Source organism: Pirellulaceae bacterium (genome assembly GCA_029243025.1).
Classification (GTDB): Bacteria; Planctomycetota; Planctomycetia; order Pirellulales; family Pirellulaceae.
In genome coordinates this window covers 1-57,671 of record JAQWSU010000015.1, presented here as the reverse complement: position 1 = coordinate 57,671, position 57,671 = coordinate 1, and the positions used below count along the sequence as shown (strand labels likewise).

Annotated in this window: 19 protein-coding genes (1 of these 19 running past the window's edge); 13 read left to right on the top strand and 6 right to left on the bottom strand. The window is 53.7% G+C overall.

Going from position 1 to position 57,671, the window contains the following annotated elements; all coding sequences use genetic code 11:
* Both P8N76_06305 and P8N76_06300 read left to right on the top strand, forming a co-directional pair.
* On the top strand, positions 1–1,765 hold the 3' portion of the coding sequence (locus P8N76_06305) for an FAD-dependent oxidoreductase (GenBank protein ID MDG2381268.1). 383 nt of this gene lie to the left of the window's left edge; the window shows 1,765 of its 2,148 coding nt (coding positions 384–2,148); its start codon lies off the left edge, out of view; its stop codon occupies positions 1,763–1,765.
* A 79-nt stretch (positions 1,766–1,844) separates the two neighbouring features.
* On the top strand, positions 1,845–3,974 hold the full coding sequence (locus tag P8N76_06300) for a sialidase family protein (GenBank protein MDG2381267.1): 2,130 nt from the start codon (positions 1,845–1,847) through the stop codon (positions 3,972–3,974).
* A 141-nt stretch (positions 3,975–4,115) separates the two neighbouring features.
* On the opposite strand, the gene P8N76_06295 is transcribed toward P8N76_06300, so the two are convergent.
* The gene (locus tag P8N76_06295; protein MDG2381266.1) at positions 4,116–4,868 is read right to left on the bottom strand and encodes a prolyl oligopeptidase family serine peptidase; all 753 of its coding nucleotides are present in this window, start codon (positions 4,866–4,868) and stop codon (positions 4,116–4,118) included.
* A gap of 677 nt (positions 4,869–5,545) precedes the next feature.
* Here P8N76_06295 and P8N76_06290 point away from each other — a divergent pair.
* Complete coding sequence (locus P8N76_06290; GenBank protein ID MDG2381265.1) at positions 5,546–7,153, top strand: FAD-dependent oxidoreductase; 1,608 nt, start codon at positions 5,546–5,548, stop codon at positions 7,151–7,153.
* Between the two features lie 63 nt (positions 7,154–7,216).
* Here the strand turns inward: P8N76_06290 and P8N76_06285 are convergent, their stop codons facing one another.
* Positions 7,217–7,675, bottom strand: coding sequence for a peroxiredoxin (locus P8N76_06285; protein ID MDG2381264.1), 459 nt, complete (start codon positions 7,673–7,675; stop codon positions 7,217–7,219).
* A 642-nt stretch (positions 7,676–8,317) separates the two neighbouring features.
* Between P8N76_06285 and P8N76_06280 the strand changes: the two genes are divergently transcribed.
* The 3 genes from P8N76_06280 to P8N76_06270 all read left to right on the top strand — a co-directional run bounded on the left by P8N76_06280 (position 8,318) and on the right by P8N76_06270 (position 11,374).
* Positions 8,318–9,043, top strand: a complete 726-nt coding sequence (locus P8N76_06280; GenBank protein MDG2381263.1) for a sulfotransferase family 2 domain-containing protein — start codon at positions 8,318–8,320, stop codon at positions 9,041–9,043.
* A gap of 696 nt (positions 9,044–9,739) precedes the next feature.
* Positions 9,740–9,988 carry a hypothetical protein gene (locus P8N76_06275; protein MDG2381262.1) on the top strand — a complete coding sequence of 83 codons (249 nt, stop codon included), beginning with the start codon at positions 9,740–9,742 and terminating at the stop codon, positions 9,986–9,988.
* A gap of 237 nt (positions 9,989–10,225) precedes the next feature.
* Positions 10,226–11,374, top strand: coding sequence for a sialidase family protein (locus P8N76_06270; protein ID MDG2381261.1), 1,149 nt, complete (start codon positions 10,226–10,228; stop codon positions 11,372–11,374).
* A gap of 163 nt (positions 11,375–11,537) precedes the next feature.
* Here P8N76_06270 and P8N76_06265 read toward each other — a convergent pair whose 3' ends face one another.
* The 3 genes from P8N76_06265 to P8N76_06255 all read right to left on the bottom strand — a co-directional run bounded on the left by P8N76_06265 (position 11,538) and on the right by P8N76_06255 (position 15,913).
* Positions 11,538–12,302: a hypothetical protein gene (locus P8N76_06265; protein MDG2381260.1), complete on the bottom strand. Its 765-nt coding sequence runs from the start codon at positions 12,300–12,302 to the stop codon at positions 11,538–11,540.
* A gap of 329 nt (positions 12,303–12,631) precedes the next feature.
* Complete coding sequence (locus P8N76_06260) at positions 12,632–14,623, bottom strand: right-handed parallel beta-helix repeat-containing protein (GenBank protein MDG2381259.1); 1,992 nt, start codon at positions 14,621–14,623, stop codon at positions 12,632–12,634.
* A gap of 534 nt (positions 14,624–15,157) precedes the next feature.
* Positions 15,158–15,913, bottom strand: coding sequence for a hypothetical protein (locus tag P8N76_06255; GenBank protein ID MDG2381258.1), 756 nt, complete (start codon positions 15,911–15,913; stop codon positions 15,158–15,160).
* A 1,298-nt stretch (positions 15,914–17,211) separates the two neighbouring features.
* Here P8N76_06255 and P8N76_06250 point away from each other — a divergent pair.
* Positions 17,212–18,588, top strand: a complete 1,377-nt coding sequence (locus tag P8N76_06250) for a hypothetical protein (GenBank protein ID MDG2381257.1) — start codon at positions 17,212–17,214, stop codon at positions 18,586–18,588.
* Positions 18,589–18,661: 73 nt separating this feature from the next.
* Here P8N76_06250 and P8N76_06245 read toward each other — a convergent pair whose 3' ends face one another.
* A complete protein-coding gene (locus P8N76_06245; protein MDG2381256.1) occupies positions 18,662–19,669 on the bottom strand; it encodes an alkane 1-monooxygenase in 1,008 nt (335 codons plus the stop codon).
* Between the two features lie 360 nt (positions 19,670–20,029).
* On the opposite strand from P8N76_06245, the gene P8N76_06240 reads away from it, so the two are divergent.
* The 6 genes from P8N76_06240 to P8N76_06215 form a co-directional block, all read left to right on the top strand.
* Positions 20,030–20,335, top strand: coding sequence for a hypothetical protein (locus P8N76_06240; protein MDG2381255.1), 306 nt, complete (start codon positions 20,030–20,032; stop codon positions 20,333–20,335).
* Between the two features lie 633 nt (positions 20,336–20,968).
* A complete protein-coding gene (locus P8N76_06235) occupies positions 20,969–22,006 on the top strand; it encodes a methyltransferase (protein MDG2381254.1) in 1,038 nt (345 codons plus the stop codon).
* A 211-nt stretch (positions 22,007–22,217) separates the two neighbouring features.
* The gene (locus P8N76_06230; GenBank protein MDG2381253.1) at positions 22,218–23,975 is read left to right on the top strand and encodes a radical SAM protein; all 1,758 of its coding nucleotides are present in this window, start codon (positions 22,218–22,220) and stop codon (positions 23,973–23,975) included.
* Complete coding sequence (locus P8N76_06225) at positions 23,972–24,838, top strand: hypothetical protein (GenBank protein MDG2381252.1); 867 nt, start codon at positions 23,972–23,974, stop codon at positions 24,836–24,838. The genes P8N76_06230 and P8N76_06225 overlap by 4 nt, the downstream gene beginning before the upstream one ends.
* A gap of 102 nt (positions 24,839–24,940) precedes the next feature.
* Positions 24,941–26,461 carry a tryptophan 7-halogenase gene (locus P8N76_06220; GenBank protein ID MDG2381251.1) on the top strand — a complete coding sequence of 507 codons (1,521 nt, stop codon included), beginning with the start codon at positions 24,941–24,943 and terminating at the stop codon, positions 26,459–26,461.
* 525 nt (positions 26,462–26,986) lie between these two features.
* A partial coding sequence (locus tag P8N76_06215) for an SdrD B-like domain-containing protein (GenBank protein MDG2381250.1) occupies positions 26,987–57,671 on the top strand: 30,685 nt, incomplete at its 3' end.

The window sequence follows — 57,671 nt, the reverse complement described above, 5'->3', positions numbered from 1 at the left end:
CCCTTCTCTCCCCTGGAATGTGGCAGAAGGTAGAGCCTGGGAACCCCACACGGCAGCTCGAATTTTCGCTGAAATGGTTGCCGAATTAAAGACAATCACAACACGTTTCAACCAGGTCGCTGTAGATGTACTCATGACGGGCGATCGGATCACCGGAGTCATTACACAAGACCGCGATAACCAGGGAAAACTCGGCAAAAAACAAACGTACGTCGCCAAAGTAATTATTGATGCAACCTACGAGACAGATTTGGCAGCTTTTGCGAACATCCCATTTCGCATCGGACGGGAAGCACGTTCAAAAGAAGAACCTCATGCCGGACGTATCTACACGAATTTTTTCCGGAGTGTTGCGGGCGTATTGCGGGCCACTACCCTGCCCGAAAGTACGGGAGCAGCAGATCATCGGTCCCAAGCATTCACCTACCGTCTAACCGGCAAGGATTATGGTCGTGCCGATCACCCCTTTCGGATCAAAGATCCCCCGCCAGACTACGACGCGGCAAAGTATCGTTGGAATCGAAACAGCAAACCGATTATCCCCAACCAAAAGTTTGATTTACTGGGAATCAGCTGGGGAGGCGATCTGACGGGACATGGAACGCGATGGGTACTAGCGGACTGGGAGGAAAGACGCGAGATCGAGCAAATCTATCGCAACTATGACCTGGGTTGGCTTTACTACATCCAAACCGAAGGCGGCTCCCCCAACGTCGGCCTTCCGGAAGATGAATTCCAAGACAACCATCATCTACCCTATCGACTTTATGTACGTCAGGGCCGGCGAATTGAGGGACGTTATACACTGACAGAAAGCGACGTGCACAAGGATCTCCGTGGCAATGGATTGCGTGGACCACTCAATCCGAATTCGGTGGCAATCGGAGTCTACGGAATTGATTCACACAATGTACAAGGCGCCACGGTCCGCCAAGAACCCAGATCAGGGACCGGGGCGGCAGAAGGGACCCTGCACCTATTCGATGTTACTGGCCCTTACCAAATCCCCTACGAAGTGATGGTGCCTAAACGTCACCAAGGCATTCTCTTTCCAGTTGGTATTTCCTGCACTCACGTAGCAATGTGCACCGTCCGCATGGAGCCCGTTTGGGCCTCACTTGGACAGGCGGCAGGCGTTGCGGCTGCGTTGGCGATTGACAACCAGCTGGAAATTGGTCAGGTCCCGGTCAGCCTGATTCAGAACGAGCTGCTGCAACAAGGGTGCGTGCTGTTCTTTTACACCGATCTTCCAGCTGACGCAGCAGGATTTGAGGCCGTGCAGACCCTGAGTTTACTTGGCGCCGTGGCAGGCAATCAATTGCAAGACTTCCAAAGAGATAGGCCCGCAGCAAGCCTCTCGGATCTAAACAAAGAAGCCTACCGATTCCGCCCGAACGATCCGATCACCAAGGGCGAATTCGCACAGATGGTGGTGAAAGGCTTCCGGATTCCACTCAGCATTACTGCCGCGCACTTCAACGACGTCCCGCGGGGCCACCCAGCCTTCAAATACATGGAAACACTGTACGACCATTCCACACAGTCCGCGGAGCCCTTCCTAAAATACGATGTACGCGAAGGAAAGAATGGACGAACCGTTCTTGCTTATCCGGATCAGAAGTTAACCATCACCGAGGCGACGAAAATCACTTCCGGAATGCTCAAGAAAACAATTCCTCCACCCAGTAAACCAGACTCCCAACTCAGCCGCAGCCAAGCCGCGATCCTGGTCCATCGACTCCTAAAAAACGATTCAAAACGGTAAACAAAAGCCCTTCATATTCCGCTTGCGCAAATACGGAAACGTCGAAATCGTCACCTCGATTGAAACGAAAACACAAGCCATGCAGTTCCCAACAATTACCTCGATCGAACCGAACATTCGGCCGTTTCAGACACGAGTGTGGTGGATGACCATCTGTCGCTTCCTAGGTTTGGCGTGGGCGTTCCTGCCATCGATCAACCTGCCTGCAGCCGAGCCCATCAGCTCGCCCGGCAATGAACCCATTTTCGAGTTATGGCAGGAAGACAATGTTTATGGCAATCTGAATGTTGCCATGGACGGCACCGTATTGCTATTCAGTCTTCAAGGAGATCCGCATCCGGACAAGCGACGAGGAAGCAAAATCTATCTGAAGCGTTCCGTCGATGGTGGGGCAACTTGGTCCGATCATCAACTGATCGGCAAACGAATCGATCTCGATTGGAAAGCACTCGGTATCGGCCCCTACGACGGAAAGGGCTGGGGCAGGGACAAACACCACAGCTTCGCCACGCTCGGAACAACGGTTGTCGACGAAGACACCGGGGAGATCATGTTTTTCCTGACGGCACTCTATCCCGCACCCCTCATGTATAAAAGCAAAGACCACGGCAAGAGCTGGAGTCTCGAGAAAGTCGACTTCGCGAAAGATGTAAACGGCTTTCTCTCGATCCCCAACGCCGCTTGTGACCCGGGCATCAATATCCAACACGGGAAGCACAAGGGACGCCTGCTGGTTCCATCTCGCGTTATGGTGAATTACAACAAGCAAGAGGAAGGAAAAGGTTACACCAACGCCATCTACAGCGATGACCATGGAAAAAGCTGGAAAGCCAGCGATCCCTTTCCGTTAGATGGAACCGGGGAATCAGGATTAGTCGAGCTAAACGACGGCACCATCTACCTCAATTCGCGTACGCACACCAGGACCGGCAATCGCTGGATTGCGTACAGCGATGATAGTGGTGAAACCTGGCGAGATCTGCGGCAAGACGATGAACTATTTGACGGGCCTCCGGACCAGTATGGCTGCAAGGCCGGATTATTGAGACTCAAACGTGATGACCGCGACATCCTGTTATTTAGTTCACCCGATCCCAACCTGCCCAAACGTAGTAACATCAGGGTTTGGATTAGCTTTGATGGTGGAAACACTTGGCCGCACAACCGACTGATCAAGCGAGGTCCGGGTAACTACACCTGGATGACCCAAGGCAGAACAGGCACTCCCAGTGAAGGTTTTATCTATTTGCTAAGCGGTAAAGATTGGATGGCCCGCTTCAACTTGGCTTGGCTGTTGAAGACGGAAGATTCGAACGTTCTTCTAAGCCAACGAGCGGAGTATCGCTTTTCGGACCCGGACCTTTACAAGTCAGCGGAAAACGCCGAGCCTTTCACTTCGGAAAAACCAGGACTTAAAGATGGATCCAAAGGATTTCGACTTACGCAAGATCATGCCAAAGGGCACGTCGCCACCCACCCAATGATTCTGCCGTCCGCCAAGATGAAAGTTAGCTACCATGCGCCTCACGGCAAACTCTTTGTCTGGATCCTCGATGAGAGCGGAGCACGGGTCCGTGACAGTCATGCCTTATCTGGCCCTCTCGCGGTCGACCAACCGGTACCTTGGCAGGATGGACCAATTGACCAATGGGTCGGCAAAAAATCATCGCTTCAATTCATACTCGAAGGAGATGCAGAGATTTTCGATATCAGTTTTGACGATGCGTCGATTGATGAAAGGGCGGCCAACACTGCCGCATTGGATGCCTCGGATCAGCGATTCGTTTTGCCACCGAGAAACGATTACCTGTTGAAGCAAACTCCGCCATTCATCAAATCCACAGACAATGCCACTGCTTTTAATATCAGCGACGAGAGCAGGAACGCTGTCCAAACCGCCTACAAACTAAAGGACACCGGCAACAAGGGGCACATCCTGTCGCATCAAATAAGTCTGCCGAGTGAAAAGATGAAAATCAGCTGTGATGTATCTTCCGGTAATTTAACTGTTTCAATCCTTGATGCTGATGGCAAACTACTCGCAACGAGCCAAACTCTTAAGGGCGGACGGAAGATCAAAGAACCCGTCACTTGGCCGTCGACACTCCAACTTCATGAATATGTATCCAGGCCCGTCACATTTCGATTCGATTTAGAGGGCGAGGCTGAAATTCATGCGATACGGTTTGATGATCTGTTCTGGGAATAGCCCAAACGTTTGCGCCGACCGGAATGACCACCTGTTATTTCACAGACTGCGTTCCTGGAAACAGCAGAATACATTCGGAAAACCCCACGGCCCAAGGCCACTCACCAATATCGCGATCAACGGTCTTGAACTCCACCTCACCTAACGTGACTGCAAAAACAGCCATGTCATAAAATCGGCTTCCGCATCACAGCGTTCGCTGCTCAATTGGGTCCTTCCATTCTCGGCCCCAACAATCATTTTCCCCGACACACCGTGTTTGTCTCCGACCCAGGTCGTTAATTTCATCTTGCCGCCTAACGCCTTGATTTCATCGAAAACTTTTTGGTCTTTTTCAATCGGACAGACTCTGTCTTTGTCACCATGAAAGGCCCAGATGGGAAGATCACTGATCTTCGCCGCATCAATAAAATCCTTTGTCCGCGTGCGCCCACTCCCTGCCGAAGGTGCAGCCGCAGCAAAATATTCCGGATCGATCTGAATGAGAATGTAAGCCCCATGCCCACCCATCGAATGCCCCATAATGTAGATCCTTTTCATATCCACTTGCGGAAGTGTTTTGATCAACGACTTTATTTTCTTCAGATGATCAACGTTCCACATGCCTTTGGATTGAGGCGCCACCACATAGGCTGGAAATTCTTCACGACGTTTCTTCTCCGCCAATTGCCGATTCCAATCCCTCAAATTCCTCATATTATCGACCCCCGTACCGCCGGCCCCATGCAACGAAATAATCACTGGAAAACTCTGCTTCGCAGCGAAGTCGATCGGCTTCATCAGCCGACACGGCATTCCTTCAAAAACAAGTGGTTCATAGCGATCAGTCCAACGCTCTCTCCCAACTGCATTTCCTCCACATAACATCAAGCTAACACAGACAAAAGTCTTCATTATTTGCTGGTAATTCATCACACGCCTTAAGGCTCTAAGAAGTAGCTCTTTCTCTCGAACAACGACGAAACAACGATCCGTATCGCATCGAACTCGCTTCGCTATTGCAACCCTACTGCGTGGACAAAATCTCGCAAATTGCAACTCGCTCGGCTCCAAGGCGATTTCCACCAAGCACTCCTCAACCATTCCCAGCTTCACCGCCACAAATCCACCGCATCCTTACCCCAACCCCCTCGCGCAAGGACAGGATTGGAACAATAAAGCCTTGGCTTGACGCGGATCCCAATTCAACTGCCGGCACGGCTTCTTGTGCTACCAGTCTAAAGTACACTAGTGAAAATGACGAGCTTTTCGTGCTCATCCGTACCCAATTGATTGAAATCGAAACACACGAGCAGGCTCGTTGACGGCGAGACAACTACGACACCGTATCGCTGTTCGAAATCGCTGTTCGAAATCGCTGTTCGAAAAAATTTCACGATGCAATGTTTTCGCAACTGCTGTGAAAAAAATCAAGTTGCAGACTATTAAGTTGCTGACCGTGACGACTTATGCTTACTGCTAACCTGGCGACGTGGATTGCCGCTGTAATTGCTCATTCCGAAAAAGATAACTAGGATAAAAAAACTTGAAATCGATTCACCGAAATCGATTCACCGAAAGCGAGCAACACATTGAGCAACACAGCTGACAACCAATCCGCCGGACTGGGAACGTGGATCTTCTTATTGATTTGCTGGCTTCCTGTTAATCCGCTTCGCGCCGACGATTACCATCCGTCTTGCTGCAATGAAAGCTACGATTTGGTCATTTATGGGGGCACTTCTGCCGGAACGACTGCTGCCGTTCAAGCAACACGAATGGGAAAAACGGCGCTGATCATCCACCCTGGCAAACATTTAGGCGGAATGACGTCGAGCGGCCTGGGCGCCACAGACATCGGCAATAAGAAGGCTATCGGAGGCATTTCACGAGAATTCTACCAACGCCTCGGCAAGCACTACGGCAATCAGGAAGCCTGGACATTCGAACCGCATGTCGCGGAAAAGACTTTCAACGATATGTTGCAAGAAGCAGGTGTTGTCGTGATCCTCAATGAACGACTCGACCTAACGGATGGGGTCGAAAAGCAGAACGGCCGCATACTTGCCATCACCATGGAAAGTGGTCGTCGGTTCGCGGCAAGTATGTTTATCGACGCCACCTACGAAGGGGATTTGATGGCCAAGGCGGGGGTCAGCTATCACGTAGGACGCGAAGCCAACGTCGTTTACGAAGAGAGTCTAAATGGTGTTCAGACAGAGAACGCAAAATATCACCAATTCGCGACCGCCATCGACCCCTACATCGTGAAGGGCGACGCCAAAAGCGGATTGTTGCCGGGGATCCATCCGGGTCAACCTGGCGAAGAAGGTAGCGGCGACCATCGTGTGCAGGCTTACTGCTTTCGGATGTGTCTCACGAACGCACCCAACAATCGCCAGCCCTTCCCTCAGCCCAAAGCTTACGAGTCGCTTCGATACGAATTGCTTCTGCGATATCTAAAGACAGGACACTGGACCGTATTAAACCTCTCCAAGGCGATGCCAAACCAGAAAACCGACACCAACAATAAGGGAGCATTTGCCACCGACAACATCGGCATGAACTACGACTATCCTGACGGTGATTACGCAACCCGAGAGAACATCATCCAGGAACACATCGACTACCAGCAGGGACTGATGTGGTTTCTGGCGAATGACCCGCGTGTGCCCCCTAACGTTCAAACCGAAGTCAAACAATGGGGCCTCACCAAAGATGAGTTCACCGACAACGGCGGGTGGCCCTACGAGCTTTACATTCGCGAGGCACGACGGATGATCGCCGAATACGTAATGACGCAACACAATTGCGAAGGCGCCCGTACCGTCGAGGATTCGATCGGCTTAGCCGCATACACCATGGACTCACACCACGTTCAGCGGTATGTAAAAAACGCGCGTGTTTGGAATGAAGGCGATGTCGAGGTCGGCGGATTCCCTCCCTACCCGATTGCCTACCGAGCAATTCGTCCGCGGATTGAAGAATGCAGCAATCTGCTCGTTCCTGTCTGTCTCTCCGCATCTCATATCGCGTACGGATCCATCCGCATGGAACCTGTCTTCATGGTGCTCGGTCAATCTGCGGCAACTGCCGCCTGCATGGCCATCGATAACAATACTTCCGTCCAGAATGTGAATATCGTCCAGCTTCAACAGCGTCTACGGAAAGCCGGCCAAATCTTAGCATGGCAACCTTGATTGGGATTGCGTTTGCGATCGGACAGCCCAGAAGGCAAGCGGCTTGTTGCCTTTGGCTGCCGATCAGGAATGCGTCTCAACAGCCTGAAGCGCTTTTCGCACATGCTCCTCGGAAGCGAACTGAGCTGAAAAGATTAATCGAACTATGCCATCTTTATCGATCACGTAGGTCACTCGTCCCGGCAGCAACCCCAGTGTCGCTGGCACGCCAAACTGTTTTCGAAGCGTCCCGTCAGAGTCGCTGATCAAAGGAAACGACAACTGATATTGCTTGGAAAATTCCTGGTGACTGTCAGTCGAATCACTACTCACCCCGATAACTTCTGCTCCTGCCTGCACAAATTGTTCGTAGGAATCACGAAATGAACATGCTTCTTTGGTGCAGATGGGGCTATTATCGCGCGGATAGAAGAACAGCACGAGCGCCTTGTCCCCTAAAAAGTCGTTGAGACTCACGCGATTGCCATCTGTCGTGACTGCAGAGAATTCGGGCGCTTTGTTACCCACACAAATTTTGGCCATTCAAAAACTCCAGATGTTGCAACTGTGCTTTACGGTTCTCAATCTACGTTTCCGTCCGCTAACTCACGTTAACCGCACGGCACGCCGCCTTTCACAGCGGAAACTTGGATTTCCCCGAATCGTTAACAGCGACGAACAGTAAAATCAAGCTCTTCGGAAGCTTATCGCGACTCGATCCTGAAGGCAACGCCCGAGCGAATTCTCGCTGCGCGAAGAACCAAATCAGCGTCTCTTGGAAGTTAGGCCCTGGCTCGTGCCAAGCACGGTGCCGTTTCACGTACTGCAATTCACGACCAAACGACTACGACGATCGGTTTTTCCTGCAAATCCGGGGATTCCATTTCCCCCTAGCAATCTTAATAACTAAACCGCCGCCCCATCTGTTGCGAGATCGAGAAATCGCAGCAATGCTTCTCGGTGAGACGATTTGAGCTGCCACCGTGAGCCTTCCCAGCCTTCTGGCCCGACAATTTCCCAAGCAAATGCTGGGTAGTAACCTCCGGCACTTCTCCGATTCATGTCGAAAACGGTGCCGCGAAGAACCGACATTTAGAAAAAATAACGTAGGCTCATGAGCCGAGGTTTGGAATTTCCTAAACAGTCGGTGACACGATCTAGACGGCTGATGAGGAAAAAGGTTAAATGCTTTGCCATCATTATAAATGCATTTTCGTTCACATACCCAAAAACGCCGGCCAAAGCATCGAGCGTGTTTTCCTGGACAAGCTGAACCTCACCTGGGAGATCCGAGCTCCACTACTACTACGAAAAAATGACAACCCGAAACTCGGACCAACCCACCTTGCACACCTCAAGGCGAGAGATTACGTAGATTTCAAATACATTTCAAAAGAGATATTCGACTCCTATTACAAGTTTTCCTTTGTACGAAATCCATGGAGTCGTCTCTTATCTTTCTATAAATACCGCAACTACCACGAACGATACGAGTTTAACGATTTCGTGTTGGGGGTATTTCAGGATCACGTGTTCAAAAATGAGAATTGGTTTGTGGGACCACAAAGCAATTACATTTTTTCCGACAGCGGAGAGCAACACGTCGACTTTGTCGGCCGGTTTGAAAACCTCCAGGACGACTTCAATTTCGTTTGTAGGAAGATCGGCATCCCACCGACGCCGGTGCCACACACTAACCAGTCGAAAGGCAACGATGTCTTAGCCAAATCGAATTTGCAAGCTAGTCCCAAAACCGCCAAGAAGCTGCTGAAAAACATGATCAACAACACTTTCACGGCGGAAAAGCCAAGGTATCGAACTTACCAAGAATACTACAACCAGGAAGCGATCGACTGCGTTGCCCACCTCTATCGGAAAGACATTGAGCTTTTCGGTTACGATTTCGAATGAGCGTTGGGTATCCACTGCCTTTTATTAGCATTTCTCAGCGACCAGTTTTTCTGACCGCACCTTCAAGAAGACCGCTTCTAGGTCCACAAGTTCGCGTCTGTCAAGAAGTCGCAAAGCGTCGATTCGCGCGCATCTTCTACTAGCTCAGAAAACGTCTCAAACGCCTGTTTGCTCTTTTAACAAAAGGCAGTTCATTTCGTCCCACTTCTTAACGTTCAACCACTGTGGTTCGAGAAAGCCATCGGTGTAACTTACGGATCAGTTCGACATTCCACACGCAGTCACCCCGTAGAGCGTCCCGCCCCCTACCAAGTTTCGTGCCTACTCGACCTGTGCCGGCACCACCTGGCCTTCACGCTTGCTCTCAGAATCTCGGCTGGACTGACGCTCAGCAATCTCCGACCGCTGTTTAATCACATTCTTGAGCCACTCCACGCGCCACCGTGTGATGCCCGAGCGGACGTTTTCCATAAATCCGAACCACCATATCAATGGAGCCGTTCATGAAATCATCCCTTTTCTAAAAAAATCCGAAATCGAACAAGCTTTGGAGTGTTCAACCCGAGGATTGTAAAAAGGGTTGGCTTCCGTCCCCGACTATTGAGTTAGCACCCTTAGGTTTTGCAAATCGCGAAGATTATCCGGGCATTCGCATCCCTTTGCTCCATTCACACAACAAGGAAGAGGAATTTGAGAATGCATGGCACCTTATTTGTCAGACAGTTTTCTATCCACACGCCAACCCTGCGTTCGCGAAAGCATCATGGGAAAAACCAAAGTCGCCGCCTGCTGGCCGAACTGCTCGAAACCTGCCATCTATTAACAGGTATCTTAAGTGTCGCGCCTGCCTACCGTTCACCCGGCACGAAGGACTTGATGGTTACACTCAAAATGGACAGCAATGCCATGCCCCCCTTCCTATTCGGACATAGCCGCCGCGGTTGACGCCCTCTTCACCGACCTCAATTCAGGTCACCATGTGGCCTTCCTTCAATGAAAAACAACAGTCCAAACCACAAGTCAAATTCCTAGAGCGAATTGCTGAACCTAAGATTTCCACCAGCCAATCATCGCACCAGACCGAAAAATTGTTGTAGATTATTGTTGTAGATTTTCGGATCGAACAAAACCTGATCATTCGCTGTGGTCATTAAACTTGCCTCCTTTTCTTAGAGAACCGTTATGCATTTGGTTCGCCTCATCGCCTTTTCCTTGCTAGTGTCTCTTGACCTGTCGGTCCCGACTCTCGCGGACGAATTTTTGAAGCCCTTCCTGGGAGCTCCTGCCTTCGACAGGCAACGCTTATTCGACGACCAACGATATCCCAACGTGGTCGTCACCAACCAGGGAACGGTCCTCGCAGTGTGGGGCAATTCGGGTGTCGCCGTTCGTCGCAGCATCGATGGCGGAAAAACCTGGCAAGAACCGATATCGGTATCGGAAAACGGATACCACGGAGGAGGCACAATCATCGACAACAATTCGGGCGACATCCTGATCTTTGTCGAGGACCGCCAACCGCCCGCTCCGCTCACTCTCTATCGCAGTACGGACGATGGCGAATCATGGCAATCGGAACAAACGCATATCCAACCGGATGACCAGGGGCATGTTCCTTCGATGCACATGAACGAGCATGGAATCACCTTAACACACGGGCCTCATCAAGGGCGACTTCTCCGCGCCACGCGATATTATGGACCGAAGGATGGAGAAGAATACTGGCCAAAACAGTACACGAATGCCATTTATAGTGACGATGGCGGCAAGACATGGAAGACGAGTGATCCATTCCCCGAAAAAGGAACGGGTGAAGCAGCACTGGTCGAACTTGCCGACGGTCGCATCTACTACAACTCCCGTGTCCACTGGTCAAAACGCCCTCGCAATCGACGTCGCCGCGAGGCATGGAGTCACGACGGCGGGGCCTCCTGGCAAGAATACAAAATAATCGACGCTTTACCAGACGGAGACCAAGGCCGCCCTTACGGATGCATGGCAGGCCTAACCCGAATACCCTCCCACGATCAAGACATCCTGATTTTTAGCAATCTCGATACGAAGGCTGCCTATCGCGAGCGAGTCACGATCTGGGTGAGCTTTGACGGGGGAAAAACATGGCCAATCAAACGACTTGTCGACGCAGATCGCAGCGGTTACTCCTCCGTTACGGTTGGCCGACCTGACACACCCTCCGCAGGTTGGATCTATCTCCACTACGAACACGATCCCTTCAAAGGTTCTCACATCGCTCGATTCAACCTGTCCTGGCTACTTGAGGGGCAATTGACCGGAAACGGGAAACTGCCAATTTTAAGACATCAGAAATAACAAACCAATTCAGATCACTTCCAAGCACCAACGTCACCTCTCCAACGAGAGTCCCCCACGCGTTCGAGTCGCTTCCTTCGAATAATGAACTCGCCCTAAGCTGTCGGCCAGAGCAACCCGATCCAATCCTGGTTAGACTCGGCATCATCCACTTTTCGTCGGTTCAACTGTTCGCCGAGAACAACGATCGAAATCTCATGCTCTTGTAGCCAACCAAGCCTAAAACTAACCAGATCAAGATCGCAGAAGGCTCTGGGACAGCGTTTAACGTGGCAGCTTTCGTGCCAGTTACTGCAGCCGTTACCGTACCCGAGTTGTTCTTAAACTGCTGCGAGTCGTGAGCCCCAAGAAAGAGCCGCGTTGCATGCTCCGGGACAGTGATCTCGGATAGAGCGTCGCCGATCGCAAATGCCTGATTCAACAAAGGACTCGTCATGTCGTGTTCAGAAGCTGAGGTGCTGAGTATCGACGGCAAGCTATCAGGATCGGGTAGGTCATTTGAAAGAAAAACGCCCACCAGCGTGTTAAGTGGAGCCGAAATACCGCTGATACCAAATACGCGATAGGCCTCCTTCGTCGTCTTGAACGCCCCCGTACTGCCGGAAGGGCCCATGCCATTGTTCTCCAGGGTCCCCGTATTGGTCCAAAGGCCCGTGGCGGTGATCGACAGAGTGTCAAAGCCGGTAATCGAAATCGCATTCGGCGAGGTATCAGCAAACTCAGCAATATCGCTTACTGCCTTTGCTCGCCCTTTAAGACTCGACTCCGAAGCTGTCATGATGTCACTAAGTTCTACTTCCGTTCGACCGGCAAAAACTACCGCCTGTTTTGCATTAACGACCAAGTTGCCAACAACAATGGATGCATCAAGTGGCTTAACTCCAACGAACGTCGTGAAAATCAAAGCCGCTAAGATAAACCACCTCATCTTCTTGAGCATCTCCGTTAAAAAGTGCAACAAGGATGAATACGCAGGCAACTACTGTTGTTAAACCACCAGAAATTGTAACGATTCCTCCGTCGCTTCCATCCCCCCCCGATGAAAAGCCCCCGTTTTGGCCGAAAAACAACTGAAATATAGAAATAGTTTGCCTCAAAATATGATTTTAAGATTAATCACATCAACAAGGGTTGTCGAAAACCGGATTGTTAAGGGTTCAACGCCAGATGCAGCCAGTTCGCGTTCGCAGATGTCACCCGCATCTTCACTTCAAAAACTGAAAGCGTTGCCCCGTATGCAAGAAGTCAGACAAAAGTTTACGGTAGCACTCCCTCTGCCAACAACGGCAACCCGTTCCAAATTTCCAATCGGTTGTGCCCCTTGCCCATCGACTGAAACGGACCAGGGAGGGCGTTTCCATCTTGAGGCACGGGCAGCCCCGCGAAATCGTAATCCATTCGTGTGTAGCTGGTTGAACCAACCGTCTTTGGATCAAACGGGAGAGTCACTCGAAGCTCCAATAACGATTGGTCGTAAGAGACCTTCATTCCCTCGATTAAGACACTATCGCGATCATTCTGCAGACCATGGACAGCCCAGAATTTGCGCCATTCATCGAGTGTAAGCGCGACCTTCGAGCCACCCTGCAGCGGTTGCGGGCCATCCGAGTCGATTTCGCGCTGGATGAGCGCAAAGAATTCCTTTGGTTTCCACGGAGAGGGTCGATCCGAGGCGCTGTTAATGATAAACAGTCGATCTTTAGGCGTCGCATCGTAAATATTGTGGTCCAGGCGCTGCGGACCGCTCCGATGCGAAGGGTAATTGATATCGAGCATCACCTTATGGTTCACGAATAAATTATTGTATATCGAATGGTACCCGGTCTTGGTACGAGCAGTCACCTGGTAGATGTAAGCGCCCTGCCCGTACTTGGCATCCGCCGGACTGTTTGCGAATAAGTTGTGCATGACGGTCGAGCCAGACGCATCATGCACGTAAAACTGAATTCCACGATTACCTACAGAAATGTTGTGATCGACCAGAACGGTGTCAAATTTATAGTCACTCATCTCAAGAAAGATGCCCCGCGCACCGTTGTTTACGACAACATTGCGAGTCACGCGCGTTCCCGGAAATTGGTTATCAAGCCAGATCCCCTCCGACAACGGGTTGTCGGCGACGTAGTTACCCTCGATCAATCCATCTTGAACAAAGTGGAACTTAATACCCGCGTGCTCGTAGCGTTTCGGGCCATTAAAATGAAGGGTGTTGTTTCGCAGAATGACGTTACCTCGAACAACGACACGTTGGCTGCCGGAGCCGATGATGGCCGCCGAACCGTTATCAAGAAACCAGTTTTCCTCAATCAAGTTATGATCGCCAAAAGGAGCTCCACCAATTTGCTCCCGCTCACGCTCGTTATCACCGCCACCAGCACCAAGATCGAGTGCAACAGTATTCGCATAGCGAAACACATTATTTCGGACGATCCAGTGGTGGCCGCCACGCAATCCAAATGCTCCGGACTGGGACCACTCAGGAGTATTCCAGAAATTGGTCGGGTACTGATTTCCACAGTGCTCCATCACGAAGCCCTCGACATGGATGAACCCAAGCCCACGCACATGAGGCGCAAAGATGCGTCGGCGCGTGCTGATCTCCACCTGCTGCTGAAGCGGATCGAGGTTGCCAAAATTGACGTAGATTCTTCCCCTTGCGTCCTCTTTGGCCGCCACGAATGTCCAAGTGCCAGGCCGAGTCTCAACTTCGCTGAGAAAAGGGCGTTGCTGCCAAGGCTTTCCATTAACGATCACCTGCCCACAAGTGTAGGTAAGTTTTGGATCGCCCCGATCGTAGCGTTGTGACTCAGGCTTCCCGTCACGTTCGTACGGCGTCGAGGCAAGTTCGACCAGGAACGGATTGGCATGATCGACGTAAACGTCGTCGTTGAAGAAATCTTCTTCTGGAGTCGCAAACACAATTCCGGCCTTGTGACTCTGCCAGGCGGGCTTCCACACGGTCGATCCGCGAAGCAGTACCTTGCCGAGCTTCTCCCCACGGTAGGTAATCGGCTTGCCCGCTGTTCCCCCACGGGGTGGCGTTACCCGCTCCCGATAGATGCCGGCACGGACAAGAATTGTATCACCTGGCATCGCTCGTTCCGCAGCCGCCGAAATCGTCCGCAACGGCCTTTCGTCTGAACCGAGAGCATCATCCGCTCCGTGTGGCGCAACCACAATTGTCTCGCCCTGTGCGATTCCTATCGTCACAAGCGAAAGTAAAATTCCCCTCAGCACAAAAGTGGACATTTCCGTCGCTCCTCTACGGTTCGCTCTTCGCCACGCCAACGCCGTCAGCTTCCCAAGTTACCATCCAGTTGGCAAGAGCGGCGGTTCGGCTCCGACCCCGATGCTCAACCAGGAACGCTGGCTAACCATCGAGTCACCGAATTCCGTTCGGCACTGAGCATCGAGGCTAGACCATTGAATGCAGACGTCATCTTCGCCTGCTGTGGCCCGGCACCGGATGGTATCACGAATAGGACGGATTCGCTGAAGCTCTTCCCAGAAGAGAGCGAATATAAGCGGTCGAACGAGGTGGCTCGGCCATTGGAGCTGGGCTGAGTTGGGTCCACTTATCTCGCACAAGTCGATTTTGAAAAAACTGAAGCCTCAGAAATGAGTGGCGCTTAACTTGATTTACAGATTCGGAACGTTTGCGCTCGCCACGACCTCGCAAACCGTTTCCGTTGCAACAATTCGCAACCTTGCTTCGAATTTAGCCCGGGCAAGGATTCGCCCGGCACCCCCTGAGTTGATTTCGGACGAGTCGATACCAAACTTTCATCGCAACCTTTTGCAGCCAACGAGCCCGCAAATACCAATCAGCGACCAAACAACAAAGGTCGACGGCTCTGGTACAATCACTGGGTGCGGCGGCGACGGGGGGCCTGGTACAGCTGTGATCGTGGCAGTCACCGAACCCGTATTGTTGATCCACTCTCTCCCATCATGCATTCCAAGAAAAAGTCGGCTGGCATTGTCGGGAATCACAATATTCGACAGCATCTCGCCAATTGCAAACGTCTGCCCGAGGAGAGGATCCCACATGTCATCTCCATTAAGAGCGCTGAGCAGCGGGGGTAAATTATTTGGATCAGGCAGATCATCCGAAAGAAAAACACCGACCAACGTGTTCAATTCGGCCGCCATTCCACTGATCCCAAATAACTGATAAGCCGCCGCGGTCGTTCTGGAGTTATTGTCGCGGCCCCCTGGTCCAGTGCCGTTCGGACTCAACGAAGGCGTGTGCATCCAGAGCCCATCTGCCGTGATCGAAAGCTGATCATATCCGACAACAGAAATCTCGTCGGGAGAAATATCGGCCCAATCACCAAGATCAGCTTGCAGATTATCTAACCTGGCCGTGTTTGGATCAGCCGCATCGGCAATCAGCGTCAACTCAGCCTGAGTTCGACCGGCGAAAGCGACCGACTGCTTTCCATACACCGTGAAATCACCCAGAAGAATCGATGCATCTGCAAAACTTCCAAAACCCCAAAGGCCAACAACCATCAAGACCGACAAACAAAATCTCATGGCTCTCACTTCTCCCGCAAATTCTCTGAAATAGCATTCTGTGTTATGAGTCGTCTTCGCACTCTTCGCACTCTTTGCACTCTTTGCACTCTTTGCACTCTTTGCTCTCTTTGCTCTTTGCTCTTTGCTCTTTGCTCTTTGCTCTTTGCTCTTTGCTCTTTGCTCTTTGCCTGATGCGCTATTCCCTGTGTCCTACCGAAACCGTCAAGCAGCATCCCGACCCCTACGGTGTAGAAGATTTTGTAGAATTTGCCAAGCAAAACGTCATTTGAAAATGAAGCCTTTTGCTGAATGGTTGCCCCCCCAATGGAGAGAGGCGGCACTCCCTTCATTCAAAGGGTTTGATGCACCGTTTCACGCGGCCATTGTTCGACCTCACAAGAATCGAAACCTGGCGTCCGGCAGCGAAACACAATCAAGAAAAAAAAGTGAAGAACACGCCCCAACAAGATAAGTCCAGCTCACCTAAGAAATGCTTGATCAAGAGACAAAAGCGAATCGAAAATCATTCAGTGGTAAGAACGCTACCCCCCCCAACCAGTTCCCAAAACACTTTGCCAAAACAGAGCAAGCTTTCTGTGGAATGAAGCGCTGAGAAAAAAGCAAGTCTAAGCAGTTCAAAGGGGACCTGATCATTCATTTGAATTTCACGTCCATGCCGAATCGAATCTGCATTGACAATGCATCACTGATCGATGGTCGGTATCACGTTTCGCGCAAGCCTTTGGCGGAGGACGATCAGCCGTTCGCCACTGAGATAAACCAGAAACAGGATAATCGGTATTCACGACCGATACGCCGACTTATCTTCAGTCAACAATCCGATAAACGAACACACGACTCCGGGCGGCAGCGACAAACGAACTCCAAGGTCTAATGCGAGAAGTCTGAGGCTCTTGATGAAAAAACTTGTCGTTGTGAGGAAACGGGTTCATGATCGGCCACTATTCAAGTGGCACAATCGGATGATGGACAGCTCGCAGGCAAAATTCTGCTGTACGTTGCGTGCCTGTTAAAACGTGCGAACAGTCAGCCTACCAATTGCTGGAAAATGATGGGACGTTGGCAAAATACAACAAGCGATCCTTGTTCACAACGTTAGATTTGCTGATTAAACTAGTGCTTTTGATTGTTCCCACGTTGAATCTCATCCTATCTGATAGACTAGGTACTCGTTGTGATCTGGCACGCATGGATATTTCTCGGATAGAGGAAACTTTGCTCCGCAATCCCACGGCCTTCAGCAATCCAAGTGATGGATCCCTGAGCTTTGCCGTACACGTTGAAGATGGTGCAACATGAAGGCATCGAAAAGTCCGGGGCGGCTCATAGCATTACCGATTCTGCTGCTTCTTTTCCTCGCGGCGACACTCGTTCCGGTACTGATAGGGTTCGATCACAACCGCCCAGAACGGATCATCGACCACTACTACTACCATATCCCTGTGGTCCTCGAGTTCGCAGCAACACTACCGGCGGTGGATCTTTCGGATTACAGAAGCGCAACTACGCCCGGTACACACCTATTATTGGCGTTGGTGGTGCGGGCGTTCGGCCCCTCCGAGACGATGCTGCAGGTCTGCTCCTGCTTCTTTGGCGTGGCCTTTCTAATCGTTGCCTACATAAATGCCGCGCGGGTGGCCTCCCCCTGGACCGCCCTTGCCTGCGTACTGCCGCTCGCTGGGTCTCCATACGTTCTCAGCAACGCGATCTGGGTCATGACCGACAATCTGTCGTTCGCACTCATCGCTATCACCCTTGGTTCAACTCTCTTCTGCGTCGCAGGAATACCTCAAGCGACCCGTTCCGGCCTCGCATTGGTGTGCTCGGTGTTCGTGCGGCAAATCAACATCTGGGTCTCAGGCGTCGCCCTCCTCGGCTTCCTCTTTCAGTGGGAACCCGTTCGACGGCGCCTTCCCTTTGCAGATCCGCTTCAACCGTCGCATCGCGGTCTTGGTCCCGCCATGATTTTCGCCGTCGCAACAAGCGCGGCCGTCGCGATGATTGCCAGCTTCGTCAGCCTGTGGGGTGGGCTTGTTCCACCGAAATTCCAGGTTGGCGGAAATGGTGGCGCGACGCATGCGGGCGACCTGAATTTCGGTCTGACGCCTGGAGTGCTCTCCGTGCTTGCGGTCTACGCATCGCCTGCAATCCTCGTGCTGTTGCCGTGCTGGCTCCACAACCGCCGCGTGCGACACGCCGCCCTGATCGGACTGCTGGTTGGCCTCCTGGCAGGCCTGCTGTTCGAGTCGGTCACCGGTTGGGAGCACGGCCGGAGCGTGGGTTGGGTTTGGGGTATCGCGGGCCGCAGCCCAACGTTCTTCGATCGCAACAGCCTGATCGTCGCCGGAAGCACCGTCGGCGGCTGTTGCGCGGGAATCCTTTTCGGCATTCTGGTCGCCGCGGATCGCGCCCGCACCGCCTGGCTCATGGCTGGATTTACGGTCTCGTTTCTGTCCGCGTACACCGTCAATTCACATGCCTTCCAGCGGTACTTCGATCCGCTCATCCTACTCGCAATCGGTTGGTGCCTGGCTTCGCTTGAATCGAGGCAAACCGAATTGGGAACAATTGGAAAGAAACGGCTGCGGATCGCGGCAACCGCCGTCTTTGCCATGCAGGCCGCCCACGCGGCCTTCTCGCTCTACGCCCCGATGCAGTGGTCCATGCACTAGGACGGTCGTCGCGTACGCGCAAAGACCAACCGGTATCGGTTGCCGCATTTCCCCATTCACCAAGTCAACTCAACTACGTCGGGAGTCGCGGATGAACCAGACGTTTCCACAAAGGTGGAATCACCGCAATCCAAAACATTCCGTAGTAGCCGCTGGGTAACCTGGGAGCCGTCTCGTACGGTCCTAATCTCCAAAAGGGTTCGGCCGCCTTTAAATGGTGGGCCGGGTGCCTCGTGAGTTCCAGCAATGTCCACCGTGACCAACGTTCCTCGGACTGCCACGAATGCATCTCGCTCAGCTGCTCACCCACCGCTCGGTGAAGTCCGTAGTGCCGGATATAATTAATGTACTCCAGTAAGAAGATCGCAAACGCGGCCTGCATCACAAAAGCCGCACTCACCCATAATCCAGCGGTCGCATAGATTCCAAACACCAAAAGAATTTGCAGCAACAACCCTCGATAAACAGGATTGTCCAAGCCGGTCCGATCTTTTCGGTTATGAATCTCCACAGCGTCCTGGAATTGCCCCGGGATGGTACGAACAACGAATCCCCAAAGTGACTCGCCATAGCGAGCTGTGGCGGGATCTGCAACGGTCGACACATGCTTATGATGAGTGAAATTGTGCTCCGTCGTGAAATGCAAATAGAGGACGCCCAGCAAATTGAATCGCCCCACCCACCACAAAAGCGAGCCCGGTTTTTTGTGACCCAGTTCATGGGCAACTATGATGCCAGATGCACCAGAGCAAAGTCCTGTACTCAGCGCTGCAACCCAAGTCGTCCAAGCTGAACCATCCATCGATGCTCGATACAGCAGGGTTAGCAAAACCACAAATTGAAGCATAGCGTGAACAACAAGCAGCAACTCGAACGGACGCCCCGATTCCCGAGCAGGCCTTGCTCGTTTAGCGCGGCCTAACAGAAGATCGAACAGAGGCCCGAGCACGAGCATATAAATCACCCCCGTCGCCACCCAATAGCCTCCAACGAGATTGCTGGAAATCACAATCAATGGATTGACCAACCCCAGCAAATGCCACAGCCAGGATTCCGGTTTCAATCGGTCGCGACCACTCATCGTGCTATCCGTTTGCAATTATCCCAAACCGCTCTCAACCGTGATTGTGTCGCTGAAACAAATTCGTGCAACCCGATGCAACGATCAAGAAACGGACCCAAGAATAAACCGCTGTGATTCGTGCTTTTCATCGGTACCTCAGGAAGGCGAATCCATGAATGCTTTACCTCGAGGCAAACGATCAAAAGGCGCAACAACCTTTGCGATTACTCGCTGATCGCTCCGTTTCAAGCAGACCAAGTGAATCATTTGAATTATCGGCATTTCCCGATTGAATTCTGACGGCAGGATTTCCTGAGGTAAGCTTTTTCTGTCGACATTAAACCTTCACAACGTTCATTTGATGGCAAGGTGCAAGGCATGATTTTCTTCTCCAAGCTCTTAAGGGCGATCGGATTGGCGTTGTTAGTGGGTTTCGTGTCGTGGGGAATGGGTCTCGCACTCGTCCTTGTTCCAGTTGCCTCGCTTGCACCCGCAGAATGGTTCCAATCCAAACCCGACGGCACCCTCCCCTTCGGCCTCTTAATTTTCGGCGTCGCTTGGGCGTTGACGGGTCTCATCTCACTCTGTTTTTCTATCGCCCTATTCATTTATCTGCTGAGACTCGTGAAAAGCGGGAACGGCGATTCACCCGCCGGAGCACTATCCAAAGCGGTAAACATCTGAAGTTCATGATGCGGCTTGATTGAGATAAACTTCAACAACCCACCTCTTGGCACTCTTTGCCGTTGCCCCCCAAGGACGCTTGAACATTAGCTGGGTTTTCAAGGCAGTTTACAGATCCCGATCCCTTTACACTGCTCACCAATGCAGCTAGGCGATCACCTTCAACTCACACGGTGATACCTTCCGCAGCATGAAAGCGAACCCACACCTTCGGCCAACAATTAGCAACACCTCGACATGATTGCATTTGATTCTTGTTTCTTGGGATACAACGAGGCGCTTTTTTTGAAACTGACCAAATTGTCGCCAAATGCAGTGAACGATGGAAATATACCAGGTTGAATCTTCCGCCGAAGGTATTGAAGAATTCCCGACGTGACAGAGAATCCATCGTGCCTTCTGAGGTCAACCGACCAGGCGAACAACGCCCTTGCGTTGTCGACATCCTTCACGGCTCTTTTACCATCCTGACACCTACCAAGTCGGTAGAATCCATAGTAGAGTTCTCCCAAGAGCGTATGCAGTTCGCTCAACCGAGCGACAATAAATTTCGTTGATTGATTTGAACCTTGTCAATATCGAGACCAACCCTGTCGCGGATCGCCTGATGGTGTAGATAGCGAGAAGCAATAAATGGACGATCGTTCTACAAATGAACTGGCGAGATATCTTTGTGTCGATCGTTTTCTACAGAACCTGGTCGGTGCTACAAGCTTGAAGACTGCGTTCGACCTAAGGGTAATCGATCGACTCGTTGGGAGTGACGGCGTCGATCACAGTGCGCTGTACGAGTCTTTCGAGTTCGATCGCCAAGGCTTCGACATGCTACTCAATTTGCTCACCGTCAATCAGGTCATCGAATCATCTGGAGAGCGAATTCGACTCACCGAACCCTTTGCTCATGCGTTGCAATACCGAGACTTACTTCAAGCAAAGCTGGATTTCGCGATTCTAGTGACGCCCGATTTGGCCGATCTGTTTACCTCGTTAATCGCCAACCCAGCACAATTCATGGAGCAATCTCGAGTCTTTCGTCTATTCGATTACCAGCGATGCCTCAAGTTGACTCCCGAAAATTACGCAGCGACGAAGCGTTGGATGCATTTCACGTCGACGCTCACACGATACGAATCGGCATTCGCCATGTGCCTCTACGACTTCAGCCAACATCAGCGAATGCTTGACGTTGGAGGGAATAGCGGAGAATTCCTCCTGCAGGTCTGTAAGCAACATGCCCAACTGCAAGGCACAGTCTTCGACTTGCCGGTGGTCTGCGTCGTTGGCCAAGAGCATCTTCTGCAGCAACCTGAGGCGGACAGAATTACCTTCATGAAAGGCTCCGCGGTTGATGATGCGTTGCCGAGAGGTTTCGATTCGATCGTGTTCAAGTCGATGCTTCACGATTGGCCTGAATCTATGACCTATCGAATCTTGTCGAAAGCAGCTCAGGTACTCGAACCGGGAGGCACACTGCTAATCTTCGAACGAGGACCGATTCACGCGTCAGAATTGCATCGATTTCCTCAAGTCCCGATGTTACTCTTCTTTCGTGCGTTTCGCGCACCAGAGATCTACCAAACGCAACTCTCCGAGATGGGTATGGTCGATATCACCGTCGAGTGGATCGATCTTGAAATGCCATTTTTCCTACTGACTGCGAAAAAAATGTGAGAGCGAAGCTCGATCGAACGCGGCGACAATCGCCATGCGTTAAGCCCTCGGTGTCCTTCGCTTGGGTTCGTCAGGTATTGACCCGAGAACAACCTCGTGTATCGTAGGCTAGTGTCTTCGCGACTGACCTTGGGTCGCTGTTATTCGGTTAGTTTGGCCTCGAGAACCAGTGATGGGGTACTTCAACCACGATCAATATGTTGAAGTAACAATGCACTTCCGATGCAACTTGCGGTGTGAACACTGCATGATCGAAGAGACAATGGACCGTCTCGAGCCTGAATCTGACGAAAAGTTCGAAAAGCTTATCCAGACAAACCACCGTGAACATCTCTGGAAAGGGATCGTCTTCACCGGGTCTGAGGTCACCCTGCGGAACGATCTTCCGAAACTCGCTCGACGCGCACGTGAGCACGGATTCGATCATGTGCGAATTCAGACGCATGGAATGCGGCTGACTAACCGAGACTATTGCCGAGAACTCGTCGATGCAGGTGTCAACGAGTTCTTCGTAAGTGTCGCTGCGGCGGACGCCGCCACCCATGACGGAATCACCGATGTGCCAGGCTCTTTCGCCAAAACAATACAGGGTCTGGAAAATCTGGAAGAGTTCGAGAACGTCGTCACGTTCACAAATACCGTCATCACCCGACTTAGCTACCGGCAGCTGCCTCAAGTCGTCAGTCGACTTTCGCATCTCCAGCGACTCGTTCAGATGGACTTCTGGAATTACTGGCCGATGAACGACACGGATGAAAAAGACCTCATCGTGTCCCATGCAGAAATTCTCCCCTACTTGGTGGATGCAAGCGCTCGGGCGCAGGCCCTCGGACGCGCTGTGGAAATCAAGAACTTCCCCGAGTGCTTATTGGGAGATCATCGAAACGGGTTAGACAACGACCAGCCAAAGCTCATCATCGATCCTTCTTTCTGGAAGGAATTTCACCGCAACGGCTTCCATCAATGCGTTCATCGTGATTCCTGTCACTCCACCAAATGTCTTGGCTTGACGACGGCCTACATCGAAAAGTTCGGTTGGGAGCGTGACCTGCTATCACCGCTCAACGATCGAGGGATCTCTAACGACGCTCGAATCCCTGTCGAATCGGCCAACGAAGACTCGCATTCACCAGGAAAGACGGTCCCCTTCCATGAGAACGATCGAAGCCGTGGCGTACTCCAACTTATCCAAGAGCTTGGCCTGAAACACAGTACAGAAAGATCATTCCGCATCTGTCATGGGTCGCTCGAAACGGATCGTTTCTTGGTCACTCTCAACAAGCGGTTGATTCGTAAACGCCCGAATCAAACAATCATGGACATTTGTCGCAGAATGCGGATGCCTAGCACCCTACTGGCAAAGCTGGGGGAACGGCTTTCGATCGCTCCGTTTGTGCATCTTGGATACGAAAGGCGAGGCGAGGCTGACCTTTACAAGGTGTACCTTGAATTTGCCATGCCACCACAGGTTAACGCGGACCCGCGACTACTCTACATCGCTTTCAAATGGGACAGCCAGAAGCCAGAGCGGAAAATTGTGACCAGCTATCGTTGGTTTCCAAAGCTAACCGTTGACGGGATTCAGAGTCGTATCGCCGACCTCTATAACGAACCCCAAAACGATGCGCTGCAGCAGGTAGGTGCGATCCTCAGCCTTGCGAAAGACCGCAATCCGGCGACGCAATTTCGTTATTTGGAGGTGACGGAAGACCAAAATCAACGTCGGTCGTTCGATCTGAATCTGTACGACGCCGAGCTGCAAATAAAGGACGTTCGGCAACCCCTCGCGGCAATGTTTGCCCGGCATCAGATTCCAGATCGCAATTTCCGCCAACTGTACGATACTATCCAACTGCAGCCATTTGGGCATTTAGCCGGAGGGATCCATCGAGAAGGTCTTGATTTCTTCAACATCTACTATGGTGTCGAATACCACAAACCGACCACGACCGTAGGATCTTCAGAATGACACAAGCTGCAATCGAGTTCACGGCAGCCGACGATAAGTACTTCAACTATTGCTGGTGGCCTTACAATCCGATTGCCAAGACCGAGGGCAAATTACGGCCGGTGAGCTTGCTGTTCCATTCGTTCCACCTCGCGCAAATCAACGAACGCGCCTACGAACTGGTCCAACAGATTCGCACAGCGATCGGAATGTTTCGAACCGTTTGGGGAACCAAGCAAGTTAATGGCCAAACGCAATGGGAGTTCTATTTCTACGACTATCAGCGAAGGGAGCGAGATGTTTCGATCACCCGCGTGCTGGACGCCATTCGCCCGATTGTTCGCTGCGATCTCCAACCCAATGAAGAGATCCCCTACTTCATGTTCTCACTGGACGTGGACGATCAGCTCATCTCCGGGCGAAGAAGTCTGGATGACATTCAGGTTTACATCGGAAACCCAGGAAGTACCGTATCGTCAGGTATCGCCTACGAGCAGCGGGCGCATCAACTATCGTTGAAGAACCTCTATTTCTTCTTCGACGCCAAACGCCAGCTTCGTCAAGTTGCAGAGAAAATTGGTTGTTCCGCACATTTGGCGACGGGAAATTCCAATATCGACCAGATTCTGCACCCGGCTTTGCGAGCATGCCATACGATCTGCATCGCCAACAAGGAAGGCTGCGACACGATCTACTTTTCCGGTGTTGACGTCTCGCAACTCTCGTTCTTCCTCGACCAGTTTTCTTACCCGACAGAAACTCGGGAATGGGTCGCTCAACATCGATCGGAGCTTGACCATCTATTGTTTGATGTAGGGTTCGACTACTATGCCGACGAACACGGATTGCATGTCGTCAAGAGTGGTTACTATGGAGTCTTCTAATGCGGTTCGGCAACTGGTTCGTTCCCAAACGGCTCCAACGCCAGCTCGCCTCCTCGCAACGGTGCCTCGCACGGCTCATTTTTTAAAACGAGAACTCAAAATATGAGCGACAGCTCTAATATCAAGCAGATCTTGATTGTCGGTGGCGGCACGGCCGGTTGGATGACCGCCTCCTATCTCAATCGATTTGTGAGAAAAGTTGGCTGCAAGGTAACCTTGGTCGAATCACCCGAGATATCGACCGTCGGCGTTGGCGAAGCCACGATCCCTTCGCTGGTCAAATTTGTGCGAAACATGAAATTTGACGAAGACGACTTCATGCGACGCTGCAATGCGACCTATAAGCTAGGGATTGAATTCTCTGATTGGGTCCATCCCAACCAAAGCTATTGGCATCCTTTTGGAATTTGTGGCGGCATAATTGATCATCTCGACCTGTTTCATTTCTGGCAGAAGGCGCTGCGGAACGGGCACGATGTCGGATCATACTCGTCGTATTCGCTCCAAGTCCAACTCTGTGAGAGCTTGAAGGCGCCGCGCCCATTGGGTGGAACCTCCACGATTATCCAACGTGGCAGTTACGCCTATCATCTGGACGCCGGACTGCTGGGAGACTATCTGGCGGACATTGGCGTCACCGAGGGCGTTGAGCAGATATTCGACAATGTCCAGCACGTCGAACTCGACCAACGTGGCCTAATCGATCACATCGAGACCGAATCAGGTCGGCGATTGTCCGCCGATTTGTACATCGACTGCACCGGCTTTCGGGCCCAACTCATTGAAAAAACGCTTGCTGTCCCATTCGTCGATTGGTCTCATCAGCTGTTGTGTGATCGGGCCGTGGTCGTCGATCTGCCAAATGACGCAAAAGCACGACCCTACACACGATCGACCGCGCTTAGTGCTGGTTGGATGTGGCAGATACCACTGAGCCACCGCCTCAGTTGCGGTTACGTTTATTCGTCCGATCACACGGACGAAGATAACGCCACGCGCGAATTATTGGATGCCCTGGGAAACCAAGGAGCAGTCACCGAAGCACCTCGGCACTTACGCTTCCCAGTCGGACACCGCCGAGATTTCTGGCACGGAAATTGCATCTCAATTGGACTCGCTGCCGGCTTTATCGAGCCCCTTGAGTCAACCGGTATTCATCTGGCTCAGAAAGGAATTGAAATGCTGCTGCGTTTCTTTCCGGACCAAAACTATAATCAAGCATTGATTCGGCAATACAACAAATGCATGCAGGACTTCTATGAAGAAGTCCGTGACTTCATTGTGTTACATTACATCCTATCTCAACGCGAACATGAACCGTTCTGGCGCGACTGTCGCAGCGTTCCGTTGCCCGAATCCCTTGTCGGCACGCTGGACATCTACGACGAGAACGGTCTGATCGAGATCGCCAGAGATTCCGTATTTCACGAGATCAGCTTTTATCACATTCTCTGCGGGGGCGACCGACTGCCGCGCCGCAATCTGCCGCGGGCAGATTTCTCCAATTTTGCTGTCGCCTGCGAAATCCTCGAAAAAATCAAAACCCAAAATCAAGAACTCGCCAACACACTTCCGTCACATCAAACGTTGATGGGGTGGTTGCATGATGAGATCGACGAGTGAGATTGAATCAAATCGTGCCGCACGGAAAGACGCGTTGCAGCGCCGCAGATTTGCAAGGCCGAATGCTTCGGACGCCAATAAGATCATTTGGCGACAAACCGCCAACACGGATCATCGCCTCGTAATTCAGCAGGTATTTCTTCAAAGTACTTCTTTTCACGCACGCGTCGTGCCGGCCAGACGACGTCCTGGCCGAGGAAGATCAAGCGTCGTTCTTGCTCAGAGGGTACAGCGCGTGGGTTGCCCCCTGGCCAATCACCTTTTGCGGTTCTGGCGACTCTCGCTCAGCACCACTCCGTCCGGGGGGCACGAGACGCAACGACTTGTCACTTTCGTTAGACGACTTTTACTCGCTACAAACCTCCGTTGGCCCGTGCTAAACTAGCCACCGGACCTGAGCTATCAGACTCATCCACCAGATTAGCGCGGCATTGGAGAATCCATCTGCATCCCGTGCCCCACGTCACTCTGCGCACTGACAGATTCTTAGTTGTGCAGACCCAGTCGCAACCAGGGAGAACGACCATGGCATTCGGTCAACGCAGACCTCGAAGGAATCGCGCCGGGAGACAGCCTCCCCGAGTTGCAAACATCCCGATTGCCGTGCATCGGCTTGAATTGCTCGAAGAACGCGTGCTGTTGGTGGGGGACATCCAGCGCGCGGACGGCGCGCCGGATGTCATCGATTCACAAGCCGACGAGTTGCTGTCGCCGTCTACGGTCGTCAACAACGCGACGCCACGGTGGAAAGACAGCCTCGAGGGCAAACAGCCTATCAGCGCCGTTCATGGCCAAATCCGCTTTGATGAGGAACTCCTTGCCTTCACAGAGACGTTGGGATTCGATCTGACCGTTGGAGTTACCGCAGACTCCAACGGAGATCAACTCACATTGACCGATACCTTGACCGGCGAAAGTGTTGCGTCACTTGATCTCGCTGGGCTTACTGCACCATTACACATTATAGGAACGGAACACGACGATCTCCTCCGCATCGACTTGGACTCGTCAAAGATCAGCGCCCTGCTTCCGCACGGAATCGTCTTTGACGGCGGTCCGGGTCAAGACGACCTGCGCGGCACGTACGGCAATACGACTTGGACTGTTACCAGCTACAACGGAGGCTACCTCAGCGCCGAAGGAGTCATCGACTTCGTTGACGTTGAGAATCTCTTGGGTGCTGCCGACAACGAAGACACATTTGTCATCGGCAGCGGCGGTCACCTGAGCGGTTTGATGCACGGAGGTGATCGCGGGTTCGACAGCCTTGTGTTAGATGGCGGAGACTATCAATCGGTTGATTACCTGGCCACAGGCCCCGATTCCGGATCAATTACGCGCGACGGCAATCAGCTGACCTATGCTGGCCTTGAACCGATTCTCGACAACATGTCGGTAACTGATCGAGTGATCCGAACGAGCAATTTCACGGACAATGCCAGGCTCGTGGATCTGGGCTGGCAACTGCGACTGGAGAGCACCGATCCGTTACCATCATTCGAAAGCATCACATTCATTAAGCCAAGTAGCTCACTCACCATCAATCTCGGCGATGACACCGGTATCCCGTTCCTCTCGGATACCGACACGCTTAACATTCAAGGCCTGGCAATGAGTACTGATCTGATCGTCAATGGCGAGGCCGGTAAGGATGCCGTGACGATCACCGGAAACATGAATCTGGGCGGTCACCAGTTTGTGGTCAACGCGGAACAGATCGCTGTCAACTCGGGAGTCACGATCACAGCCGGAGACATTACATTCGATGCGACGGCCGTCTTGGGAACGGCATTAACACCCGACACTCTTCCACTCGCCAATGTCGAAGCAACCGTCAGCATCAACAACGCAACGCTTAGTGGGAACAATGTGATCCTCTCGGCTGACGCGACGCTGGTGTCGGATGTTGACAATCTACTCGGCCTGCCGGGCGCGACGTTAGCCGCCAGTATTTCTGCCGAGATCGCCGTAACAGGCAACTCGACGATCACGGCCACCGGGGACTTTACGGCAGAGTCGCTGTCGTCGGTCGATTCGACAGCCACGGCAACTGCGGTTGCTGGCTTGGGCGTTGCCGAGATCGGTTTGGCCGCACCAGTAATCAACAATACGGCGCGCAGCGAATTGTCCGACAATACCGAGGTCAATGCGACTGGGTTTGTTTTGATCGATGCAACTACGAACACGGTTGTTAACTCAATCGCCGATGGGATCACGGCGGTCGCAGCCACCGGCACAACAACGGCCACTCCTCTAATTGTTGTGACGACCGAGGCCTTGATGGAAGACAACGCAGAGGTCTCACAGTCGACAAGTATCGACATCAACGCGACCGCGAACTCCACCATTACGACCACGGCAACGTCGACGCCGGACGGTGCCGACTTGGGGCCTGACACCCTCGATGATCTTGAAATCGAAACGGCAGCTGGACCACAAACCTTTGCCGCCGCCATCGCCGTCACGACGCTGACTGCCACCACGCGAGCATTCCTTGATACTTCAGGAACGCTAACCTCGTCTGGCGCTGTTTCGTTGTTCGCCAGCTCCGATCACAACTTGACCACGGAGGCGGATGCCAGGCCGACCGTCAACCCGGACAATAATAGTTCTGCCGTTGCCACGAACATGACTCTCATTCGTGACGAAGCTTTCATCGCTGACAGCCTGACGATCGACGCAGTTGGTCTTGGTATTGAGACCAGTAGCGACAACGACATTGCGGCTATCGCACGTTCGGGTGCGGCAGGGCTCGGTAACGCCAATGAGGCGATTGTCGCCGGTGCATTCGCCCTCAACACAATTATCCCTGATCCAGGCGCTGCTCTTGATGAGGGTGAAATTCCTGGCAACCTGAGTCATGCTTACATCGATGAAGGAGCCACGGTAAATCTGATTGGTAGCCCGAACGTTAATATCTCAGCCGTCAGTACCGGCACGGTGAACGTCAGCGCGGTACCCTCGGGTGCCGCATCGATTGCAGAGGAACTTGGTCAGGGGCGGTCAGTCGCCACGAATCTGTCGGCGTCAAGAACGATTGCATCGGTCGAAGACAACGTTGAGATCCTAGGTGCCCAAAACCTGAGTGTTGCTGCCGATGGGACGCAGTCCACTCAAATCACGGCACTGGCGGGGGCGTTAGCGGGAGAGTCCGCGAATGTGTTAACGGTTGCTGGAACCTTGACGCAGAATCAAACGATCGCCCTGATAGGAGCTGGCGCCTCAATGATGTTGGGTGGCACGTTTACGGCGCGCTCAAACCATCGAGCGTCAAACCTTGTTCGAGCTCGTAGCAACGCCGCCGCTACGGTTGCCGCTTTAGATCCTTCTGAGGCGACTGCGATACCGATTGCGGTGAACTTGGCAAATGATATCGCTTTGACCAATGTGGCTGGTGAGGTGACAGCCTCGGGAGCGATTGAAATCACCTCAGATGCCGATGTCGAAAATCAGGTGGATGGGATTGCCGGGGTGCAGGGAGCTGATCCGGACGTGACATCCGTCAGTGAAATGGTCGAAGATGAACTTGCGTTTTTGTCGGACCGCGCTAACCTGAGTTTTGGGTCCGCTCCGACGCCGCCCACCATGGATCCAGATGGGGGTCCATTAACCGGGGTCGATCTCCTCGCAAATCTAACTCAGGGCAGAGCGGCTGCGGTGGGGATCAACCTGGCCAACGCCGCTTCGAGTGCGGCGATTGCCGACACAGGCATCGTGACAGCGACCAATAATCCGATTGATGTTGTTGCGACTAGCGACGTGGATTCAATCGCGCTCGGCAGCGCAAGTGCCGTGTCAAGCTTGGTCGGTATCGCGGCAGCCATCGCCTTAAACGCACAGAACGCCAGCAACGTCGCATCGATCGCCGGAACCGCAACCGCGGACAATATCGAAGTTCGTACCGGGGCCTCAGGCGACGGTGTGCATTCACTCTCAGCAGAGACGATCTCGGGAGCGGGAATCCAAATTGCGGCAATTTCTGGAGCGGTTTCGGCGACCCTGGCACAAGGAACGTCCAATGCGGTTCTCAGCGATGGTGCAAATCTTGTGCTCACCAATAATGGCAACCTTACGGTGCAATCTGACATGGAAATGATCAATTCCACCGATGCTGCCCCACTCATCGATGTAGGGGCGACCGTGGGTGTCGGTGCCTCCGTCGAAATAAACTCCGGCACGTTTCAAACCGTGGCAGACATTCAAGACGTTGACATTTTGGGCGCCCACAATGTTTCAGTCCTCGCCGCCGGTGATTACGAAACAAATGCAGATTCCGAAGCCGGCCTGACGGCAGGAACAGCCATCGGTGCCGCCGTCGCGGCAATGCTTACCGATAATCGAACCCGCGCTAATTTGAGTGAAACTGCGAATCCATCGATCATCACCGGCAATCTTGAAGTATCCGCGGCGCATACGGCGGTGGCCACCCATCAAGCAGCTGCCAATAGCAACGGGGGCAATATTACGGTGGGAGCCGCTGTTGCAATTGGAGTCATGCAAGGCGGAGCCGAAGCTTCCATCGGAAATAGCATGGACGTTGGGGGCGCCGTTACTGTGACTGCCGAAACCGACTCCAGCATGAATGCGGACGCTGTTGCCTCCACATCAGGGGTACCTGCTGATGATCCGAACTTCGAAACGCTGGCCGCCGATCTCGTGATCTCCTTCATGTTGCTGATGGTCATGCCTAAGATCGATGTTGATCCGATTGCCGATGTCGACGGAATTAATGATTTGTTAACGCTCCCAGGGCACGGGTTCGCCACGGGCGATCAGGTGTTTTATAGCAGCGAAGGTGATGCCGAAACGATTGGTGATCTCACGGACAGCGCGGCTGGGATCCTACCCATTGACTTCTTCGTTGAAGTTGTAACCCCAGACTCGTTCCGGTTGCATGCTGAACGCGACGAAGCGGAAGTTGGTGCGATGCCGATCGATTTGGAGCCGACAACCGACGCGGACACGATACATGGTTTGCAGCGTGGGCTTCCTGCTACTTTAAGTGATCTAATCAATACCGGTCGACTCGGGAACGCCGATGGCTCGGTAGGTGCCGCCGCAGGTGTCGCTGTGAATTTGGATCTAAACACGGCCACCTCCGGCATTGAGGCGGGGGCAGAGCTGGAATCTGGCGGCGCCGTGTCGGTTACGGCGAGCATGGAAAACGATGCCGATGCGCTCGCCAATGCGGCTACGGTTGATTCAGCGGTGTCAGTAGGAATTGGAGCGGCTGCCAATTTTTCGAGTGCGACTAATCAGGCGTACATCGGTGGCGCGGTCGAGGCTCCTTCGATCTCGGTCCAAGCCGTGCTAGGTGGTGATGGTGTGACGACCTTGAACGCCGAGGCAATTTCGGGGGGCGGAGATGATTCTGATCTCGGAGTGGCTGGGGCGGTTGCGGTGAACGTTGGTGCAGAGCTATTGCCCGTGCTCCCGATTGATATACCGCAGCCCGATTTAGAAGGTCTTTTGGAGGATTTAGGCGCAGCGGATTTCTTACCCGACGACTTTTCGGAGCAGTTCAATCTGCCGGCCTTTCCGTCGATTCCCGAACCCACCGGGGGAACCCACCTGGCGGTGATCCAAGGGGAAGCTGACATCACGCTGATCGATGGTGGCGATCTTATCGTGAGATCCGATTTTGAAGGGGACTATTCCGCAACGACCCGCGCGACGCCCCAAGAAACCGCGGACGTTGGGGTCGGTCCTTCGATTTCTGCCAACGCGATGACCCAGGTCGTCAAGGCCGAGATTCAAGACGCAGTCATCACCGGTATCGAGACCCTCGGGCCCGATCGCTCGGATATCCAGGTCCTGGCAATCGGTGAATATAACGCAAACGCGGATGCCACGGCTGGGGCCAATAATGCCATTAACCTGCCGGCGGCGGTCGCGCTCAACTACAACGACTTCCAGACAATTGCGCAGACGGGCGACACCTCAGCCTCATCCAGCATCAATGGAAATCTGTTAGTCGATGCCGACCATGACGCCAATACGACGCATATCGCTGACACGGATAGTGGAGTCGTCACGACGAGTCTCGGTGCCGCGATGGCGTTGGGGTATGTCGACGGCGGTGCTCACGCGTCAAGTGGCATGACCATCGACGTGTTGACCGGCACCGTCACCGTAACGGCGGACAGTGACACGATGTTGGATGCGAATGCCAATTCGGGACAAAGTGGTGCTCCAGGTGAGGGTAGCGAAGCCGATCCGGTCAGTGAACAGATCGAAGAACAACTCGAAGGTTTACTTGCCCTGGCGGGTCTGCCTGAGATTCCGGAGGATGTGATTCGTGTTTTGCAGCGAGCAAGGGCAGAAACTGCCGATGGTTCGCTCGGTGCGGCGGCCGCTGCCGCCGTGAATCTGGATTTTGGATCATCAGTTGCCGCTCTCAGCGATGATAGCGTCATTTCTACCAGTCAAATTCCCGTTGTCGCTGCCACGGCGGATATGGATGTGGATGCGTCGGCTGACGCGAATTCGGTCGATGCAACTGCGGGTGTCGGCGTGGCAGTTGCCATTAACGTTGACGGGCAGTTGATTCAGAGTGCAATCGGTGGTGAGGTTGATGCACCCGCGATCACACTAGAAACGGTCTCCAGTGGCGACGGCGTGAATCAATTCAACGCAAATGCTATCTCGGGCGCCGGTGGTCAGGATGTAGGCGTTGCAGGGGCCTTTGCACTTAATCTGTCGGGAGATCCGATTGAACTCGTGGGTGATCCGCTCTCGATTTTGGAGCCTACCGGTGGAGGACAGCACAAAGCGTCGATCTCCGATAACGCCAACCTGATGCTTTCCCCATCCAATGACATTACCATCATTTCCACCTATGTAGGTGAATACAATGCGACGGCGACGGCGATCCCTACGGTGGGTACCTTGGGCATTGGTCCGTCGGTCGCGCTCAATGCGATTAACCACTCGGCCATCGCTGAAATTGGCGACGCGTTCATGAGTGGGGCGACCAATATCGATGTCACGGCTTCGGGGTCCTACACTACCACGACCTTATCTCAGGCCGGAGCCAGTAACAGTGGAAGTCTACCAGCGGCTATCGCGCTGACAGCTGCCTCGAACAACACGATCGCGCGCGTGGCTCCCGGATCACTGCAAAGTGAGATCACCGGAGATCTCACGGTCACCGCCAATCATACTGCTAGTACAAATACCACGGCCGATGCTTTGGTGGCTGGAGCCCAAGTGGGGCTTGGAGCGGCGATCGCAGCCGGGGGGCCTTTGGGAGGAGCTCAAGCAAATGCCGGGGCTAATTTAGCACTGGATGGTAACGTCATCGTACTGGCGAATACCGACTCGGTAGCGCAAACCGATGCCTTTGCCAGTCAATCGGGAACGCTTGAGAGCGGTATTTCAGTCGATGAGGAGACGCAGCGACAACTCGAACGTCTCGCGGAAATCACCGGTTTGAAACAGCTGCTGTTCCCCGTCTTCGATGCCCATCCCCTGCTGCGGATAAGCATCGATACCAAATTGGATATTGATGAAGATGCGAATACCATCCGCATCAACACACCTCACGAATTCGATACAGGCGATGCCGTTGCCTATCACAACAATCAGGACGATGAAGACATCGGTGGACTCGTCGATGGGACGACTTATTTTATCAGCGTCGATCCCCACGACCGAACTCTGATCCAGTTGCATTCCAGTCCAGCCGCGGCGGTCGTCGGTATCAATGCGATTAATCTTGCGGGTATCGACGAACCGGAGGATCTTCATTCGCTGGTCGCGGGAAATACCTTTGATCCCGCCACCGCTGTTGATGCGAATACGGATACGATCAACGTCGGCAATTTCGTGGGTCTGTCGGATGGGGATGCCGTCAAATACTTCAATGGGGGTGATGATAGCGTCGGCGGCCTGGAAGATGGAGGTCTTTTCTACGTCAATATCGACGACACTTTTCCGGCCGCGATTACCGTTCAATTGTTCCAGTCTCGCCAAGACGCAATGGCAGCCGAAAACGCCATCGATTTGGATTTGACCAGCACGACGGGCAATCAGCATCAAATCGTGAAAACAATCGATGCTTACGTATCGCAGCGTGTTTCGTTTGACCCTGTTGATGATGTCGATGGAGATAGCAACAGTTTAAGTCTCAACGGGCATTCGCTGGCGACAGGGGACACGGTGATTTATCGAAGCCGCGGAGATGACGAAACCGTGGGTGCGTTGGTGGATGGTGACCGCTACTTCGTTCGAGTGGCGACGAACGATGATGACGATAAGGACTCGATCACCTTGTATCTGACGCTGGCGGATGCTAACGGCGAAGATGAAACCAACCGCATCAATCTCGCGCAAACGGGAGAGGCGGAAATCCCCCATGTGCTTGAGCCGTCGCATCTGTTTGACCCGGACGACGCGGTTGACAGTGCTACGGATACGATTGATTTCTCAGACTTCCAGGGGCTCAGCACCGGGGATGCATTCGTCTATCGAAACGGTGGTGGGGACAACATCGGCGGACTCGTCGACGACACGGTCTATTACATTCAGGTCGATGAGGAAGATTCCTCGCAGGTCGCGTTGTTGAATACTCAAGACACTGAGGACGGCATCATTAACCTTGATGCGACAGCGGCGACCGGAACTGAGCATCGGTTTGAACGAGTGGTGATCAATTCGATTGATCCAGTCAATCTGCCAAATATCCGTATCGGTGCTGCTGCGGCGATTGCTGTTGGAGCAGGCAGGCCGGTGAGTCATGCCTCGATTGGCGATGAGGCATCGATCGTTGCCATGGGGGATATCGACGTGACCGCCTCGATGGATTTCGATTCCAACGCGGAAGCCGATGCGATGTCGATCAATGGGGGTGTGCTTGCTGCAGGTGTAGCCGCTGCGGGTAACTACTCCGAGGGTTCCCATGTTGCTGAAATCGGAAGTGATGCAACGGTCGACGCCAATTTTGTATCCGTGGAAGCGATTGGGGAAGGTGATCTGCCTTATGAATTTTCCGCCGACGCCGCGACGCTTGCTGACACGTTAGGTGGAAACGTCGCGGGCTCTGTGGCAGTGAATGCCATGAAGAACCATACGGCTGCCAGAATCAGTGATGGAGCAACGGTCATATCGGATACCACGGTAGACTTGTTGGCCAATTTGCGGCGTCAGGGTACTAACCTGGTCAACGCAGGTCGTATTCATTCTGTCACGCGTGCGGGTCAGGCAGCATTCAGTTTACTGGCATCGGCGGGAGCAGCCGCAGCGGGAACCGCCAGCTTGGAAGGTGATTTAACCGAAGCTGTCATCGGCGACGGAGCCGCGGTCACCGCGCCGTCCGGTGTCGAGGTCCGAGCCAAGACCGATCACGATTTCGATAATCGCGCCGTCGGCGGTTCCCTCAGCCTGCTCTTCGCCGCATCCGTTGGCGCTGCCTTTAATTTCACCAACAGCAAGACCAGTGCTCGGGTCGACGGTGGTTCGGTGACTGTGAACACTGGCAACCTAAATATTGAGGCCGAATCGGGTTCGCCCTATGCGCCGGAAGCGTTGGGAATTGCGGCGGCGGGGCTGATCGAAGTCGGAGGATCACTTGAAGCGAATCTGATCAGGAATACAACCCAGGCGGCCATCACCGGCGGCGGAACGATCGCCGTCGATCAGTTGACCGTCACCGCCACCGACGATTCCATACTCGATGTTGATGCTGGTGCTCTCGCTTCAAGCATCTTGGGAGCCGCGGGTATTTCTGTGGCTGCGAACATGATGAATAACACGGTCGAGGCTTCGGTGGGCGGCGCAAACGTGACAACGGATGTTGGCAACGTCGATATCTCGGCCACATCAAGCTATGACGTCCAAACCGACGCCCTGGGACTGTCGACGGCGGGAATCGTCGCCGGTGTCGGTTCGCTCACGATCAATCAGCTATCGAACCGTACCGATGCGTCCATCCGAAGCGATGCGACGATTGACTCGGCGACCGATGTTCTGCTCCATGCGTTCGACGACACGCGAGCGATGACCAACTCGGGGGGACTCGCGAAGGCAGGTCTGATTGGTGTTGCTGGCTCATTGGCCACCAACATCATGAGTAACACGGTCGAAGCCTTTAGTGACAACGCAGATGTTTCGACTAACAATGGCCAAATCGATCTATCAGCGATCTCCCAATACGATATTGATGCGGTGGCGATCGCCGCTGGGATGGCAGTGGTTGCTAGTGGCTTTTTATCGGTGACGAATAACGAAGCCAGCAACGTCACTGACGCCAGCTTCCGTTCAGGCGGAAACATCCAAGCAGAGAACGTTACGATTCATGCCCTCGACGATTCCTCCTTCAACGCAGTTTCGGGTGGGGATGCATTGGCTGTGTTGATCGGAGTGGGGGGTTCGATTGCCTCCAATAAACTGGCCAATTCCGTTCAAGCGGGCATCGGTGGCGCGGCTGTGACCACCACAGTCGGCCCGATTGATATTTCGGCGAACTCGACCCCCAACGTTGACGCGGCTGCCTTGGGGTTTAGCGGGGGATTGGCCGCAGGTGCCGTCGGCACCGCCACGATCAACGAAGTCGGAAACACAATTCTCGCGTTCATCAACGACAACGCAACCGTCAATTCAGCCGGCAACGTACTGATCCAGGCCCAGGATGATTCGAATGTCGATGCGGATTCAGGTGGAATGGCTTTAGGGTTAATTGCCGGCGCGGGGCTATCTTACGCATCCAGTGTCGTCACCAACGACGTTCAAGGAATCATCGAGGGTTCAGGAACGAGTGTTGTGACAGGGGGTCTGGTCGACCTTGATGGCAGCTCTACGCCGATCGTTCGCGCGTCGGCCGTTGCGTTTTCGGCCAGTGCGTTGGCCGCTGCCAGTGGGGCGGTGACGATCGCTGAAACCGGGGGTGGAGCACGCGGTGCAATTCAAGATGGTGCCACGGTAACCGCCGATGAAATCTCCATCCAGTCCACCGCCACAGCCTCGCCGACAACATTATCAATGGGCTCGGCAGGTGCGATATTGGCGGCGGCGGGCCTCATGATTGCGGAATCGGTTGCCGGGCATAGCTCCCACGCCGAAGCAACCGGTAATATTACGGCCAACACGCTCGAAGTCTTGGCCGACGCGAATCGTACACCCGTTCCGAATGTCTCGTACAATCAGTTCGCGCTATTTACAGGTGAAGTGGGCTTCGAAGCAGCAAAGATGTCGGGTGATACGGAGGCGGTGGTCGGAGCTGATGCAGACATCAATATTAATCCCGGCGGCACCGTCAATGTACTAGCAAACTCAACGGACAATGCCAGCCCGGAGATCTTTGATGTCAATTTCTCCATCTTCGAGATCGGAGCGTTGGCGACGTCCGCCACATCAGACTCCAACGCACGCGCCCATGTGTCGGGTGAGCTGAACGCACCGAGCGCGACCGTGTCGGCCACCGCGAATAAGACCGCCGATGCCACCACGACGGTCCTCAAGGTTGCCATTTTGAGCCTCGATGGTGTCCTGCTTTCCATGATCGCGGATGGGCTCCCCGACGACCTGCCGATACCCGTTGCGCCACCCTTCGATACAGTCTCCGAGGCGACGATCCATGGAACCACCGAGGCCTTCTTGGGTGCCGGCGCTGATGTGACAACAACCGGTGAATTCAGTCTCACTGCCACGTCCAATAACAACGCGACGTCCCACACCACGGGCGGCGGCGCGATCGTTGTTAACGTTAGTGATAGCGGCAGCGATGCCCTCGTGGGAGGAGCAACCAAGATCTATATCGATGAAGGGGCTTCACTCGACGTCAATTCACTAACTTCTACCGCGAACGCTGATAACGACGCTACCGCCGGTTCTGCATTCGTCGGGGTCGCCGGAGTCAACGTACAGATGGCCGAAGTCAATGCGACGACGGATCACAATGTTGTTGCACGGCTGGGACCTGGGATCGGAGATGAGCCATCCGGTGCGTTTGGAAACCTGACGGTCGACATCGGCGGTATCGTTTTAGAAGCCATTTCTGATAATGATGCGAAGGTCAACCAGGTTGACATCGATGTAACCGGAGTGACCGTGGAGATCGTGGACCCAATAGCAAAAGCCGATGGGTCGACGCTTGTCCATCTCGGAGGCGCATTTGCCATCACTGCGTCGGCGGTTGAGGCGGCGGCCACCAGTAACAACACCGCCACGTCAGATGCTCTCTCGATCGAACTAAATGCGATCGACGTTGAGCTTTCATCTCGTGCCTCGGAAACGACGCATCGTACGGCTGCCCTCGTTGGCGCAGAGGCTGATCTGAACATCAGCGGCTCCCTGACTCTCAATGCAAACTCGATCAACAATGCCAGTACGGGAGAATTTACCCCCCTCGATTTGAGTGCCGTCAACGTGAATCTCGTCGAGGCGGAAGCCGTAGCCGGCGGTTCGACCGAGGCGTTTATCGGGGAAGGCGTCACGCTCACGGCCAACACGTTGGAATTGAACGCCGTGGCGAATAGCCAGGCAACCGCCGATGCAGCCTTCGCAGGTCTGGGGGGGATCCTCGTGGAGGTCACAAGTCCGATCGCTCAGACAGCTCACCAGACGTCCACCGTCATCGGTCCAGCGCCGGGGGACGCGCCTACGGGCGGCCTGGAAGGGACAATCACTGTCGATAGTGGTGGGATAAGCATGAATGCAATGTCGACAAATACGGCGCTGGTGCGTGATGTCGAGGTCGAACTCAGTGGCATCTCCGTGTCAGTACTCAGCCCTGAAGTCACGGTCGGTGGTTCGACGGGTGCACATCTGGGTGGTGACTTTGAAATCAATGCAGGCGGTATCGACGTCGTCGCGACGGCCGACAATTCGGCGATCTCTCAATCTATCTCGATCGAACGTAGCGGGATTACTGTCGATGTAACGAATCGAGACACCGAAACGAGTCATGTGACCGAGGCTTTGGTTGGTGATCAGGCTGATCTGACCATCACGAATGGCCCGCTATCGCTTGACGCTCAATCGACAAACGAGGCACGTATTGGCGAGGCGGCATCCGATCTCGGTGGCATCGTCGTTAATGTCGTTTCTCCCGATGCTCATGTTGGCGGTGTCACACGAGCGTGCGTGGGTCAACAGGCGGCGATCGAAGCTTCCGATTTGGACATATCAGCGGTTGGCGACAGCACGGCCGTGGCCCGGACAAATCTGTCGAGCTTGCTCGGCATCACGGTCGATGTGGCAACACCGACGGCAGAATCAACGCACGAAGTCCAAGCCTGCATTGGAAATGATTCCACGCTTGATATCGAAGGGGAGTCAAGCGTTAATGCCGTCAACGAGAATGACGTGACGGCCGAGGCGAAGAGCACAGGTATTGCTCTGATCACGGTGGGGGTCGCTATCGCCGAGGCGATTGCGGACACGAGTACAGAAGCCGTCCTTGGCACGGGCGTCAAATTGACGGGGGAAAGTCTGGAGGTCACGGCCACCGGAGTCGACGACACATTTGCTGAAACGTCGGCCTTCGCTGCCGGTGGGTTGGCCGGCGCTGGAACTGTTCCCAGCACCCGAAACACGAGTAGTACCCTTGCGGAAATCGGTAATTCAAGTGCCGCAAGAAACATCGATCTGACACAAAGCGGGACCGGCAGCCTCACCGTCTCAGCGGATCACACGGCAATCACGAACACGCGGGTTAGCAGTGATGCGTATGGCCTTCTTTCTGGTTCCGGCGCCGAAGCGGACAATGATGTGATAGCGACGGTTCACGCTCGTATCGGAGACGATGTCGTCATCGATGCGCAGGACATTAACGTGAAAGCAACCAATAATGTTGACAAGCCATCGCTAAGTGGAGGCAATATTGATGGGACAACAGGCGGACTTATCAGCGGTGCTGATGCGGATAGCGAGACTCGTATCAGCCTCACCACGCTGGTGACGATCGGCGACCGCGCCGATCTGGAAGTCGTTGGTCAACCTTCCGATCCCGGCGACTTTATACTGCGCGCCCAGAATAATATTTTCGCCCGCGATGAGGTGACCTTGGCGACCGGTGGTGCCCTCTCCGGAGCTGGTGCCGAGTCCGATATCAGAACGCTGGTCGATCTGGCTCGCGTCGAAATTGGCGACGATGCTGATTTGACCAGCGTTGGTGATATCGATATTTCCGCACACGGAACTGGGGATATCTTTATTCAGGTCAACGCCGAAACCTACGGACTGGGAACCGTGGCAATTGGTGAAGCGACAACCAGCTTGAATCCAAATAATGAAGTCATTATACGTGCGGGCTCAACTGTCGTCGCGGAAGGAAACGTGCACATCTCCACCGGTACGGACACCAACTTCGTGCGAGATCAATATAACCTCGAAACTCGCATGGACACATTCGCCGGTTCAGTAATCCCCATCGAAGACATCGATGCGGAAGCCTTCGTTGTCCAGGATAACACCATCACGATCGAAGCAAATACGCTGATCGAATCGAATCAAGACGTACGAATACACGCCGAGCGATTGGGGCTCGCAGACGCCATTGCCAGGGCCAAGGCTGTCAACTGGGCAACCGCAGTCGCCGATGGTATCGATGCCATTTTTGGCGCAGGAACGGAGACGTTTGATGGCATCGGTCAAGCAGAATCTCATGGAATTGTGCGGGTCGACGGGACAATTCGTACAGGTAGAAATCGGCACAAATCACTGGTGCTGGACGAATACGATCTGGTGGCGGGCACGGTCTCGAATAGTGTCCCTTCGGATGTCTCATATTCCGTTGACATTGAACTCGTGAAGTCCAGTCTGGGGAAGGCGCTCGAGAACGCCGTCGCGAACCTTGAACGATACGCGGACTCCGGCAATACAGATCTCATCGATTTTTATACCGAGGAGATCGAGCGGCTCGAACAGGAGATGCTCGATGAGAACCTGGCAGAAGAATTGGACGATGGAATGGGCGGCACGGTAATCGTTCCGCTCGAACAATATGCACTCTCTGTGAATGTCGATCCGGTTGTTGCTCAGGCTGGCGTTGTGGATATCCGTGGCGATCAATTACAGGGTGATGGAACATTCGACTCGCCAGGCGATGCGAGTGTGACAATTACTAACAGCACACCGGCATTTTTGAACATTCTGGGAATTAACATTCCAGAGAAAAATGGCGGACTTTTCTTTCAAGGGCAAGAAGTCTCGGATGCAGGCAATCTTGCGGCCATCAATACTGCCATCAATGATCAGAACGCAGCCAACGCGGCTGCTGACAATGAATTTAACTTCTCCGGTGAAGCAATCCAGATTCCTGGTGTTGCGTCATTCGATTCGGTGACACCCGGCGGGAGCACAGTGGAGCCGGTCGTCGAGGTGGTCAACGATCTGGACGTCGATAGCCTGCCTTTGGCGACATTGCCTCCGTGGCCCGATGTGACGGTCCTTGGGACGATTTCGAATCTGCAAGGAGATGTATACATTGAAGCACTCGTGACGGGTGATGGGGACGTCGTGATTGAAGCGCCCATCCTCGCCAAGAATCTGTATTTGCTCTCCGGCGGAAGTATCTTTATCACCGGTCTTACGACTTTCGCTGCGGCCGGGGAGCCTGCGGCCAAGTGGAATGTGTTGACGGGTGGGGATGGCACGCAACCGGCCGATCCGACTTCGCAAGCCTTCACCGACTTCCTGGCCGAAATACCGTCTGAGGTTAGTCTGTTCGGTGACCGGATCGAGATCGAAGCTGAATATATCAATGTCAACGGTATCCTTCAGAGCGGGACATCCGACTATCAGTTGATCCTTGGGAATGATGCCGAGGATCAAATTCAAAGTATCAAGAATTCAGGTAATGCATTTGGCAAGATTACAGCGAATGATGATTTCTCCGTGCGCTACGATGTGGCCAATGATCGAATACTTGTTGAAGAATTGCGTGTATCGGGTGGATACATCGACCTGGGTGGCCACATTACGAACACACGAAATGGCGAAATCCGTGCCTTGGGCGCCTACGCGAATATCGAGATCGCAAACAACACGGACTACGATATTCTGATCAATCGCATTGATGCCTCAAGGCGAGGTGACGGGAATGTCTTGATTAAAGATTTGGCCAAGGGGGATGACTATTCCACGATCTATCAAAAAGACGAATCGGGCGTACTGGTAGAGGAGACCGGACAACCGGATCGCATAGGCGCGGATCATGAAATCTACAATCCTGAGGATGGTTTTCGTTATGGCTGGTCCACTGGCGAAGAAACGGCCGAGCGAACGACGATCATTTATGGAACCTCTGAATGGCTCGGCATCGATGCCTTCGCTCCTGATCCGGAGGACGTGATATCGACCGAAATGGAAAGTCTTGTCGAACCGACGTTGATTGAGGAATCGGTTTATTATTTCACCGACCCCGGCAATGCACTCCCGTACGACCACAATGAGACGGTCGTGTCCATTGAGGATCCGGTTGACTATGTTGTCGACCTGCCAAGCGAGAGCACGTGGTATGGTACGACAACTTATAAATACAAACGTACGATCGAAGAGTTTGAACGATCGATAGACACGCATACGATTGAAGCAGATCGGCCAATCGATATCCGTTTCTTGGGTTACGACGAAGCCACGGTGGAAATTCGATCGACGGGTGCGGGTCGAATTCTGTTGGCAGGGGAGATTGAGAATACGACGGGTGAGACCAACATCGAATCCGCCACGACCGTAGAACAGGTTGGTGAAGGTGGTGTCGTCGGCGGGCGACGTGTCGAAATTGACGCGAGTGCAGATATCGGATCTCACTTTGAACCGATTAGGGTTGAAATCGCCGACAACGCAAAATCTAGTTTCAAAGCCGTTACCTTGGATGGGCCGATCTACATCGAAGGGGTCAATGAACTCCCCATTGAAAGCGTGTCGGCGGGGGGATCCCATGATCTTCAGCTGTACGCACGTGAGTCCATCCGCCGCGGACGAGCGGGTAGCGAAGCCAGTTCGATACCGGGTGTCAACGAGGGTGACTACTTCGCCGGACAAATTGTCGGCGGTGCCATGGATGTCGCATCGGAGATTGGAAGCATCGGTGAAAGCGTTCGCCCGATCAGTCTGGATTCAGGAATTCAAACGAAGGACAAGGCGAATATCCAGGCAACCTCTGGCGATATCTTCCTCGAGAAGACCGATGGCGACCTGCGACTCGAGTTGATTTCGACAACCGGTGATGTTGAGATCACTGTAACCGCTGGTGATATTTTGGATGCCAATCGAGTCGAGGTGATTGAGGATCGCACGGTCGAAACATTGCTCGGGGGAGTCTGGGCTGATTTGCGACTCACCAATGCATTGGGAGCCCAAGACAAGATCACGGACGCGCTGGCGCTGAATGCCGAAGCGAAAGAACAAGAGTATCGGGCCTATTGGGCCTATCGGAACACGCAGAATGATCCAAGTGCTTATGACGCAACGCACGAGATTACTCTGGAATCGCATCAGGATGAGACCTATCGAAATCTATTGGGTTACGATCAGTCCGACATCGACGAGTTGCTGGACTCGGAAACAGCTAACTATCACGAGCTACACACGGTCTATGGCTCGCTGGGGAATAGCTATAACTCGGCATTCAACTATGTGCTGTCGGCGGAGGAGGAAGACCATATACGCGACGGTATTCGAGTGTGGACGGTCGACGAATTGCTGTCTACATTCAACGCGGGTTTGCTGAAAGCGGTTACCGACACGCAGGTCAATATCGAAGACCCCAATATTGTGGCGGATAACGTGACGTTGAATGTGTCCGGCGCTGTGGGTCGGACTTCGGGGCAGGTGCTGATTGACCTGACGGTCGATCCAGTTGTATTGACAGACGATGAGCGACTCGTGCTGGCGGCAGCAGAACGTGATGATGTCGTCTTTCTGGGAAGTGAGAAACAAGAGGCGGTGGTCAACTTCAACTCCGTCACGCGCACGATTATTCGCATCGATGGGCTGCCCTGGAATGGACTTGACGACGGCATGATTCTGCAGGTCGAGGGTAACTCGGCGAATGCGACGGAAGAGGGGCCGTTTTATACCATCAGCAATGTCGCCGGTAATGTTGTTACGCTGGCTCCTGGGATTGGCATCGCTCCCGAAAACGGTGTTTATGTCTCCCTGGCTTCGGTGGTCTTGAACCCACGAGGCGTTGTTGAATCGGCGAACGTCAATTTTTCGGGCAATACGATCACCCGTGCCGATGGCGACTGGAGCGCTTTCGAGAACGGCATGAGCGTGCAGGTCAGGGGCGATTCTGCGAATGTCACGGGGGCTAATGAGTCGTATTCAATCTTGAGTATTGTCGGCAATGTAATGACCATCGACGGTGGTGTCGTCTTCCAGGCGGAAACCGGAAAAGACGTTGTCGTTGATCAGATTGTCTCAAACGTAGCCGCGATCCAGGTCAGTCAGCGTGAGGATATTGATCTTGAAGCCACTGGCGTTGTGGACGTTACGACGGACGAGGGACAGATCTACCTTGGTTCAGAGGGCACACTTCAAATCAATCATATTCGTGCGGGTGATGCGATCACCGGAGACGAAGCGAGAATCAAGGTGGGTCAAAGTCTGGTCAATGCGGCCGCGGCTGGCACCACCAATGTTCGCGGAAACGACGTGATTCTCGAGGCGGCTGCCGGGCCTATCGGAGCGGCTGGTACCGAATTTAACATCAATCTGTTGGATGATGGAACGATTACCGCTCGTGCTCAGAATGCAATTCATCTGGACGAACATGCACCGGGCAATACCGCAGGCGATATGCGAATCGCCACCATGTATTCGCAGTCGGATGGAGTGTTTCTCGAGGCCGACGGGTCGATTGTCGAGGGCCTGGGGCTGACGGGTGCGATCAACGTCAAGGCCGTTTCTCTCACAGCCCAATCTCCCACGGGGCACATTGGCACGAATCTTCGACCGATTGGAACTGACCTATCGAGCGGACAAGTCGAGGCGATTGCGATGAACGGCATCTCGATTGCCGAAATGGTCGGTGCGATGGAGGTTGTCGCGGCGACGACGACGATGGGCGAAGTTCGTTTGCAAACTGTCGATTTGTCCTACGATGGTCAGGACATCATTCTGCCTGCCGGGAATACCATCGCATCGACCTTCGGAGATGTCACGTTACTTAGCGGCGACGGTGTCACGATTGAACCTGGCTCAATCCTCAAGGCCGGGAACCATCTGTTGCTTCGTGGCGATCACGATAACGCCGATGTTGGTTTGGGCGCGACGATCGATGTCCATGGACAGGTGCAATCGGCCTATACGGAGATCACGGGTGAGGACGATGACGATGTGATCAACGTTTCGGTGATTTCAGAAAATGCCACGACACTCATATTGGCAAATGCCGGGGAAGATGTCGTGGATCTTGATGTGGCCAATACGGTTGGCGCGTTCCTAGCAGCTTATGGAGACTATCCGATCACACAAGGTCCGCTTCCATCAGACGCCGACCGTGTTGACGGTTCCGGTTCATCCCATCCGCTCGTCCTCGACGGCGGTGGGGGTCCGGATGATGTTTTTGGCGGAAGCGGTGCCGACAAAATTACTGGATCAAGTTCGCATGATGTCCTTGATGGCGGGCCTGATAGTGATGTTGTCTACGGCGATGCCGCCTTCTTGTTTGATGTCGTAACAGGCCACGTCACGATCATCACAGGCGGCGTACCTAATGTGGGTGTCCCAGGGGCGGATGTGATCTATGGTGATACGCGAATGATCACCGATCTTGGGGCTTTGACGAACAATCCCGGCAACGACCTTCTGTACGGGAATGCCAATCGAGACAAAATCTTTGGACAATACGGTGACGACACGGCTTACGGCGGGCCGGGAGTCGACTTCATTCTGGGCGATGTTGGCAACGACAATCTGAGTGGCGGGTCGTCTGACGACTTCGTTTCTGGTGGTGTCGATCGAAGTGCCGCTGATCAGCCCGTTCCGACAGCGATCGGTGATGTTCTAGACGGCGAAAGCGGACACGATCTTGTTGTCGGTGGCTCCGCCATTTCACATCCGCAGCTTGAAGCGCTGATAACCGCCAAATTCAAAAGCTTGTTCGATCGTGACTCGGCCAACCCGATGTTGGACGCGCCTGACGATAAGCTGGCTGACTTCCAAGTTCTGATGGTGAATTTGAACACGGCCGGGTTGGATGGTGACGACATTATTCATGGAGGTCACGACAATGATCTTCTTGTTGGTGACCAAGGAACGGATCAGCTGTTTGGGGATTGGGGGGAAGACGTCCTCACGGGATTCGAGATTGGCAGTATCAGTTCGACGGAACCCGATCGCCTAGAGGGTGGTCCCGACAATGATGATCCCATGTGTGGCACGCTGGGGCTCAATGAGCTCATCGGCGGAACCTCAAATCTGAATGTCGACTACATCCTCAACGATCCTGGTACTCCAGCCGGTGGACCGTATGCAGGTGGATACACCATCGCGTCTTGCATCATGGATGATCCTGTTTTCGGCGACACCTTGCCCGTCTCGATCTACGGACAGAAATTCGATGATCCCAACGGAAACGCAATTCATGACCCGGGTGAAGTCGGGCTCGATGGATGGATTATTGAACTCCGCGATGATGCGAATCAAACGATAGCCCAAACCACAACGACTAGCATTGACCTCGACGAGAACGGTTCGATCGACCCGGAAACCGAATCAGGTCTGTACTCCTTTGTCGACGTGAGCGAAGGCGGAGAAGTGGTTGACCTGGGAGCCGGCACCTACATCGTCGTTGAGCTTCCGCAAAACGGCTATGTGCAGCGACTACCGTACGACGGATTCGAAATGGCTCTCGAAAGCGGACGCATGGCGACGGTTACGCCCGTTGAGGTAACGGCGGGCACGACGGCGATTGCCTATGTCGTCCCCGTTGACTCAGGCCCAATACCCGCAGAAGTCGAAGTCGCACGAGCCATCGACTTTGGTAACGCGGAGACCGCCGAGATTCATGGTACGAAATGGCAGGATTTGAATGCCAACGGCCAGCTGGATGCGGAGGACACACCGCTGCAGGGATGGACGATTCAGTTGTTCAGTGGTGGCGAAGTGGTCGACGAACAACAGACCGACGAGAACGGGGAGTATTCCTTTACTGGATTGCTTCCGGGTACCTACGGAGTCTCCGAGGTACTCAATGGCGATTGGCTCCAAACAGCGCCAGTGAATAACAACTATCAAATCACAGTCGACTATACCGATACGGTTGATGACGTCGATTTCATGAACACTCAATTGGGATCCATCTCCGGAACCAAATGGCATGACTTGAATGGCAATGGAGTCCGAGATGAAGATGAGCAATCAATTTCAGGGGTGACGGTTTATCTCGACGTCAACAAGGACGGCGTACTCGACCCCGACGAAACCTCGACGCAGACCGATGAAGAGGGACGCTATCAATTCAACGACTTAGTCGCGGGTTCCTACAACGTTCGAGAAGTCATCGTGAAAGGCTGGCGCCAGAGCTATCCGGGCACGACTGCGGAGGAAAGCCACAAAGTGGACCTCCAGAGTGGCGAGGAGTTGACGGACAACGATTTCGGCAATTACCAACCCGGTAGCATCTCGGGGATTAAATGGCACGATCAGAATAGCAACGGTATCTTCGATTCGAAATCGGAACGTGTGCTCTCGGGCTGGCGAATTTATCTGGATTTGAATCAGAATGGTGAAGTTGATGCGAGCGATCGCAAAACAGTCACAGACTCCAATGGGACTTTTTGGTTTGATGGCCTGCGTCCGGGCGACTATGTCATCGCGGAAGTCATCGGCCCCAATTGGACGCAAACCTTTCCCCGCATCCTGGGTAATGGCGACACGCATCAATTGACGGTGCAGTCAGGCGAGCGGCTGACCGCCGATTTTGGAAATACGGTGGGCTATGATATTCAGGGTTTGAAGTGGCATGACCTCGACGGAAACGGCAAGCGAACTGCGGACGAGCCCGGTTTGGCAGATTGGACGATCTTCGTCGACCTCAAACCTAATGGAGTATTTGATCAAGGTGAGCCATTTGCCGTGACGCAAGCCGATGACCCTGATACTGCGGTTGATGAGACGGGCTCGTATGTCATTCGAGACGTCCCCGCCGGCAGGTTCAACATCTACGAAGTGATGCAGGACGGCTGGCTGCAGACCATGCCCGGCGTACCCACCGCGCCGGCAGCCTACTCGATCAACATGGATTCCGATCTGTCGGGTCTCGACTTTGGAAATGTCAAAGCCGGTGCGTTCACAGGGACGAAGTGGGACGATGTCAACGCCAACGGCGAATTCGATCGTGACCCGGAGAAAAAACAGTCTTCCGAAGTGGGGCTGGCCGAATGGATTATCTTCATCGATCTAAATCGCAACGGTGTATTTGACTTGGATTTCCAAACAGGGAGTCCTGCAGAACCATTCCGCATCACCCGGGCTGACGATCCTGAAACGGCTGTCGACGAAACGGGCCAGTATTCATTCGGCAATTTACCTCCGGGTCAATATCGGGTCGGCGAGATCTTGCGCGAATCTTGGCGACAAACATGGCCAGCCGGTGAATCCGGCGGATTTCACGAGGTCGAGGTTAAGTCCGGTGAATTGATTCAAGATGTCTCGTTCGGCAATACTGTCTCTGGCGAAATCCGTGGCACCAAGTGGGAAGACCGTAACGCGAACGCTGAACCTGATGCTGACGAGCCCGGTCTGGCTGGATGGACCATCTATCTTGACCTAAATAGAAACGGTTCATTCGACAATTCCGAACCGTTCCAAATGACCAATGACCGTGGTGAGTATCGATTCAAGGGAGTTCCAGCCGGAACGTATACCGTGGGGGAAGTCCTGCAAGACGACTGGTCACAGACCTATCCGGCCAATCAGCGGCAACAGGAACACTTTGACTTTGAAGATCTCGAGAAGTCGTCTCGTTACTTTCATGGAGATCAGTTACCGGTTACTGGATCCCTGGGATCGGCAATGACGATCACGGGGCGTGAGTTCTATTTCGGCGATGGTGATTCGACATCTCAGGGTAACGCTGAGATCATCGAGGCCGGTCGTGCTCTGCACACGGGCAAGGAGCTGGCGATCAGCAAACTCAACCTTCTGTTTGAATTTGCCGTCCCGTCACAACAGGTCACGATTCGCTTTGCAGAATTAGCTGGCGACATCAACCTGGCAGTGAATGGCGAAATGGTCGTGCTTGACGATCTTCGGCAAGCGGATGGCCTATCGATTGGTGGCGCGTCCGTTTCAGTCCTGAGGTTTACGGAGACGCAGGGTGAGCTGCGGCTAAACGGCGGCGTTTCTGCCTTCCAGATCGGCGGCGAAAACTTGTGGATCGATCACCTCCGAACACACGAAGAAGCTGCTGCTGGCGTTCATGTCGTCCAACTTGGACCGTCCGAGGTGCGTGAACATATCTCCTTTGGTAACCGTCGCCTCGGCAGCAGTATTCACGGCATGAAATACTGGGACCGATTCACCGACGGACAATCGAGCCGCGATGGCGGATTATCCGGCTGGACCATTTTTGTTGATTCGAATCAAAACCAACTGCTTGACCGCAATCCAATTTCAAATGAGCCCCGCGAACCCTCGGCCGTGACGCAAAGCGATAATCAATCCACGGAGGTGGACGAGACCGGGCATTACTGGATTACTGGGCTTGCCCCAGGCACCTATTACGTTGCGGAAGAACCGCAGGATGGCTGGCAACAAACTTGGCCAAAAGACGGCGGCGCTCTTGTCAGCTTGGGCTATAACGAGTCAGTCAACGACATCGATTTCGGCAACAGAATCTTCGGTGATTGCGATCCGGACGGCGATGTCGACGCCGAGGATGTAGAAGGCTTCAATCGGGCATTTCACTCGATGTCGGGCGATCCTCGATATCACAGTTGCTATGACAGCGACGCCGACGGCGACATCGATTTCGCTGATCTATACGTCTTCCGTAAGCAACTTGGCTTCTCAGTCGGCAATCTGGCTCAACCAGCCCAAGCTGACCCGATCCACACCAACGAACTTCCGTCGGAGTCGGAACTTAAGCAACGGGCGCCAACCCTGTCAGACGCAGCCTATGAGAACCTCCTGGCCAGCATCGAGTCCTCGGGATCATCACCGTTGTCGACGGACGTTCTTTCAGTCGGCGCCACAGTGCCGTTGGAAATGCAGAACGTGGCACCCATCAACGCCAGCAAGTCACTTGTCGCACCGACTGCCGTATCCTACTGGATACCCACTGACAGTAGTGTAGATGACGTCTGGCGTGATCCTTCGTTTGATGATTCGAAGTGGCTGACTGGAATAACGGGAATTGGCTTCGAGACCGTGACCTGTACCGAATATGCAACGGCTTATGCTGACGATGTGTTGGGCGGCGGTGCCACGGGCTATTGGCGACTCGAGGAACTGGGGAGTCGGACCGCAAAAGACTCCAGCCCTTCGGCTATCAACGGTATCTATCAAAATCTAGACGGTATCATTCTGGACCAACCGGGAATATTTAATGGATGCAGTTTCGCAGTCGGACTCCCATTTACCGGCCCCAGAAATCCCACTTCATTCGTTAACGTGCCATTCGATTCAATCCACCACCAACCGTCGTTCACCGTCGAGGCCTGGGCACGAATAAAAGAACAAGAAAGCACCACACAGTCGATCGTTTCTACACTCAACCTACGAGACAATGCCGGGTATGGATTGGGCGTCTCGGAAAAAGGTCGCTGGACCTTCACAATCGGAACCGGAAGAGAGTTAGTCACGATTGAGGGTCCATCGGTCAATCTCGGTAGTTGGACTCATCTCGTTGGAACCGTTGATGAATCAACCGGGCAGATGGCCCTCTTTGTCGATGGAAAACGTTTAGACGAGCAAATCCTGAAGATTGGTCGTATCAATTTGAATAAAGAGTCGCCGCTGACGATCGGCGCTCTACTGGACAATCGCAGGGACAACACGATCGTCGCGCCCTTTGTCGGCGACATCGATGACGTTGCCGTTTACGACAAAGCTCATTCACCCGACTTCATTAACAAGCACTACGAGATCGCCCAAGGCAACCTGCAGATGCCTTCTCCGTTCAGGCCGCTGATTGCGACCGATGTCGAATCTCAGATGTTTGAAAAAAGCACGTCGGCGTACCTGCGGATTTATTTTGTGATCGACGACGTCGCCTTGGTAAATGGCATCACACTGCGTACGAAATACGATGACGCTTATGCTGCCTTCATCAATGGAACTCCCGTCGCATCTGGCAATGGCACGCCGTCTCAATGGGACGACGAAAGCATCGACCGCTCAGATTCGCTCGCGTTGACCTACGACGAAACAAGTATCCCCCTCACGGGCGTCAAACTTCAGTCTGGCATAAACGTACTGGCCGTGCATGGCACAACGCATGGACAGGACGACGGCGATTTCCTGATCGTTCCGGAATTAGAAATCGATATTCTTGACGCGACCGGGCAGATCCGCGGAATGAAGTGGTTCGACGAAAATGAGGATGGAAAACGAGAACGAAGCGAGGCTGGGCTCGCCGGCTGGACGATCTATCTCGATCAAAATGGCAACGGCCAACCTGATGCGGGCGAACCGTCAACTGCAACCGGAAAAGATGGAAGTTATCAGTTCGCAACTCTGCCGGATGGCAACTACATCGTTCGCGAAGTATTGCAACAGGGCTGGGCTCAAACCTTCCCCCGCGATGGAGCCCATTCGATTAGCATCGACGGAAACCCGGTCACTGGAGTCGATTTTGGAAACAAGTTCATTCCGACCGGCGCCATCGATGGCACCAAATGGAGTGACGAAGATGGAGACGGAAAACAGAGCAACAATGAGGCTGGGCTCGCCGGCTGGACGATCTATCTCGATCAAAATGGTAACGGCCAACCTGATGCGGGCGAACCGTCAACTGTGACTGGGCAAGATGGAAATTATCAGTTCCTAAATATTCCGGATGGCAACTATATCGTTCGCGAAGTGTTGCAGCAGGGCTGGATCCAGACCTTCCCCCGCGATGGAGCCTATTCAATAGGGATCGATGGGCATGCGGCCGATGGCATCGATTTTGGCAATGTCGAGGGAGGTGGGATCCACGGCACCAAATGGATGGACCTAAACGGTGACGGAAGGCGAGACGACAACGAGCCGGGAATTCGCGGCTGGACAATCTATCTCGATCTGAACGGCGACGGTCGCCTCGAACAAGGAGAGCCGACGACGGTCACGACGGATGATGGCTCGTACGAATTCACGAATTTACGCCCTAGTCGTTACACCGTTGCGGAGGTTCTCGTGCCGGAGTGGCGGCAAACCTATCCCGGCACCCCTCGTGAATATTTCGATTTCGAGGAGTTCGAACAAGGCTCAACCTATAGTAACGACGCGACTTTTGTCACCGTCGGAACGCTCGGCACCGAGGTGCAGGTGAACGTCACGACGTTGGCCCAAGACGGCGTCGCAACAATTGGAACGGGAGGTCAAGCCGGACACGCTGGTCAGGAACTTGAATTTCATTACAGCGTTGCCAACTCCCAGTTCCCGCGGCCCGTCGACGAGCTTGAACTTCACTATGGGGTGGCCGGTACCGCTTTCGTGATTGAAGTGAATGGTGAACGCCAGACATTCAAACACTTCGGGGAGTTAAACGGCCAAGCCCTTGGTGGAACGCTGTTCACGGTATTAGAAACCGATGACGAACGCGGCAGATTGACCATTGACGGTACGATTAATGCATTCGCGATCGGCGGCGCGGGACTGGCGATCGACCACATCTGTGTCCTGCCATCCGGCGGCATGGGTGTGCACAACGTTGATCTCGGGTCCGGCGAACGCTACGAAGGTCTCGACTTCGGCAATTCACCGCCAGAGGGCGAAATCCACGGCACGAAATACGAAGACCTCGACGGAGACGGGCGACGCGGAAGGTCAGAACCCGGAATTCCCGGCGTGCAAATCTACCTGGATCTGAACCATGACGGTGTGCTTAATCTGGACGAGTCCGGCAGGCCTATCGAGCCTATGACGACGACGATGTTTGATAACCCGCTTACCGATGCTGACGAAACCGGTATGTATTGGTTGATGGGTGTGCCAGCCGGTCACTATGTTGTGCGAGAAGTGGTTCCAGAAGGTCAGTTCCAAACCGGTCCGGAATTCTCCTTCTCCGGTCCCGATTTATACGGATCTGGCAACTCCGCTTTCGATGTGACGGCCGCCGATATCAACAACGATGAGGCGATTGACCTGATCGTCGTCGATTTAAGTGCGGGCGGTGTCCAGACACTGGCCAACCTAGGCAACGGTCAATTCGCACCACCGATCTATCATCAAGTTGGCGATGATGTACGGGCGATTGCGGCCGGTGACCTGAATGATGATGGATCCATCGACTTGGTTGTGACCTTGGCGAGATCCGGGCAGGTTGCGGTTCTGATCAATCAAGGTAACGGTAGATTTGAGCCACCGGTTTTCTATGAAACCGGCAATGAGCCGATCGACGTTGTCCTGGGCGACTTCGATCGCAGTGGCGACCTTGACGTGGCGACCTCCAACCGAGCGGACGATCAACTGGTTGTCTTGCCCAACCTGGGTAATGGCACATTGGGAGACCGGCAGCCGATCGCTGTCAAGCCGTTGCCGGGCGGGCTTGCCGCAGCAGACATCAACTTGGACGGTCATCTGGATCTCGTGACGGTCAGTACACAGGACAACCTGGTCTCCGTCTTGCTGAACCGAGATGATGGAACGTTTTCGATCGACGCTGAATTTAGCGTAGCGAGCGGTCCCATGTGGATCACGGCGGCCGACTTCGATCAGAACGGTGATGTCGATTTGGCAATTAGTCACCCCTCGCCCGCTCGAGTAAGTGTGCTCATGAGCGAAGGTGGCGTCTTTGGACCCACCTTTGCGGATCCAATTGAGCTAACTGGTGGTATGGAACTGCCCCGGCAGCTCACGGCTGGCGATTTGGATGACGACGAGATTCCGGATCTGATCGTCGCCGAAGGCGGCTTTAACACAATGCATGTATTCCTGGGCGACGTTGAAAACCCGATGGCCGAACGCTTGCAACTCGAGACAGAAATGCCGGCAGAGTCCGTGGTGAGTGAAGACTTGAACGGCGACGGAATCCACGACGTGGCCTTCGCCAGCACTCATAATTTTGACAACGCCAACATTAGTAGTGGCTTCGTGAGTGTCTTCCTGCGCGGAGTGCGTAACGGGTACACCATCGATCTCGAACCGGGAGAGACGATCGAAGGTCTCGACTTCGGCAACGTGAGGCCGGGGCAGATTCGAGGATTGAAGTTTGACGATTTTGAATGTGATGGAGTTTACGAACCCAAGTTAGATCCTGGCCTGGCGGGCGTCACAATCTACATCGACCTCAATCACAATGGAGAGTTCGACGAGGGAGAGCCTTCGGCCATCACGGATGCTACCGGAAGCTACGTAATCCAAGGTGTGCCTCAAGGGACCCACATCGTACGCGAGGTGCTTCCCGAGGGTTATTATCCAACATTTCCTGAGTCTGGATTCCATGAGGTCACGATTATCGGCAGTGGTCAATCGGTGGGCGATGTCAACTTCGGAAACTCCGAGAAGACCCCCTTACTCGATGGTGATGACTGGATCTACGGCACGGAAGAAGACGACGACCTACACGGCGACAACACGGTCGACGATCCTTGTATCGTGCTCATTGGTGGCGATGACCATCTGTACGGCTACGAAGGAGACGACACTCTGGCCGGCCAATTGGCGGACGACACTTACTACTTTTTCCCCGCACCAGATCTGGACCTAGGGAATGAGATCGATACCGTGATCGAATTGGCCGACGCGGGCACAGAAGAACCCACCGACGAAGGCCTGCACGATCAATTGAATTTCAGTGCGTTGGGCTCAGACGAGCCAGTTGTCGTTGATCTATCCGGAACTCCACCCTGGGCAATTGCTAATCAGATTGCAGAACACTTCCGTGTTGATCCCGACACCAATACGCCGACCAGTGCATCACACCTCTTGGTCACGGCATTGCCTGAGCAACATCGCTATTTTGAGGAGTTGATTGGGGGGGCAGCTGACGACTTCCTGATTGGTAACGACGGCAACAACCTCTTCGATGGCGGATTCGGCTCGGACTTCATGCAAGGCGGCGCCGGAAATGACATTTATCGTTTCGTTCTCGGCAATGAAGATGATGAGGACACAATTATAGAAACGATCGGAATCGATACGATCGACTTTAGTAATATCGATATTCCGGTAATCGCCGATCTGTCCGGTATGGGACAGCCCGGTTGGACCGCCGACCAAGTTGCCGAGTATGGAGGACGGACGGTGGAATCGGTGGTGCCAGACCTATTCGAAAATATTACCGGGGGAACCAACGATGACGAGCTAACGGGAAATGATGGCCCCAACCTATTGGTCGGTGGCCCAGGCTTAGACATCATCAACGGTAAGCGAGGCAATGACCAACTGGTTGGTGAAACCGAAGACGATCAATTCGTATTCGAAGAAGACTGGGGCACCGACGAAGTCGTCGAAGAACCAGATGGTGGTGTAGACACCATGGATTTCCAGGCCGTTAGCGATGACCTGACATTCACAGTCGGCACAAACTTCATCGTGGCCAGCGATGGCACCAACTTCGCCAACCACACCGGCACCGACACCAACCATGTAGAACGGCTGTTGGGAGGAACAGGCAACAATACGCTGATCGCGGCCGACACGCCGAACATGTGGATCATCACGGGCGAAAATCAGGGAACGATCAATGGTGTCTATTTCAAGGATGTCGAAAATCTGATTGGCGGTAGCGACGTCGATACTTTCATCTTTGAATCCGAGGGACGCATTACCGGCAACATCTCCAGCGGAGACGGTGATGACGTAGTGAACCTGAAAACAGGGCATGGCGTGGATGGAACACTTGCCGGCGAGTCAGGAAATGACACGCTACTGGGCCAAACGGTCTACAATATCACAGGAACGAACTCCGGTGATATCCCTGGACTCGTCAACGCCTTTACCAACGTAGAAAATTTAATTGGTGGGGATGAGATCGACACGTTCAATGTCGGTCCTGCGGGTCAGCTCTCAGGACTTGCCGATGGAGGCCTGGGCAATGATCAAATGTCCCTTGCGGCAAACGACAACAGTTGGAACATTACCGGCACAGATTCGGGGCATATCGTGGGCGTCATTGGCATGTTTAAACGCGTGCCAATTCTAATCGGCGGAACGGGACAGGACACCTTTTCCCTAATCGGCGGTACGCTCACCGGAAACATCGACGGCGGAGGTGACATCGACACGCTGATTGGTGACAATCTTGCCACGGCCTTTGTCGTTACCGGACTGAACACTGGTGCGGCCACCGGTGTGGGAACTGGCTTCGCGGATGTCGAAAACTTGACTGGGGGCTCTCTCGCCGATACGTTCCAATTGAGCGGCGGTACGCTTACCGGAAGCATCGACGGCGCGGGGAACATCGACACGCTGATCGCTGACGATCTCGCTACGAATTTTGTCGTTACCGGACCGAACGCGGGAACCGTCACCGGTGTGGCAGCTGGATTCGCGGACGTCGAAAGCCTAACTGGTGGCTCTCTCAACGACACATTCCAATTGAGCGGCGGTACGCTCACCGGAAGAATCGACGGTGCAGGCGACATCGACACGCTGATAGCTGACAATCTCGCTACGACCTTTGTCGTTACCGGACCAAACGCGGGAACCGTCACCGGTGTAGGAGCTGGATTCGCGGACGTCGAAAATCTTACCGGTGGATCTCTCGACGACACATTCCAATTGAGCGGCGGCACGCTCACCGGAAGCATCGACGGCGCCGGGGACATCGACACAGTGATCGCTGATGATCTCGCTACGACCTTTGTCGTTACCGGACCAAACGCCGGCACCGTCACCGGTGTGGCAGCTGGATTCGCGGACGTCGAAAATCTCACTGGTGGCGCTCTCGACGACACGTTCCAATTGAGCGGCGGTACGCTCACCGGAAGCATCGACGGCGCCGGGGACATCGACACAGTGATCGCTGACAATCTTGCCACAACCTTTGTCGTCACCGGACTGAATACCGGGACCGTTACCGGTGTGGCAGCTGGATTCGCAGACGTCGAAAATCTCACCGGTGGATCTCTCGCCGACACGTTCCAATTGAGCGGCGGTACGCTCACCGGAAGCA

Coding starts and splice junctions, on each gene's coding strand:
- P8N76_06300 (MDG2381267.1), top strand. CDS start 1,845: ATGCAGTTCCCAACAATTACCTCGATCGAACCGAACATTCGGCCGTTT.
- P8N76_06295 (MDG2381266.1), bottom strand. CDS start 4,868: ATGAAGACTTTTGTCTGTGTTAGCTTGATGTTATGTGGAGGAAATGCA.
- P8N76_06285 (MDG2381264.1), bottom strand. CDS start 7,675: ATGGCCAAAATTTGTGTGGGTAACAAAGCGCCCGAATTCTCTGCAGTC.
- P8N76_06280 (MDG2381263.1), top strand. CDS start 8,318: ATGCTTTGCCATCATTATAAATGCATTTTCGTTCACATACCCAAAAAC.
- P8N76_06275 (MDG2381262.1), top strand. CDS start 9,740: ATGCATGGCACCTTATTTGTCAGACAGTTTTCTATCCACACGCCAACC.
- P8N76_06270 (MDG2381261.1), top strand. CDS start 10,226: ATGCATTTGGTTCGCCTCATCGCCTTTTCCTTGCTAGTGTCTCTTGAC.
- P8N76_06265 (MDG2381260.1), bottom strand. CDS start 12,302: ATGAGGTGGTTTATCTTAGCGGCTTTGATTTTCACGACGTTCGTTGGA.
- P8N76_06260 (MDG2381259.1), bottom strand. CDS start 14,623: ATGTCCACTTTTGTGCTGAGGGGAATTTTACTTTCGCTTGTGACGATA.
- P8N76_06255 (MDG2381258.1), bottom strand. CDS start 15,913: ATGAGATTTTGTTTGTCGGTCTTGATGGTTGTTGGCCTTTGGGGTTTT.
- P8N76_06250 (MDG2381257.1), top strand. CDS start 17,212: ATGAAGGCATCGAAAAGTCCGGGGCGGCTCATAGCATTACCGATTCTG.
- P8N76_06245 (MDG2381256.1), bottom strand. CDS start 19,669: ATGAGTGGTCGCGACCGATTGAAACCGGAATCCTGGCTGTGGCATTTG.
- P8N76_06240 (MDG2381255.1), top strand. CDS start 20,030: ATGATTTTCTTCTCCAAGCTCTTAAGGGCGATCGGATTGGCGTTGTTA.
- P8N76_06235 (MDG2381254.1), top strand. CDS start 20,969: ATGGACGATCGTTCTACAAATGAACTGGCGAGATATCTTTGTGTCGAT.
- P8N76_06230 (MDG2381253.1), top strand. CDS start 22,218: ATGCACTTCCGATGCAACTTGCGGTGTGAACACTGCATGATCGAAGAG.
- P8N76_06225 (MDG2381252.1), top strand. CDS start 23,972: ATGACACAAGCTGCAATCGAGTTCACGGCAGCCGACGATAAGTACTTC.
- P8N76_06220 (MDG2381251.1), top strand. CDS start 24,941: ATGAGCGACAGCTCTAATATCAAGCAGATCTTGATTGTCGGTGGCGGC.